35 protein-coding genes are annotated in these 42629 nt (G+C 65.6%); 21 read left to right on the top strand and 14 right to left on the bottom strand.

The features are described 5' to 3' along the window. The coding region (locus tag P2Q66_RS01485) for a dihydrofolate reductase family protein (RefSeq protein ID WP_275725002.1) at positions 1-452 on the bottom strand (452 nt) is incomplete at its 3' end. Positions 453-670: 218 nt separating this feature from the next. Here P2Q66_RS01485 and P2Q66_RS01490 point away from each other — a divergent pair. After that, positions 671-2854, top strand: a complete 2184-nt coding sequence (locus P2Q66_RS01490; RefSeq protein WP_275725003.1) for a glycogen debranching N-terminal domain-containing protein — start codon at positions 671-673, stop codon at positions 2852-2854. 53 nt (positions 2855-2907) lie between these two features. Here the strand turns inward: P2Q66_RS01490 and P2Q66_RS01495 are convergent, their stop codons facing one another. Further along, on the bottom strand, positions 2908-4908 hold the full coding sequence (locus P2Q66_RS01495; protein WP_275725004.1) for a VWA domain-containing protein: 2001 nt from the start codon (positions 4906-4908) through the stop codon (positions 2908-2910). Positions 4909-4922: 14 nt separating this feature from the next. Beyond that, positions 4923-6311 carry a sigma 54-interacting transcriptional regulator gene (locus P2Q66_RS01500; protein WP_275725005.1) on the bottom strand — a complete coding sequence of 463 codons (1389 nt, stop codon included), beginning with the start codon at positions 6309-6311 and terminating at the stop codon, positions 4923-4925. A 46-nt stretch (positions 6312-6357) separates the two neighbouring features. Between P2Q66_RS01500 and P2Q66_RS01505 the strand changes: the two genes are divergently transcribed. The 6 genes from P2Q66_RS01505 (at position 6358) to P2Q66_RS01530 (ending at position 12008) form a co-directional block, all read left to right on the top strand. Continuing rightward, positions 6358-6990 carry an MSMEG_4193 family putative phosphomutase gene (locus P2Q66_RS01505; RefSeq protein WP_275725006.1) on the top strand — a complete coding sequence of 211 codons (633 nt, stop codon included), beginning with the start codon at positions 6358-6360 and terminating at the stop codon, positions 6988-6990. Positions 6991-7036: 46 nt separating this feature from the next. Further along, a complete protein-coding gene (locus tag P2Q66_RS01510; RefSeq protein ID WP_258868383.1) occupies positions 7037-7798 on the top strand; it encodes an MBL fold metallo-hydrolase in 762 nt (253 codons plus the stop codon). Positions 7799-7877: 79 nt separating this feature from the next. Next, a complete protein-coding gene (locus P2Q66_RS01515; RefSeq protein WP_275725008.1) occupies positions 7878-8705 on the top strand; it encodes a DNA/RNA non-specific endonuclease in 828 nt (275 codons plus the stop codon). 25 nt (positions 8706-8730) lie between these two features. After that, a complete protein-coding gene (locus tag P2Q66_RS01520) occupies positions 8731-10458 on the top strand; it encodes a M20/M25/M40 family metallo-hydrolase (RefSeq protein ID WP_275725010.1) in 1728 nt (575 codons plus the stop codon). Positions 10459-10490: 32 nt separating this feature from the next. Then, entirely contained in the window at positions 10491-11648 is a 1158-nt protein-coding gene (locus P2Q66_RS01525) for a zinc metalloprotease (protein WP_275725011.1), read from the top strand. Positions 11649-11684: 36 nt separating this feature from the next. Beyond that, on the top strand, positions 11685-12008 hold the full coding sequence (locus tag P2Q66_RS01530; protein WP_275725012.1) for a hypothetical protein: 324 nt from the start codon (positions 11685-11687) through the stop codon (positions 12006-12008). Positions 12009-12020: 12 nt separating this feature from the next. Here P2Q66_RS01530 and P2Q66_RS01535 read toward each other — a convergent pair whose 3' ends face one another. Both P2Q66_RS01535 and P2Q66_RS01540 read right to left on the bottom strand, forming a co-directional pair. Next, complete coding sequence (locus tag P2Q66_RS01535; RefSeq protein WP_275725013.1) at positions 12021-13763, bottom strand: M4 family metallopeptidase; 1743 nt, start codon at positions 13761-13763, stop codon at positions 12021-12023. 101 nt (positions 13764-13864) lie between these two features. Next, entirely contained in the window at positions 13865-15448 is a 1584-nt protein-coding gene (locus P2Q66_RS01540; RefSeq protein ID WP_275725015.1) for a hypothetical protein, read from the bottom strand. A gap of 206 nt (positions 15449-15654) precedes the next feature. Here P2Q66_RS01540 and P2Q66_RS01545 point away from each other — a divergent pair, with 206 nt between their 5' ends. Beyond that, positions 15655-15903, top strand: coding sequence for a hypothetical protein (locus tag P2Q66_RS01545; protein ID WP_275725017.1), 249 nt, complete (start codon positions 15655-15657; stop codon positions 15901-15903). Here the strand turns inward: P2Q66_RS01545 and P2Q66_RS01550 are convergent. Together P2Q66_RS01550 and P2Q66_RS01555 are read right to left on the bottom strand one after the other, a co-directional pair. Beyond that, positions 15847-16635: a BTAD domain-containing putative transcriptional regulator gene (locus P2Q66_RS01550; RefSeq protein ID WP_275725019.1), complete on the bottom strand. Its 789-nt coding sequence runs from the start codon at positions 16633-16635 to the stop codon at positions 15847-15849. The genes P2Q66_RS01545 and P2Q66_RS01550 overlap by 57 nt on opposite strands. Before the next feature lie 196 nt (positions 16636-16831). Beyond that, positions 16832-17677, bottom strand: coding sequence for a CAP domain-containing protein (locus tag P2Q66_RS01555; protein WP_275725021.1), 846 nt, complete (start codon positions 17675-17677; stop codon positions 16832-16834). Between the two features lie 155 nt (positions 17678-17832). Here P2Q66_RS01555 and P2Q66_RS01560 point away from each other — a divergent pair, with 155 nt between their 5' ends. The 3 genes from P2Q66_RS01560 to P2Q66_RS01570 are packed head-to-tail and all read left to right on the top strand — an operon-like array spanning position 17833 to position 19918. Then, on the top strand, positions 17833-18324 hold the full coding sequence (locus P2Q66_RS01560) for a hypothetical protein (protein WP_275725023.1): 492 nt from the start codon (positions 17833-17835) through the stop codon (positions 18322-18324). A 4-nt stretch (positions 18325-18328) separates the two neighbouring features. Further along, positions 18329-19270 (top strand): alpha/beta hydrolase, encoded by a 942-nt coding sequence (locus P2Q66_RS01565; protein WP_275725025.1) that lies wholly within the window; start codon positions 18329-18331, stop codon positions 19268-19270. A 51-nt stretch (positions 19271-19321) separates the two neighbouring features. Further along, positions 19322-19918: a dihydrofolate reductase family protein gene (locus P2Q66_RS01570; protein WP_275725026.1), complete on the top strand. Its 597-nt coding sequence runs from the start codon at positions 19322-19324 to the stop codon at positions 19916-19918. Between the two features lie 6 nt (positions 19919-19924). On the opposite strand, the gene P2Q66_RS01575 is transcribed toward P2Q66_RS01570, so the two are convergent. From P2Q66_RS01575 to P2Q66_RS01600, 6 genes are all read right to left on the bottom strand, one after another. Then, on the bottom strand, positions 19925-22024 hold the full coding sequence (locus P2Q66_RS01575; RefSeq protein WP_275725028.1) for a glycosyltransferase: 2100 nt from the start codon (positions 22022-22024) through the stop codon (positions 19925-19927). A gap of 62 nt (positions 22025-22086) precedes the next feature. Next, positions 22087-22581 (bottom strand): hypothetical protein, encoded by a 495-nt coding sequence (locus P2Q66_RS01580; protein WP_275725029.1) that lies wholly within the window; start codon positions 22579-22581, stop codon positions 22087-22089. Between the two features lie 135 nt (positions 22582-22716). Beyond that, positions 22717-24177, bottom strand: coding sequence for an ATP-binding cassette domain-containing protein (locus P2Q66_RS01585; RefSeq protein WP_275725032.1), 1461 nt, complete (start codon positions 24175-24177; stop codon positions 22717-22719). After that, positions 24174-25031: an ABC transporter permease gene (locus tag P2Q66_RS01590; protein ID WP_275725034.1), complete on the bottom strand. Its 858-nt coding sequence runs from the start codon at positions 25029-25031 to the stop codon at positions 24174-24176. Before P2Q66_RS01590 ends, P2Q66_RS01585 begins: the two co-directional genes overlap by 4 nt. Further along, positions 25028-26041: an ABC transporter permease gene (locus P2Q66_RS01595; protein ID WP_275725036.1), complete on the bottom strand. Its 1014-nt coding sequence runs from the start codon at positions 26039-26041 to the stop codon at positions 25028-25030. The genes P2Q66_RS01590 and P2Q66_RS01595 overlap by 4 nt, the downstream gene beginning before the upstream one ends. Before the next feature lie 11 nt (positions 26042-26052). Further along, positions 26053-27603: an ABC transporter substrate-binding protein gene (locus P2Q66_RS01600; protein WP_275725038.1), complete on the bottom strand. Its 1551-nt coding sequence runs from the start codon at positions 27601-27603 to the stop codon at positions 26053-26055. Positions 27604-28606: 1003 nt separating this feature from the next. Between P2Q66_RS01600 and P2Q66_RS01605 the strand changes: the two genes are divergently transcribed. Next, positions 28607-29149 carry a hypothetical protein gene (locus P2Q66_RS01605; protein WP_275725040.1) on the top strand — a complete coding sequence of 181 codons (543 nt, stop codon included), beginning with the start codon at positions 28607-28609 and terminating at the stop codon, positions 29147-29149. Between the two features lie 108 nt (positions 29150-29257). Here the strand turns inward: P2Q66_RS01605 and P2Q66_RS01610 are convergent, their stop codons facing one another. After that, positions 29258-31786 (bottom strand): hypothetical protein, encoded by a 2529-nt coding sequence (locus tag P2Q66_RS01610; protein WP_275725042.1) that lies wholly within the window; start codon positions 31784-31786, stop codon positions 29258-29260. A gap of 344 nt (positions 31787-32130) precedes the next feature. Between P2Q66_RS01610 and P2Q66_RS01615 the strand changes: the two genes are divergently transcribed. From P2Q66_RS01615 to P2Q66_RS01655, 9 genes are all read left to right on the top strand, one after another. Continuing rightward, positions 32131-32511 carry a RidA family protein gene (locus P2Q66_RS01615; RefSeq protein WP_115523340.1) on the top strand — a complete coding sequence of 127 codons (381 nt, stop codon included), beginning with the start codon at positions 32131-32133 and terminating at the stop codon, positions 32509-32511. Positions 32512-32596: 85 nt separating this feature from the next. After that, positions 32597-33640 (top strand): LacI family DNA-binding transcriptional regulator, encoded by a 1044-nt coding sequence (locus tag P2Q66_RS01620; RefSeq protein ID WP_275725046.1) that lies wholly within the window; start codon positions 32597-32599, stop codon positions 33638-33640. A 128-nt stretch (positions 33641-33768) separates the two neighbouring features. Next, complete coding sequence (locus P2Q66_RS01625) at positions 33769-35229, top strand: extracellular solute-binding protein (RefSeq protein WP_275725047.1); 1461 nt, start codon at positions 33769-33771, stop codon at positions 35227-35229. Next, positions 35226-36155 (top strand): sugar ABC transporter permease, encoded by a 930-nt coding sequence (locus P2Q66_RS01630; RefSeq protein ID WP_275725049.1) that lies wholly within the window; start codon positions 35226-35228, stop codon positions 36153-36155. The genes P2Q66_RS01625 and P2Q66_RS01630 overlap by 4 nt, the downstream gene beginning before the upstream one ends. An 8-nt stretch (positions 36156-36163) precedes the next feature. After that, the gene (locus P2Q66_RS01635; protein WP_275725050.1) at positions 36164-37075 is read left to right on the top strand and encodes a carbohydrate ABC transporter permease; all 912 of its coding nucleotides are present in this window, start codon (positions 36164-36166) and stop codon (positions 37073-37075) included. Positions 37076-37098: 23 nt separating this feature from the next. Next, positions 37099-38613 (top strand): glycoside hydrolase family 32 protein, encoded by a 1515-nt coding sequence (locus tag P2Q66_RS01640; RefSeq protein ID WP_275725052.1) that lies wholly within the window; start codon positions 37099-37101, stop codon positions 38611-38613. 30 nt (positions 38614-38643) lie between these two features. Beyond that, the gene (locus tag P2Q66_RS01645) at positions 38644-39600 is read left to right on the top strand and encodes a carbohydrate kinase (protein WP_275725054.1); all 957 of its coding nucleotides are present in this window, start codon (positions 38644-38646) and stop codon (positions 39598-39600) included. Between the two features lie 166 nt (positions 39601-39766). Continuing rightward, positions 39767-40837, top strand: coding sequence for a LacI family DNA-binding transcriptional regulator (locus P2Q66_RS01650; RefSeq protein WP_275725055.1), 1071 nt, complete (start codon positions 39767-39769; stop codon positions 40835-40837). A 78-nt stretch (positions 40838-40915) separates the two neighbouring features. Then, entirely contained in the window at positions 40916-42589 is a 1674-nt protein-coding gene (locus tag P2Q66_RS01655; protein ID WP_275725056.1) for an ABC transporter substrate-binding protein, read from the top strand. Positions 42590-42629: the final 40 nt, after the last annotated feature.

Consider the following 42629-nt stretch of genomic DNA (forward strand, 5'->3'; position numbering starts at 1 on the left):
ACGAGGCCCGCGGCCAGCAACGAGCGGCAGAGGCTGAGGCTGCCCAGGGTGCTCATCGGGCGCTCGCCGCTCCGTTTCATCTCCGACACGGCCTCCACGGCGTCACCCCTGACCAGCTTCGAGTTGTGCCAGTCCAGGGGTTCCTGCAGGGTGGAGGAGAAAATGACCTTGGGCACGGCAGCAAGTCCGGTCAGGCTGGCGCCCTCATTGTCCGGGAATCCCGAGCCGTCCGCGGAGGCGGCCGCCGACATGCCGGACATGAGCCGGTAGGTGTTCGCCCCCATCAGGAAGGTGTAGTTCTTTTCCGCCTCCTGGTCGAGCCAGGCCAGGTACTCCGGCCCCTCCAGCCCCCACCAGCCCGGCCAGCCCTCGGCGGAGGCGTATCCGTCCAGGGAGATGATCAGGTCAACCATCAGGCTTCCGCCGGACCCCGCTGCTGCCGGCTCATCCATGGCCGCCCCCGCTCTGATCGACGTCGGTGTGCGGGCAATGCTATTCCCGCATGGCTCCTGCGATCAAGGGCGCCGGTGCCGGGCGGCAGGACCGGCGGGAGACACACCTTTTATCACGGCGGCGTTAGGCGTAGCGTCGATTCCGCGGGCGGCGCCACGGGTCGTTCGAGCCGGATTGCCGGGAGCCGTCTCCGCCCTCGAACCTTGAAGGAGCGGACGTGGCCGGATGGAACGCTGACACAGCTGCCGGACCTGTGGGAGCCGGAACCAACACCCTCGTGGAAGGCTCGTCCTTCTGCATTTCGCTGGCCAATGGGGACATGCACCCGGAACATCCGCACGGGGTGTTCCACGAGGACACGCGCATTGTGTCCCGCTGGAACCTGGCGGTGAACGGCCAGCCCCTGGAACCGCTGACGGCGGAAACAAAGGAACCGTACCGCGCCTTGTTCATTGGCCGCGTTCCCCGCTCCGACGGATATGCGGACAGCCCGCTGATCGTGGAGCGCCTGCGCGAAGTGGCCGCCGGGCTCTTCGAGGAGATCACCATCCGGAACTACTCGTCCGAGCCGGCCGAATGCAGTGTTTCCGTCAGCGTTGAAGCGGATTTCGCGGATCTTTTCGAAGTGAAGGAGGCACGGGTCCAGCGGCACTGGGAGGAATCCCGGCGCTCCGACGGCGAGTCGCTCACCATCGAGGCCGTCTGGCACGACGTCCTGAAGCGGGTGGTCATCAAAGGCAGCGGCGCCGTGGCCACCCCGGATGCACTCACCTATCAGACGCTTGTCCCGCCGCGGGGGCAGTGGAGCACCCGGCTGAGCGCGACGCCTGCCGGTGCCGGCACCGGGGCTCCTGCCGCCCCGCCCGTCCATCAAGCTGGACTCCAGGAATCTCCGAGCGACCGCCGGCGGCGGGAGTGGGTGGCGAAGATCCCCAGGCTGCACATGGGCAACCGCTCCATTGAACGGACCCTGCGGCGCAGCTATGACGACCTGGGTGCGCTGCGGATCGAGGATCCCGCCCATCCGGAGCGGATCGTGGTGGCGGCGGGTGCCCCGTGGTTCATGACGCTCTTCGGGCGGGACTCCCTGTGGGCGTCGGAAATGGCCCTCCCCGTGGACCCCTCCCTGGCCCTGGGCACGTTGCAGACGCTGGCTGACCGCCAGGGTAAGGTGGTGGACCCGATGAGCGAGGAGGAACCCGGGAAGATCCTGCACGAGGTCCGGCTGGGCGTCTCCAGCGGGCTGGCGCTGGGCGGCAAGTCCGTGTACTACGGCAGCGTCGACGCCACGCCCCAGTTCGTTATGACGCTGGGGTCGGTCAGCCGCTGGGGGTTTGCCAAGGACATCATTGCTGCCCTGATTCCCCATGCGGACAGGGCGCTGGACTGGGTCCGGGACTATGGTGACAAGGACGGTGACGGCTTCGTGGAGTACTCCCGGCTCAACGATCAGGGCCTCCTGAACCAGGGCTGGAAGGACTCCTGGGACGGCGTCAATTTCGCCGACGGAACGCTGGCCGAGCCGCCGATTGCGCTGTGCGAGGTGCAGGCTTTGGTGTACAGCGCGTTGCTGTCCCGTGCTTGGATGGCGTACGACGGCGGGGACGCACCGATGGCCGCGCGGCTCACCGAAGAGGCGGCCCGGCTGAAGAAGAGGTTCAACGAAAAGTTCTGGCTGCCCGAGCGGGGCTGGTTCGCCGTCGCCCTGGACGGCAGGAAGAGGCCGGTGGACGCGTGCGCGTCGAATATGGGGCAATGCCTGTGGCACGGCATCGTGGACGACGACAAAGTCCCGCTGGTGGCCGAACGGCTGATGTCGCCCGAGATGTTCAGCGGCTGGGGTGTGCGCACCCTGGCCACCGATATGGGCGCCTACAACCCCGCCAGCTACCACAACGGTTCGGTGTGGCCCCATGACAACGCGATCATCGCAGCGGGCCTGATGCGCTACGGCTACGTGGAGGAGGCACAGCGGATCGCTACGGCGCTGCTGGAAGCGGCCGATTACTCCAATGGCCGGCTTCCTGAACTCTTTTGCGGTTTCAGCCGGGAACAGGTGGCCGAACCGGTGCCGTATCCCACTGCCTGTTCGCCGCAGGCGTGGGCGGCCACCACCCCGATCATGCTGATTACCAGCCTGATGCGGTACGACGCCCACGTGTCACGGGGCGGCTTCTGGATGGACCCGGCTCTGCCGGAGTCGTTCGGGGACCTGCATATCAGCAACGCGCCTATGGCCGGCGGCCGCATGACCATCAACATCAGCGGTGCGGAACCCTCGGTGGAAGGGCTGCCGGAGGGCATCCGTTTCCATCGTGAACACCGGCCGTGGCTGACCGAACTGGTGGCGCAGGCGGGACTGGACACTCCGCATCGGGACGGTGCCGTGTCCAACGACTGAATGTTCCGGTCACTCCAGTGCCGCCGCGTCCAATCGTCTGCCTCCGGCGTCTGTCACATCCAGTCGTCAGTGTCGTAGGGGCGGCGGAAGTGTGCGCGGAGGTACTCCCCCACCACGGCAGCGCCAAGGTCCCCCACCTCAGGCGCGGACACCCTGCCGTCGATGCGGCGTGCCAGGCGCTGCACGAAACGCTCAAGGCTTGGGTCCGAACCGAGGCGGAAGAACGTGGCCTGCGTGCCGGCACGCGCAAGGCGGTCAAGTTCGGCAACCGTGACGCGGATGGTCTCCGGATCCGGTGGCCAGCAGAACCATGACTCACCGTCAGCCAGCAGGTGCGCGGTGGGTTCGCCGTCGGTCACCACCAGGAGGACGGGCTGCATGGACGGATGCCGGCGGAAGAACCGGCCGGCCAGCAGCAGGCCGTGATGCAGGTTGGTGCCCTGCTCCCGCAGGGCGGGCAGTGCCGTGAGTTCGCCGATGTCCATTGACTGCGCATAGCGGCCGAACGTGACAAGCTGCAGCCGGTCGCCACGGAACCGGGTCGAGACCAGGTGGTGCAAGGCGAGCGCGGTGCGTTTCATTGGTACCCAGCGGCCCTCAGCCGCCATCGAGAAGGAGACGTCGACCAAAAGGACGACGGCGGCCTGTGTGCGCGCCTCCGTTTCCGTCACCTCGATGTCGCCCACCCCAAGGCGGAAGCCGCGGCCGGGATCACCGCCGTCTGCCACGGTGCGGCGGATGGCGTTGGTCATGGTCCGTGTGACGTCCCACGGCTCGGCGTCCCCGAACTCCCATTGGCGGCTGGAGCCGGTCTGTTCGCCGGCGGCGCCCGCCGTCCGGGTTTCCCGGCGCCCCTGCCGGCCGGAGAGCTGCCTGGCCGTGTCCTGCAGAAGTGACTTCCCGAGCCGCCGCATGGCCTGCGGGGACAGCCGCAGGTCACCGTCGGCGCCGCGCCGCAGGTAGCCCCCGTCCTGCATGGCCCGTTCGATCCCGGCAAGGGTGCGGGCGGTGACGGCGGCGTCCTGCCCCAGCTGTCGGGCGAGGGCATCGAGGTCAAGATCGTCCAGGCGTGACCCGTTGTAAGACTGGGACAGCTGTTCGCCCAGCTCGTCCAGCTCGGCAATGTCCTGCAGCACACCGGTACCGTCACCCAGCCCGAGCCCCTCCTGGCCCTCGAAGCGTTCCGAGCCGGTCCAATCCTCCCGGGGCCGCAGGGACCGCAAGCTTGAGTCAAGCTGATCGAGCTGGGCCATGAGTTCGGGCGAGCCGAAGGCCTGGGCGGAGAGCCGCATGAGCTCCTCCCGCTGCTCCGCGGACATGGACTGCAGGAGTCGCTGAGCCGCCGCGGCGCGTTTGGCGAGCGCGTCGATCAGCTCTTCGACGGACCGCGGATTCTCCGGAAAGTATTCTCCGTGCCTGGCCATGAAGTCCCGGAAGTCGGCGTCGGTGTCTTCGCCGCGCCGGTGTTTGTCCAGCAGCTCGTTGAGGTCCCGCAGCATCTCCGCCACGGCGGCCCGGTCCTCCTCGGTGGCGTTCTCGAGTGCCTGCTTCATGCCGGCGAAGCGCTGGTCCAGGACCTCCCGGCCCAGCAGGTCCTTGATCTTCTCGTACGCTTCCCGTGCGGCGCTCGACTGCCAGTCGTAGGAGGCGAGTTCGTTGACCGCCGCCGCGGTGGAGGCGGGAAGGTTCTGCAGCTGCATCTCCCGGAACGCACGGTCGGCGTTGTCCATCATGGCGTCGCGGGCAAGCTGCTTGCGTTCCTCCAGCACAGCCGTCTCCAGCAGTTTCTGAACCTCATTGAGGGTGCCGTCCAGCCGGTGCCGTCCCAGCAGTTCACTGCGGCGCTCCCGGACGCGCCGGGCGAGGTCGTCCAGCCCTTCCCGGTTCCGGCCGCCCCGCCGCAGGAACTCCTGCAGGGCGTGCCGGGGCGAGTATCCCGCCATGACATCCTCGGCGACGGCGTCCAGCGCCTCCGCAAGGTCCACCGGCGGGGCGAGGGGATCCGGCCCTCCGGCGTACCGGCCGTACCTGGCGGACCGGTTGTAAGCCGCCATGCTGTCTCCTGTACCTAGCCGTAGACCGTCGCCTCGTCGTCGGACTCCTTGGAGATCCGCCGGGCAAGGTAGAGGCCTTCCAACGCAAGTTCGACGGCGGCGGCACGCTGCCCGTCGTTTTCCGCACCCAGGCGTGCACTGATTTCGTCATAGAGGCCTGAACCGTTCAGGGACGGGAGGTTCTGCAGGAACTCCCGGGCGGTGACGTGCTCACCGGTGGTCACGGTCGTGTGGCCATCCAGCGCGGCCACGAGGGGTCCCAGGTCGATGCCCTGGAAATGCGCACGCGCGGCTTCGGCAGTGGCCGTTCGCAGGAGGTGGTCAAGGACACCCTGCTCACGCCCTTCCTCACCCGATTCAAACTCGATCTTCCCGGTGAGGACCTCGGCCGCGGGCGCGAGGTCGATGATCCGGGCAACAGCCTGGTCCTCGCCGCGCACGCTTGCCCGCCGCAGGGCCGCCGCGGCAACGGTCTCGGCGCCGGCGATGGCGAACCGTGCGGACACTCCGGAGGTCTGGTTGATGGCCGGGGACTGCCGCAGCGCTCGCGTGTAGCGGGCCAGGATCTCAAGGATCACGGGCGGGACGTCGGCCAGGAGCCGGCCCTCCTGCCGGATCACGGCTACCTCGTCATCGAGCTCGATGGGGTAATGGGTGCGGATTTCGGCGCCGAAGCGGTCCTTCAGGGGTGTGATGATCCGGCCGCGGTTGGTGTAGTCCTCAGGGTTGGCGGACGCCACCACCAGCACGTCCAGCGGCAGCCGGAGGACATAGCCGCGGATCTGGATATCCCGCTCCTCCATCACGTTGAGCATGGCCACCTGGATCCGCTCGGCAAGGTCGGGCAGCTCATTGATGGCGATGATTCCGCGGTTGGAGCGCGGAATCAGGCCATAATGGATGGTCTCCGGGTCGCCGAGGCGGCGGCCCTCGGCCACGCGCATCGGGTCGACGTCGCCGATGAGGTCGGCCACCGAGGTGTCCGGCGTCGCAAGCTTTTCGACGTAACGCTCCGAACGGTGGCGCCATGCCACCCGCAGCCGGTCCCCTTCGGTGAGGGCCCGGGCCCGGGACTGCTCGGTGATGGGCTGGTACGGGTGTTCGTTCAGCTCCGAGTCCTCGACCACCGGTGACCACTCGTCCAGCAGCCCGGCGAGGGTGCGGAGCAGGCGGGTCTTGCCCTGGCCGCGCTCACCGAGCAGGACAACGTCGTGGCCGGCGATCAGGGCCCGCTCCAGCTGGGGAAGGACGGTGCGGCCGAACCCGTACATCCCGGGCCACGGATCCCGGCCTGTGGCCAGCGCGGCGAGAAGGTTGTCCCGGATTTCGCGCCTTAGGTCTTTATGGACGTGGCCGGCGGCACGCAGTTCGCCAACGGTGAAGATATCTGGACGGTCAGTCACCCCACTACGGTAGCCCTCCGGCCACCGGGAATCTACGCTTGGGCTGATGACTGCTGAAGGCACTCTTCTCCTCCTGGTGCGCCACGGGGAGACGCCCACCACCGGCCGGGTGTTGCCGGGACGCACCCCTGGACTTTACCTGTCCGAGCGGGGCCGGGCGCAGGCGGAACGGGTGGCGGAGCGCCTCGCCGGGCTCCCGGTTGACGCCATCCACAGCTCGCCTTTGGAGCGCACCTGCCAGACCGCGGAGCCCTCTGCAGTCAGCGCCGGGCTCGCTGTGCACGAGGACGCAGGCCTCATCGAATGCGACTTTGGTGAGTGGACCGGGGCCGCGCTCGCCGACCTGACTGGTTTGCCGCAGTGGCAGGCCGTCCAGCACAGTCCCTCGACCTTCCGTTTCCCCGGCGGGGAGAGCTTCACGGAGATGCAGGCACGGATGGTCGCCGCACTCGAGGTGCTGCGCTCCGCACACCCCGGAGGCGTCGTCGTATGCTTCTCCCACGCCGACCCCATCAAGGCCGCGGTGGCCCATGCGATGGGGACGCACCTGGACCTCTTCCAGCGGATCGTCATCAGCCCCGGTTCGGTGTCGGCCATCTCCTATGTGGAGGGCCAGGCACCCGCCGTGCTGATGGTGAATTCAACGTCGGAGCCGCTGAGCGGGCTGCGGGTGCCGTGACCACTGGTGTGAGGGACCGGCTGGGGCGGCAGATAGTCTGGAACCTGTGCAGCATTCACCCCGCTGGGAGCCGGCGGACCACGTTTCAGAGCAGGCACCCGGCGTGTATTTCGTCGAAGGCCCCGCTGCCAATTGGGTTGTGGTCCGTGACCCGGCCGGCTTTATCCTCATCGACAGCGGTTATCCCGCCGACCGGCCGCTGGTCCTTGAATCCATCCGTTATCTGGGTCTGGAGCCGGCCGACGCCAAGGCCATGCTGATCACCCACGGCCACGTGGACCATACCGGCTCCGCGGCGTTTTTCTCCACGTCGTTCGGGACACCCATCCTGTGCGCCCCCGAGGAGCTGCCCCACGTCCAGGGGAAGGAGAAGCACCAGGTCACGTTCGGCCAGGTACTGGTCCGGGCCTGGCGCCCGCGCGTCTTCCGCTGGTTGCTGCACGTCATTCAAGCTGGGGCCCTGAAAGCGAAGCCGGCAACGCAAGCACTCGCGTGGAACCCGGCGGGGCTGCGAAGCCTGCCAGGCTCCCCGGAAGCAATCCTGCTGCCGGGCCACACCCCCGGCAACGCCTCAGTCCTGTTACCCCGTGCAGGCGCGATCGCCGTCGGGGACTCATTCGTTGGCGGCCACCCACTCAGCCGGACCACCGGCCCCCAGATGCTCCACCCCATGTACCACGCGGACCCGGCAGCGGCCGTGGCTGCAACCCGCCGCCTGGCCGGCGTCAACGCTTCGGTCATCCTGCCCGGCCACGGTCCCGCACTGCGCATACCGCTGGCGGAATCACTGGCACAGTTGCACCGGTAGGTTGGCCAAGCGGGCCCCGGCCGGTACACCGACGGGCGCCGTAACGCACGGATAACGCCGCCGGTACTAGGTTGCGGCCATGGTCCAGAATCAAAAACTTGGCACCAGCGGCTACTCGTCCGGGTTCCTCGGAAACGAGCTGGAACCGCCCGCTCTTGATGCCGCGTTGTCGGACGACGCCGTCCAGCTCGACGGCTCCGCCGCGATTCCCTACACGCACTTCTCCCTCGCCCTCAGCAAGTCGCGGGGGTTTGCGCGGTGGGTAGCGTGGAATATAGACGGCGGTAGCATCAGGAAGGTGAGCCGGAACGGCATCCCATTCGTCAAGGACTCCCGCATTCCGGCCCAGTTCCAGAACGGCGATGAACTGTACAGCGGCAACCGCCTGGACCGCGGGCACCTCGCCCGCCGTGCGGATCTTGTGTGGGGTTCAGAGACGGAGGCCAGGAGCGCAAACAAGGACTCGTTCTTTTTCACCAACATCGCCCCGCAGATGGACGACTTCAACCAGAGCAGCAAGGACGGGGTCTGGGGGCGGCTGGAGGACGCAGTCTTCGCCGATGCAGACGTCCAGGACTTGAAGGTGACCGCGTTTGGGGGACCCATCTTCCAGGACAATGACCGCGAGTACCGGGGCGTCAGGCTGCCGCGGGAATACTGGAAGATCCTCGCCTATGTGGCAAGCGGCGAGTTCAAGAGCAGGGCCTTCCTGCTGACCCAGAACCTGAACCCCTTCGAAGCCCTCGACCTGGACGAGTTCCGGGCCTTCCAGGTCAGCACGGAGGAACTCGAAGAACGTACCGGGCTGCGCTTCGCCGACGCGATGCAGGACGCGGACGCCCGTACGTCGCTGCGGGCCGCCGGCGAGCGGGAACCGCTGGGTGGCCTGGCGGACATCCAGTGGTGATGGGCCGGAGATGGAACGCCGCGCTGTGAAACTCGTCCTGTTCGATCTTGGGGACACGCTCGAAAGCGCGGGTGTCCTGCGGCCCGGGGCACTCGAGACGCTGGAGGCCATCGCTTCCCTGCGCAGGGACGGGCAAGCCGCGCCGCTCCTGGGCCTCGTGTCAGACTTCCACATGCCTCACCAGCCATCGGACGTCGGCACCATCCAGCAGCAGTACTACAGCCTGCTTGATGACCTCGGCATCCGGGCGTTCTTCGAGCCCGTCGCAGAGCGGGTCACGCTTTCCACGGAGGTGGGCGTATTCAAGCCGGACGAGGCAGTCTTCCGGACGGCAGCATCGAAGATCAGTCCGGCCCTTGAATTCAAGGACATATTCTTCGTTACCGAGAACAGCGACCACGTTCGCGCCGCCGGCCTGCTCGGACTGGTGGCAGTTCACGTGCGGGGTCCCGGGCAGCCGGACGGCGGGTTGGAAACGTTGGCTGAACTCGTTCCGCTGGTGCAGGCGTTCCTTGGGAATGGGGAACCGGTGGAGACGACCGTGCTGCATGTTTCGCCGGCAACGCGGAGCGCGGTCATGGACCGCGTTGCAGCAACCGGGGGTACCTGGACGAGGCTCGGTGATGTGCTGGTGGTGCGGTCACCCGCCGCGGCAGGAGAGCGCAGCGGGCACGGCGATGTGCCTGGTGATGGCCGCCTGTTCGTTCCGGAGGAGCGGCTGCACGTCGTCACCCAGATCGGCCGCTCTTTCCAGGAGGACCACCCCGACGCCCGGATCATCGTGGACAAGGGACGCTACCTGGTGGTCCACGCCGATCCCGGTGCCCCGCCGGGAGGCCCGCACGCGTCCTGCTACTCGGTCCGGCCGCTTACGGCCGGCACAGTAGTGTTCGATGAACTGCCGGCCCGGCCCGGGGCCGTTCCCGCTGATGACACGGGCACGGCGGCCGCTGCGCTGTCGCGGGAGTCGTTCACGGACGACGTCGACAGGCTGGCTTTCCTGCGGACCAGGCACTCCAGAAGCGCAGAGTTCCTCGGTGCACTTGAGTGGGCAAAGGACCGTCTGCAGGATCTGGGGTTTGCCACGTCTGTCCAGACCGTGCCCGTGCCCGGCGGGACAAGCCGCAACCTCATCGCGGACCGCACCGGCGACGGCGGGGACCGGAAGGCAGTGCTCGTCACCGCCCACCTGGATTCCGTCAACACCCAAGGCATGGCGGCAGCGGCACCCGGTGCGGACGACAATGCGTCGGGCACAGCTGGCGTGCTCGCCATCGCGCGGGCCCTCGCCGGCCATACAGGAAGGCATGACCTCCGGCTCATCCTGTTCGGCGGCGAAGAGCAGGGACTGTTCGGAAGCCGCCACTACGTGGCCGGACTCGATGGGGCCGAGCGCACCCGCATCAGCGCCGTGCTCAACATGGACATGATTGCCTGCCTGAACTCCAGCCTTCCCGCCGTGCTGCTCGAAGGTGCACCGGTGTCGCAGCCGGTCATGGACGCGTTGGCCGGCATCGCCCGGGAACACACGTCCCTGGCCGTCCAGACCAGCCTTAACCCTTTCAACAGCGACCACGTGCCCTTTATCGATCTCGGGATCCCGGCCGTCCTGACCATCGAGGGCACCGACTCGGCCAACGACCGGGTCCACACCGAGCGGGACACGCTCGAGACACTCGACATCAGCCTCGCCATGGAGATTCTGCGGATGAACGCCACCTTCGTTACGCAGGCCCTCGGCTTGGACATGTAGTGCCGGACCCATCACGTGAAGGAGAAGAAACGATGTTTGAGACAAACCAATTGAACGCTACGGAGCCGAGGAGCCGTGAACTGTGCGGCACCATGGAAGTACACCGGCGGCTGCTGAACCAGAGCGTCACTTACCAGGAACGCCGCGCCCTGATCGACAACCGGGCGCTGGCCTACGAGGAACAGACCCGCCGCGTTGGACGGCACGGCGTCCTCGTCATCCCGATCGTGGTCCATGTGGTGCACAATCCTGCTGACCCTGCCCAGAACATCAGCGAAGCCCAGATCCAGAGCCAGGTGGACGTCCTTAACGAGGACTTCCGCGCCGGCAACCCTGACGTCGCGGGCGTTCCGGCGGTGTGGGCGGACAGGGTGGCGGACTGCAACATAGAATTCCGGCTCGCGTCGCAGGACCCGGACGGCAACCCGACCGACGGAATCACCCGGACGCCGACAACCATGCAGTTCTTCACCACCGAATTCGACGACGTGAAGTCCAGCAACACTGGCGGGGCAGACGGTTGGCCCAGCGACGAGTATCTCAACGTCTGGGTGTGCAACGACCTCAAGGACACCATCGGGCGGACGATTCTTGGTTATGCACAGTTCCCCGGGGGCCCACCCACCACCGACGGCGTTGTCATCGCAAGCTTCTGCTTTGGCAAGGGCGGGACGGCGCAGGCCCCCTTCGACCTTGGCCGGACCGCAACGCACGAGATCGGGCACTGGCTGGATCTGCGGCACATCTGGGGCGATGACCGCGGTTCGTGCAGTGGAACCGACTTCGTCGACGACACGCCGAACCAGGCGGACGCCACCTTCAACAGTCCGACGTTTCCGCAGCTCAGCTGCAACAATGGGCCGGACGGCAGCATGTTCATGAACTACATGGACTACACGGACGACGCCGCCATGTTTATGTTCACGAAAGGCCAGTCCCGGCGCATGGACGCGTGCCTTGAAGGGGCACGGGCTTCGTTCCTCGCCACTCCAGCCTTCGCCCTGCCTGGCGCGGCGGCAACGGCAGCCCCGGCGCAGTCCGGCCCGGAACAGAAGCAGGAGGACGGCGACGTGCTGCAGCTGCGGCAGGAAATCGAACGGCTCCGCAAGGACAACGAACGGATCCAGTCGATTCTGGATGGCATCCGCGGGGCGCTGAACAGTGCCGCTACGGCCTCAACTGGTGGATGATGGGACGATGACCACAGCGCCAGGACGGGCAGAGCCGTGAGTGGAATCCCGCCGGAAGTTACGGGAGTCTGGCTGCACTCGCACGAGGAGGATACGTCCTCCGCCATGGTGTTCCGTCCGCGCGATTACCCTTTGCGTCCCGCCCGTTGGCGGGACGCCATCGAGGTACGGGCGGACGGCACCTGCATCTGGCACGGCAGCAGCCCGGACGACCGTGGCCAAGCCACGCCGGGGCGCTGGGAAGACCTCGGAAACGGGCAGGCCCAAATGACTGTCGCCGCGGGTGACAGCGGTCCGCTCCTCCGTCGGATCCAATCGTGGGCCCCGGACAAACTCGTGATCGACAAAGGCCAACATTAGCGGCGGATTGCCTCAGGCGATTCCGACCAGCTGGTACGCCGTTCGGATGGAGTCCACCTTCTCCTGCTTCTGCGCATCGCCGCCGAAGTAGGTCTGCCCGACGTCAACCAGCGCCTGAAGGGCTTCCGGGAACGTCGCGAGGGGTGTCAGCCGTGCCATTCCCAAGTGCGTCAGCACCGCGACATCCTCGACGGTGAACACTCGAACTCCGTTGTTTTCCATCGTCAGCAGGTTGTGGACGGCCTTGTTGTGGATGTTGCTGTTGAAGTGGACCCACCCCTGGTCGTTGGCTCCGCTGGGCAGTTCACCGGGCCGCAGGTGCCGGAAGTTGTCCATGTGCTTGGGGTGGCCGGTGCGTGAGGGGTCGGCGAAGTTCCGAAGCGGCCGCCCGTCCGGCCGCAGTCCGGGGCCGATTTCCCAGTCCCACGTGGAAACGTCCGCCCGGTCCGGCGCTTCGTACCAGTTCTTGATGATGACACCGGCAATGTCAGCGAAGGATTCGTTCAGCGCACCCGACTGCGTTGCATAGACCAGGTTCGACGTAGTTTCGATGACGCCATGCGTGAGTTCATGGGCGATGACATCCAGGAAGCGCGAGAGGCTGACCAGGCGGCCGTTCTTCTGGATCTGGCCGTACCACATCCGGTGCCTGAACCAGAAGGCGTTCAGGAGGACGGGCGGAGCCTGCATGCTCGATGCCGTGACGTTGACCAGCGAGATGAGGTCCATCCCCTGGTCATCGATGCCGTTCCGTTGCAGCACCACGTTGTAGAAGTCCAACACGCGGGACGCGTTGGCGTGGGCCGAAACTGCCGCCCGGTTGGTCGTCCCGTAGTCGCTGCTGGCCGCCTCTACGGGAAAGTCGGGATCGCGCGGGTTGTTGTCGATGTCAGCGAACTTCAGGTCGTACGTGCGGACCATGCGGCGGGGGTCGTTGAGCCGGCACGTGGTGCCGTCCGGAGCAACCAGTTCACCGAAAAACGTCTGCTCCTCTTCGTCCTCGTCGATGCCCTTGCAGCGGGCGGGAACCGCCAGTGCAGTCGGGGCAGCGCTGTAGCAGAACAGGATCTCGCCGTTGTGGGCGTCCACCAGGTAGTTGTAGCTGGGCGGAACCGGCCGCCGTCCCAGGCCGTGGCCCAGCAGTCCTTCATCGGGGGCAGTTCCAGGGTCACCTGCGCCAGGCGGCTCTGCGGGAAGCTCGGTGAAAAACCACGCGAGGTGCCACGACCCGCCGTCGTCCTTCTTGTAGAAGTTCAGCCGCGCGCCAACGCCGGCGTCGGCAGGAAGCTCCGCACCGGTGAAGACCGCCACCCGTTCGAGTGCCTCGGGCCGGCTCAGGGACTCGACAGGGCTGGCCTCCGGAGCTTCACCCAGTTGTCCGTTCACGCTCACCAGTTCCCGGGATGCGGTGAGCTCCACCAGGGCACTTGCCCCGAAGATGGGGATGTCCCGGTAGGTCTGCGAAAAGCGCAGGGTGCGGGTTCCCAACGCGGGCACTTCCCGTTCACTGTCCACCACGAACCCCGGAACACGCTCCGGCAGTTCCGGCTCCACCAGGGATCTTATGGCAGGACGGCCGTCCTGCTGGAACAGTTGGTCGAGGTAGTACCGGGCGGCGGCTTCGTTGCTGGTGAAGGCAAGCGCAGGCGCGTCCGGTGCCCCGGCCGGTGGCTCGCTCCTGAACGACTCGGCGGAGCGCGCCTGCGCGCCTTCCCGCCCGGCGTGGTAGTGAAACCCCTGCAACTGGGACATCATTGTCTTCTTCCGACTGGCTCAACCGGCGTACTGGACTGGTAGGCAGCGAGTCTAGGCAGCCGCGCGTTACGTCGCCGTTACGGCTACTCCGTGGACCGCTGCTACACCGGCAGCACCCGCGGCGTCACGGTGATCTGCAAGCCGGCGTTGTCTCCGAGCAGGGGCTTCATCAGGTCCGGAACATCGATCCGGCCGCGCCACCTGTTGGCCGTTTTGTCCTGGTCCACCAGCCGGTCCTTGTCCTCCGGGTCCCAGTCCCGCAACGCTGTGGGGATGGTGCTGTTCCAGGCGGCCCAGCCCCTTGGCAGCGGTTGTCCGGGGGACGGCGGCTGGATGTCCACCACCAGCGTGTCCTGCCAGTCTTCCGTCTGTTCCATGTGGTCGTCGAAGAAGAAGCGGCCTTGCTTTTCGACCATGGACAACAGCCGCAGCCGCAGTGCGTGCCGGAGCCTGGGCACCGCCTTTCCGCCCACCAGGGGCCGGGGAGCGTGGGAGGAGAGGAACGTGGTGAGGAGGGGTTGCGGCGAATCGATGGGGTTACCTTCTTTCCAGCGCTCAATCTGGATGGGGCAAAAGTGGGCGGCAGTCTGTTCATGGACCAGGACGGGCAGCCCGCGGATGGCCAAGGCAACATCCAGCTGGAATTCCACTTCGTCCGGGGCGCTCCTTCCGACAGTGAAGCCCACAAGCTCAATCTGGACTTTCAGGTCCCCGAAGAGGAAGCGCTGAAGGTTCTGGTACCCCTCTTCGGAGTTGACGATCCCGTACCGGCCGCTGTGGGCCCGGTGGACAATGGCGAGCGGAGCGCCACGTACCGCGGCGTTGTCGATCTGGACCAATCCGTCGCTGCGTGCACCCACAGCCTTGGAGGACAACCCCAGCGCAACGTCATAGTCTTCCGGATTCGAGCCCACGAGGCAGAAGAGCTCATCAACAGGGAAACTGCCCGCCGGAATCTCCGTTCCCTTGAAGCCGTCGCGCGTCAGGTCGGACCGCCGGGCTGCAGGAGTGAGGTAGTCATACATGCGGTCTGGGCCGAAGATGTCGGCACCGTGGATTCCTGTTGCGTCCCGGATGCGCTCCAGGAGGCCGAATCCGATGGCGAAGCTGATTCCGCCGTGCGGTGTGGCGTAGGTGAAGACCCTGGCCACGTACCTGGTTCCGGCGGCAGGATCGACGTTTCCGTCCGCGTCGGCTGAGTCTTCCGGGATCACGCGCTGCAGCAGGGAGCGGCAGATCAGCCCGCCCATCGAGTGCGCCACCAGGAAGACCTTCGGAGCCCCCGTCCTGTCAAGGACCAGCTTGATGAGCTTGAACAGGTCACGTGCGGCTGTTTCAAACGAAAAGCTGTCCGGTTCCTCCGCAAAGGTGTCGGCGGAGTTGTCGTAGAAGCGGTAGATCCAGATGGAGGCAGGATTGACCGTGGCGGTTGCCACGCCCTCCAGGAAAGCCCATTGGTCCCCATGCACGGGGACCTCGTACTTGTGGTCCGTGATGAGGCGCAGCATGGGCGATTCGAACTGGTGGAACTGCGCCCGGCCGCGGCTGTCCGAACGGACATGGACCGATCCCTGGCTGAAACCGTAGAACGGGTCATCCACCGCACTGTTGATGGCGCTGCCGTTTCCGGCGAAGCCGCGGACGTAGATGATGGGCAGCCTGCCGTCGTCTCCTGGATTGCCCATTGCGCGTGCCCCTCTTCCGGAAACCTGGGTCCCTCCCCCGCGGGCATGTATTTTGTGGGGACAGCTGATCAGACAGGCCGTTACGACGGCGTTACCGGCACCCGCGCGCGCCGTCCGTGAAGACGCGGGGTTGGTCATGCAGCAGTAACGCCGGGACGGGTCTACTTGAATGACGCTGGGCTGGCTGAAAGCGGGAAACCATGCGGATGAAGGACGTCGGTCAGGCACCTGACGAAGGGCACAACAGGATGCCGGCGGTTCCTGATGCCAGCACCCTGGTGATCCGGGCATGGCATGAAGACGGCGCACAGCCCCCCGGATTCCGCGCCAGGATCACCTACGGCCCGGGCCACGGCGAGGAGCGCACCACGGTTTCCGCTGCCGACCGGGATAAAGTGCTACACGTTGTGCAGCAGTGGCTGCTGACCCAGTCCGATGTCCAGGGAAGGAACTAGCTGCGCGTCCGCATGGGTGGCTTGCGGCCTGGCTGTCTGGCCGATCAGCTGCCTCAAACCGTCCGAGGGTGGAACACCCATGTCACTGAGGAGTTGTTCCTGGTATTTGTCATAGGCGAGCAGGGCGGAGGCCAGGTTTCCCTGCGCCAGCTCCGAGGCAACAAGCACCCGTACGGCACTCTCGTAGAGGGGTTCGATTTCCAGTGCGGCCAACGCCGCTTCCGCAGCGCCCCCGTGGTCCCCGCGGCCAGAGAACTCCCGTGCGGCCAGCGTGAAGGCCCGGAGCTGATCGTGCCGCAGCCGGCTCTGCTCGAAGATCACCCAGTCCTCGTACCAGCCGGGCAGGAATTCCGCGTCCCGCAGGTCCCGCAGCAGCGTCCACGTGCTGCCGGTACTCGAAAGGGCGGCCTCTTTCAGCAGGGCGCGAACCGTGTACAGGTCCACGGCAACCCGGCTGTCGAGGGTCAGCAGGGCCCCATCCTTGACCAGCAGGCCCGGCACCTGCCTCGTCATCAGATGGACCGCCACCCGGAGGCTTTCCAGTGCCTTGGCGTCCGGATACTCCGGCCACAGCATGCCGGCAAGGTAATTCCGGAGACTGGGACCGCGGACTGCCAGTGCTGCTATAAGCCGCTGCTGCCGGGCAGCAACATGGACAACTGCCCCGTCCCGGCGCAGCTGCCAGGACCGCATGAGGTCAAGTTCCAAAATTCCATAGTCATCATTGCCCATGGCGGCCTGATTTCAGCAGGGATTACTACACCAAATATGTAAGTCTGAGGATCCTCACGTTGCACTTGAAAGTCAACGAGCAAATCCCCCTTCTTCTTTAGGGAGAGGCGTCTATCAGACAGCCGCACGGCAAACTGCCTGGCAGCTGCGCGGGACAAGGAACGACGGCGGTCGGCCGCCGTCGTTCCTTGTTTAACTACGCGTAGGTGGCGAAGTTCTGCGTAGCCACCAGCTGCGCCCCGTACGGCGAACCGGCGGAGAGCCGGGCAAAGCCGAACCCGAAGTCGGTCAGGGCAGCGTTGAGCATATTGGCGTTGTGGCCAGGTGAGGCCTTCCAGGCAGCGAAGAGTGCATCGGCGTCGGCGTTCACGGCAATGTTTTCGGCAGTGCGGCTCCAGCCGGACGGGATCTGGGCGGCCGCGTCGGGGTTGTGCCGGAAGCCGGCGCTGCCCTGGGCGTTGATGTCATTCATCATGGTGTTCGACCAGTTTTGGGCAACCGCTTCGAGCCCGCTGTTGTAGCGCAACGGGGCAAGGCCGTTGGCCGCCCGGTAATCATTGATGAGCTGGAAGGATCGCTGGGCGACAGCGTTGGACGGCGTGCCGGTAGCGGACGGCGCCACCGGAGGAGCAGGTGCGGGAGCCGGTGCGGGCGCTGGGGCGGGAGCCGGTGCCGGTGCTGCGGCAACCGGAACCTCGGCAGGAGCCGGTGCCGGAGCTGCGGGGGCCGGAACTTCGGCAGGAGCCGGAGCGGGCGCTGCGGCAACCGGAGCCTCAGCAGGAGCTGCGGGAGCCTCAGCCGGCGGCGTCGTCGCCGGCTCTACAGCGGGGCTGGGTGTGGCCGGAACCGGTGCGGGCGTCCGGGTTGCGGGAGCTGAGGCAGGCGCTGAAGGAGCCGGCGATTGGGCACCGGCGGTGATCCAGTTCCACCAACCAAAGGGCCACGAAGCGGCGCCTGCAGGAGCGGAACCGGCGGTCAGCAGGCCGCCGGCCAGGACGAGGGTGATCAGGAGGGCAGCGAGGTGTTTCTTGTCTTTTCGCATCCGAAGAACAGTACCCAGTGCCCATTGCCCACCGCACATCGGGCTACGCCCCTCCGCATGGCAAGGATGCCTTTCCCGTCCGGGAGTCTCTTGACAGGCAACGATCACAGGACTCTCATTCGAGGACCTACGTATACAAGAAAGGGGTCCTGACCATGCCTGACATCCAGGTTCCCCCGGGAAAGCAGTCCCGGGTCCGGACGGGAGCGGCCCTCATGACACTGGCCGGTCTGGCCTTCGTGGGGTACGCCGTGGTCTTTTTTGTGCTCAATTTCACAGGCGCTTTCCTTGAGCTGGGCATAGGACCAGACGAAGTGGACAAGGGAAAAACGGAGATTGAGGCGTTCAGCCCCCAGCTGTACCACTACATCAGCCATCTGCACATCACGATCAGCGGCTTCATCGCGGCCGCCGGGCTCGCCGTCGCGGGTCTGTCCTGGTACGGCGTACGGCGTGGAGAACGGTGGGCCTTCGCCACAGCCGTTATCGTCCCGTTTGTCGGACTCGCGGTGGCCCTCCCCGCCCACTACCCCTGGGGACTGGCAACGCTTGGCCACCTCGGACCGGTCTACGTGGCCGCGCTCATTTTCCTGGCCGGGGCAGTAGCGGCGTACGGCGGACTGCGAACCGCCTCGGTGCCACGCTGACATCATGCCCGCTACGCCGATTCCCATGACGGTTGAAGGCATGCGGGCCTGCCTCATCCATCCCCACAGGACAGTAGCTACTGCCGCGGGACCCATGGAGTATGCCGACCGTGGCGGCGGCACCCCGCTCCTCGCCGTGCACGGCACCCTCGGAGGATGGGACCAGGGACTGGTTGCCACGGAGTTCTTCCGGGCCAACGGGTTCCGCATCATCGCGCCGAGCAGGCCCGGTTATTTGGGGACACCGCTGGCCACGGGACGCACGGCCGCAGAGCAGGGTGATGCCTTGGCAGCACTGATGGATGAGCTTGGTTTCACCAGTCTTCCGGTTTTTGCCGGTTCAGGGGGCGGTCCGGCCGCATACTCCCTGGCCGCCAGGCATCCGGACCGGGTTGCCAGGTTGCTCCAGGTCGATTCAGTGTGCCTGCGGATCCCGCCGTTCCCGATGGCCAGGCTGGCCTCCGGGGATCTGTCCATTCGGCTCCAACTCTGGTTTCTCCGGCACGCCGCGGGTTCCATGCTGAAGATGCTGTTTCGGCGTTTTGGCGATGTGGATACGCGGGAAGCCGGCATCCGGGCGGCGCGGGTGGCCGGGGATCCCGTACGGGTGGCTCATCTTGAGCACATCCTGATGGCGTCTTCCGGTTGGTCGCGCCGCCGGGCGGGCTTCGACAACGACTCCACCGAGTTCAAGTCGATGTCCCCGATGGAGCTCGAAGCCATCGCCTGCCCTGCGCTCATCATGCACGCCAGAGCGGATGCGAGCGTCCCGCCGGAGAACGCGCGCCACGCGCACCGGCACATCCGGGGTTCGGAGCTGTACTGGATGCAGGGCTCGCACGTGGCGTTCTTCCTGGAGGAGGGTGATACCGCCCCGGTGTATGCCCTTGAGTGGCTTCGCGGCAACAACCCAACGCGCCTTCCAGCCGCCGGCGGGTCCCGCTAGCATTGGCGGTGCCCGGCGTTCCTAATGTCCCTTTCACTGGAGAAGGAAGCCATGAACAGCGTTACGTGTGACCTCACCGTTTCCCTCGACGGATTTATCGCCGGTCCGAATCAAAGCCTGGCCGAGCCATTGGGCGAGGGCGGCGAGGACCTGCACCGCTGGATGTTCGAAGAACCGGAGGCCAATGCGGCGGCGATCGAGGGCATCCTCGAGGCAGGTGCCTTCATCATGGGCCGCAACATGTTCGCCGGCCCCGGCCCGGGGCCCTGGCCGGAAAACTGGCGCGGCTGGTGGGGAGAGGAACCGCCCTATCACGCACCGGTGTTTGTCCTTACGCATCATCCCCGCCCTCCCCTGGAGATGCAGGGCGGCACGACCTTCAACTTCGTGGCCGGTGGGATCGAGGCAGCATTGGCCGGGGCGCGGGAGGCTGCGGCCGGGAAGGACGTCGCGATTGCCGGGGGCGCCAGAACCGTGCAGCAATTCCTATCGGCGGGGCTGATCGACGAACTGCGGCTCCACACCTCACCGCTCATCCTCGGAGGGGGCGAGCGTCTCATGGACGCTGTCCGGAATGTCAGGCTTGAACCGACGGAGGTCAGCGGCACCAGCCTGGTGACGCATGTCCGCTACCGGCTGGTCCGGTAGCGGCGCCTACTCTTGGGATTGTCCGGTGGGGACGCGGAGGCTGCCGTACCTCTCCATCCGGTGCCACCGCAGGTGCACGCCGGCCACAGCGGTGACAACGGCCTGAATGACGACGAGATACATGAGCTGCCTGTAAACGAACTGCTGAAGCGGAAGGGTCCACAGCGGGCGGAGGCGCTCATTGTCGAGCCGGAAGGCGTAGGCGGCCATGAGGAATTGGACGGCCAGGAAGACGAACCAGAGCGCCACGATCCGGAGTGGATCGAGGAAGATCAGGCCGTAGACAGCGAAGATATCGACGACCGGCGCGAACAGCGGAAGCAGCACCTGGAGGACGAGCAGGTAGCCGAGGCCGCGCCGCCCCAGCTTGCCGGCTGCCCCTCCCTGCACCACCGCGCCGCGGTGCTTCCACATTGCCTGCAGCGTTCCATAGCACCAGCGGTACCGCTGTTTCCAAAGCGCCGAGAGGCTCGCCGGTGCCTCGGTCCAGGCCCTTGCGTCGTCCTTGTACACAACGCGCCAGCCGTCCCGGCACAGTGACATGGTCAGGTCCGTGTCTTCCGCGAGTGTGTCATCGCTGACTCCACCGACGCGGAGGAGGGCATCGCGGCGGAAGGCCCCGATGGCACCGGGGACAGTGGGCATGCATTCCGCGACGTCGAACAGCCTGCGGTCCAGGTTGAAGCCGACGACATACTCGATGTGCTGCCAGGCGCCGAGGATGCCACCGCGGTTGGCAACCTTGGTGTTGCCCGAGATGGCACCCACCCGCGGGTCGGCGAAGGGCTGGATGAGGGCATGGACTGTGTCAGGTTCGAAGACGGTGTCGCCGTCCACCATCACCACAAGGTTGTGGGTGGCGGCCTGCAGCCCGGCGTTCAGCGCGGACGGTTTGCCTCCGTTCTCCTTACGGATCACCGTGACGCCGGGCAGTCCGAGCGCGTCCACGATGTCGGCGGTCCCGTCGGTGGATCCGTCATCGACGACGATGATTTCAACCGGGTGGGTGGAGGCCACGATGGACCGGACCGCGGCTTCGATGCCGGCCGACTCGTTGTACGCCGGCACGATCACTGTGACCCGGCCGGTAACCTCCGGCCAGACCAGCACGTCCACCCGGCGGCGGCCGCGGCCGGCCGTTGAGATGCGGCGTGCGGCACGGCTGTGCCGCGCGGCGAAGAAGACCACGAGGACGGCACGGATGAACGTCACGGCACCGGCTGCAACGAGCGCCCACGAGATGGCCGTGACAACGAAGCCGCTGAGGCGGATGCCCCACGCCAGGGCCGTCCCGCTGGCCTGTTCCGTGGCGGTTGCCGGCCGCATGGTGTCGACGCCGATCGCATCACCGACGGTGGTGACCCGGAAACCTTTGTCCGCGAAGTTCGCAAGGGCGGAGTCCAGGGCGGCAACCGTCTGCTCCCGGTCTCCTCCGCCGTCGTGCATCAGGACCACCTGCCCCTGCGGCCCGGAAGGAGCCAGATTGCGTTCAATTTCCCCGACGCCCGGCAGCCGCCAGTCCCCGCTGTCCAGGCTGCTCAACACGGTGAGGTACCCCTCGTCCGCCGATGCCTGCATTGCGGACCAGGTACCGCCGGCCACGGCACCGTTTCCGGAACTGTACGGGGGACGCAGCAGGGACGCCGCGTGGCCGGTGATGCCCATGATCGCGTCCTGGGCACCCTGGACTTCAAGCTGGCGGCGCCACTCGTCGGCGGTGCCAAGGTCGGCATGGGTGAGCGTATGGACGCCGATCTCGTGGCCTTCGGCCATGATGCGCCGCACAAGATCTGGGTGCTCGATCGCGGCCGAACCGACGACGAAGAACGTCGCGTGTACCTGGTGCTTGCGAAGGACATCGAGGATTTGTGGCGTCCAGACGGGATCCGGGCCGTCGTCGAAGGTCAGGGCGACCGTTCGGTCCGGTGGCGTCACAGTGCGGACAGCTCCGTTCCGGGCGTCGATCACGGGACCGCCCTGCGATACGGCCTTCGGGACGCTGCCGGACGGTCCATTCACCGGCGCGGAGTCGTAGCCGACTGCGGCGAGGTGGTGCATGTATCCCTGCACCACGAGGGCAATACCGAGGGCAAACAGGACCGCCATGAGGACGAACCAATGAGCCCTTACGTTGACAGGAACAGCGCCCTTGCTCCGGCGGCGCACACTCACGGGCGCGGCGGGGCGGACGGCCGGGTTGCCTGGCCCGGGGCGGACCCGCTCATGCCGTGCGCCGCCGGCTCCGCAGCAGGCGCAGGAGCATCAACAGGCGGCGCAGCCTGAACCGCCGGGCTGTTGTCCGGCGGTGCCACGGGCGCCGCCGGGGGTTCAGCCACCGCGGCCGGGGCGGCGGGCAGGGCTGCCGGCCCGGCCGCCGGGGCTTCCACGGCCGGGAGGCCAGCCGCACTGGAAGCGGGCGCCGACGGCACCGGCTGCGGAGCAGGGGCCTCGGCAGCGGCCGGAAGGGGCAGGTAGGGAGCGGAGATATTGGATCCGCTGATGAACGCCACTAAAAGGAGCAGGACGTACGCCGCCACAAGCCCCAGGGCCCCGAGGCCGATCAGCTTGACCCGCCTCAGCCGGCGACCGGACGCGTCGACGAATACGGGTCCACGCGGCGACGCGGCATGGGGCTGGCTGGACGTTTCGTCAAGGGCTATCATCGGGGATCAACCTTAGAGGATCCCCAAAGCGAACCCCAAACACCGTTACTGGCATACGCAAGGACCGGCAGCCCGGCCCGCGTGCTCGCCCTGGTTGACGCCTGACCCTCACCCCTCCGCCACCCGCATTAAGAACTAGCCTCCTGCGAACTGAACGTCGGGCACCGGCACCGGCAGCGGCGAAGCCGCCCCCAACCGGACGCTCCGGTGGGTCACCGCGGCGGCAAGGCCGTCGTCGTGCGTTACCAGAACCAGCGCGCAGTCCAGCCGGTCCACCTGCTCCATAAGGCACCGCATGGTTTCTTCCTGCGTGATGAGGTCCAGGCGGGATGTCGGCTCATCGGCGAAGACCAGGGCGGGCTCAAGGAGCATCGACCGGATGATGGCGATCCGCTGCAGCTCCCCGCCGGAAATCTGCCCCGGCCTGCGGTGGAGAAGTTCGGGGGCAAGCCGCAGCGAGCCCATGAGCTCCTCAATGCGGGAGCGGTCCAGGCCGTGGCGGCGGACCACGTCCCCCAGCGCGTCCTTCAGCTGCACACGCGGGGGAAACGCCAGGGCAGGGTCCTGGTACAGCTTTTGGAGCCGGCCCCGTTTGAGGACGTCCGCATGCTGCACCGTCCCTGTGTCGGGCGGAAGGAGGCGCAGCAGAACATTCCCAAGGGTGGTCTTCCCGCTTCCGCTCGGACCGCTTAGCGCAATCCGCTCGCCTGCCCTGACCTCCAGCGAGAGATCGCTGAACAGTTGCTCGCTGCCGAAGGACTTGCTGAGGCCCTCTCCCGAGACCAGAACGGCGCCTGTCCGCTCCGCCACATCCAACGGGTTCCTCATCCACGGGTGCCTCCAGTGGGAGGGTTCGGCAGCCAGGAGCCGCCGGGTGTACGGATGTTCCGGCTGTGCCAGGACCTGCCCGGCGGGCCCATGCTCCACAACATGGGCATCCTTCATCACCAGGACCTTCCCGCCGAGCCCGCGGGCCAGGTCGAGGTCATGGGTGATGGTCAGCAGGACGCCGCCGCCGTCGAGGTGGCTCCGGAGCAGTTCCGCCAGTTCCGTCCTGGCGCGCTGGTCCAGGCCCTTGGAAGGCTCGTCCGCGATGAGAACAGGAGCGCCGCCGATGGTCGCCGCCGCGAATGCCACCCGCTGCGCCATGCCGCCGGACAGCGTGTGTGGAAAAGCCCGTGAAGCCTTACCCAGACCCAGCGAGGACAGAAGGGTATCCGCAGCCCGCCGCGCCCCGCGTTTGTCCGTACTGAAGCTAAGGGCTCCTTCAGCCACCTGCTCGCCGGCCCGCATGGTGGGGTCCAGGGCCAGCACGGGTTCCTGGGGCAGAAGGGACATGGTCCGGCCCCACAGGCCGCGCCGGTTCGACTGGTCGCCGAGGTCGTAGGAGCGGCCGTCCACGGTCAGGGTGCCACGGGCTGTGAGGTTCGGCGGGAGCGTCCCCATGATGGCGTGGGCCAGCAGGGATTTACCCGAGCCGCTCTCACCAACGATCGTCACGGGTTGCCCGCGTTCGAAGTCCAGCTGGTCGGCCTCGACCAGGACTTTGCCGCCGTGGGTTACGACGAGGTTGTTCAGGCGCAGGCGCAGGCTCATGCTCGGGACTCCTTGCTCCGCAGGCCCAGGAGCCCGATCAGGATGGTGGTGAGAACCAGGACCGGCGCCAGCGCCATCCAGGGTGCCTCGTGGTAATACGGGAAAGCTTCGGTGATCATCAGCCCCAGCTCGGGCGTGGGCGGCCGGACGCCGATCCCCACGAAGCCGAGCGTGGACAGCGCAAGGATGGAGGAGCCGACGCCGAAGGTCGCCATGGTGGTCAGCAGCGGCCGCAGTTCGGGGAAGAGGTGCCGGCGCATGATGTGCACGGATCCGAGCCGGAGCAGGCCTGCTGCCTCCACCGCCGGGCCGGCCAGAACAAGGCCGCTCCGGGCCCGGACCATGCGGAAATACTCCACCCACTGCGCCAGGGCGAGTCCCAGGCAGAGCGTCCAGAGGTCACCGTTGGCGATGGCTGAGACAACGAGAACCACCAGCAGGGCAGGCAGCGCGATGAAGACTTCGGACAAACCGTGGAGTACCGAATCCACCCAGCCGCCCCGCCATGCTGCCGCTATGCCGGCCAGGGTGCCGAAGAGCAGTGCGGCGCTGACACACAGCACTGCCATCACCAGGGAGAGCTGGGTGGCGTGGGCCAGCCGCGCGATGACGCTGCGGCCCAGGTGGTCACGGCCCAGCGGCTCTGCGGGGCTTGGTGCCTCCAGGAACCTGGACAGGTCCTGGAGCGCGTGGTCCGGCCAGGCCAGGGGCCCGGCTATGGCGAAAACGGCCAGGGCGGCCAGCAGGGCTGCGGAAATGAGTTGTGTTTTTGTCCGATCAGCCAGCCACTCCGGCCGGTTGGCGTTTTGGGCTGGCGCCGGGGAGAGTCCGTGCATGGCGACGGCGTTGGTCACAGTACTGCCTCCTTGTGGCGGGGCCGGGGATCAACAGCTGCTGTGGCGAGGTCAACCAGCGTATTCATGGCGACCACCATGAGCGCCAGCGCCAGTGCCGCGGCCTGGATCATGGGGATGTCCCGCCAAAAGATTGCATGGACCAGGGCGTGTCCCAGGCCGGGCCAGGCGAAGAGACTTTCCACCACCACAACACCTTCGATGAGAACCAGGACCTGCACGCCGACGTAGGCGATCAGGGTCACGCCGGTGTTCCTGCAGATGTGCCGAAGGAACACGAGCCAGCCGCCCAGCCCCTTGGTGGCAGCGAAGCGGACATAGTCTGACTGGCGGATCTGTGCCATCGCATCCCGGGTTACCCGGGCGAACAGCCCGGAGAGGCCGACGGCGAGTGTCGCCGCCGGGAGAACGATGTTGTTCGCTTCCCCATGGCCGGCGGCGGGCAGCACGCCCAGGTGGACGGAAAACAGCAGGATCAGGAGCAGCCCGAGCAGGAAGGGCGGCAAGGCCCGCGCGGCGGACACCCAGACTGTGGTGAGCCGGTCAAGGAGGCCGCCCGGCCGGGCCGCCGCCAGAGCTCCCACGGTAGTCCCGACGATCAAGGCAAGAACCAGCGCGGCAGCCGCCAGCTGCAGGCTGCTCGCGAGGTGAAGGCCAAGTTCCCCGGCCACGCTTGCCCCCGTGACCAGCGAATTGCCCAGGTCGAAGGACACCAAGCCGGCCAGCCAGTCCATGAGCTGGAGCCAGACCGGCTGGTCAAGCCCCAGTTCAGCACGGACGCTGTCGGCGGACGCAGCGGTGACCTGGTCATAGCCGTAGCGGCCGGCGGCAATCCGAAAAGCGATATCCCCTGGGAGGTTTTGGACAATGGCGAAGCAGGCGGTGGAGACGACGAGGACTACCCCGGCCGCCTGGAGGGCGCGGCGGCCCAGGACCCTTGCCGTGGTGGCCACGGCGGGAGGAACAGCGGGCCTGGATAAGGTACGGGGCTCTGCGGTGGATAAGGTCATGATGTCCCCTCCTACTTTTTCCAGGCCAGGTCGCTCAGGCGCCATGAACGCTCCAGCGGGTCCAGCGTCACGCCGTCGACGCGGGGGCTGACCACGGCGCTCTGCCGGTACCAGGCCACCGGAATGACGGGCAACTGGGCCTGCAGGATGTCCGTGACTTTTCCGCGGGACTCTGCTGCCTTCCCGGCGTCGTTGCCGCTGGCCAGGTGGTGCAAAGCCGAGGTGAGGGCGGGATCGTTCCACCCCATGGAACCGTAGTCTCCACCTTCGGGGGCGAAATCGTCGCTCAGGGTCACCAGTGAGTCCGGTACCAGTGCGTAGTTGCGGGAGTACAGCGCCAGCTCGAGGGATCCGTCCTTATGCCCGGCGGGGATTTCGCTGGAGTTGCCCACCTTCACGTCCACGGCGATTCCCAGTTCCTTCAGCTTGGCTTGGATGGCCGTGGCGAGGATGGGAAGTTCCGGGCGGTCAGGGAAGGTCCGCAGGGTGACTGTGAATTTCCTGCCGTCACGTTCCAGGATGCCGTCGGTGCCGGGGGCCCAGCCGGCGTCGGCCAGCAGTTTCCGGGCGGCGGCGGGATCGTGCTCCAGGGGCGTGGCCGATGCCTGGTGCCAGTCCGGCAGGGATGGCGGGAAGAGCTGGGTGGCCGCCATCTCCGGATCACGCAACAATGCCGTTGCCATCGATTCGCGGTCCAGGGCCAGGCTGAGGGCGCGGCGCACCTGGACGTCGCCGAGGATTTCGTGGCCGGAGTTGGCCTTCAGCAGGATGCTCCTGGGCAGGGTCACGGCGGCGATATCCAGCTTGCCTGCCTGCCTGATCTTCTGGAGGCTGGTGGGGTCCATGCCGAAGGTAACGTCCGCCTGGCCGCTTTCGGCCATCAAAGCCCGGCTTTCGGCCCTCCCGACGGCCTGATAAGTAACCTCGGAGATGTCCGGCTTCTCGCCATGCCACTGCTCGAAGGCCGCAAGTTCAACCTTGGCCGGCGGCTCGATGTGCGACACCTGGTATGGCCCTGAGCCCACCACTTTGGTGACTGCCTGATCGGAGCCGTAGGAACTGGGGGCGAGGATTTGGGTGCTCGTGTGGGCCAGCACCGCCGGTAGGGGTGCAAACGGCTCCGCCAGGTCCACGCGGACAGCATTGCCCTCTGCAGAGATCGCCTTGAGGGGAACCGTTGCCAGCGGGGTGCCGGCCTTGCCCTGTGCCGTGGTCAGCGCGGCCGCTGCCACCTCGGCAGTGACAGCCGTGCCGTCATGGAAGAGGGCATCCGGACGGAGCGCGAAGGTCCAGGACAGCCCGTCTGCGGAGGCGCTCCAGCTTTCGGCCAGTCCGGGCTGGAGGACGCCCTGGACGTCCGCGTCCACCAGGGTTTCTGCCACCTGCAGCCGGGTGAAGAAGCCGCCGGCCGTGGAGGGGTCAAGGCTGTGGAACTCAAACTGCCCCACCACCCTCAGCGGCTGCGTAACTGCCGGGGCGTCGTTGCCGCCCGCGGCGCACCCCGCGATCATCAACAGTGCGACGGAAGACGCGCCAGCCACCCTTATCTTTTGCCAACCCATTTGTTCTTTCCTTCTGATCGCCAAGCGTTAGTAGTCCGACCCAACACCCTAGATGCAAATCATTATCATTAGCAATTTGGTCCCGCACTTTCACCGGTCATGCTTGTGGTTGTTTTGGACGGCGGGCTTGCCCACCATTGAAGGGTGGAAATGAAGCACAGGCCGCACCGGCTCGCGTTTGCCCTGTGCCTGCTGATCCCGCTCAGCGGAACAGCGGGATGCGCCTATGAATACTCCGAGCCTGTGCACACACCGGTACCCGCCTACGAACAGGGACGTATGCCAACAGCCGGCCCAACGCCAACGGCAGGGGCCCCGAAACCTTACAACGATCGGCGGATTCTCGAACTGGAGGCCAGGAACTACGCTCAGCTGGACCGGCTCCTGGGGGAATTGCCGGAGCCAGTCCTGCTTTCCGAGGTTGGGCCACTGGACGGACCGGTCAGGGGGTTCGGCAAAACTGCGAGGGTACCGGCGGCCGGGCGGTACACCGTCACCGCAGCCTGTGTTGGTGCTTCCGGAGCGGAAATATCCGTCGGACAGGAGCACCCCGGCGCGCCTTTCCGGCCATTAGTGCTCGCACTGGACTGTGCCGGGAGCACGTCGCACGTCCTTGAACTTCAGCAGGGGTACGTTTTCGCGCATCTCACCCTGCCCAGCCCGGGCGATACGCCGTGGACTGGAGCGGTTGGCGGTGTTCGCGTGAGCCGCTTGGGCTGATCCCCGGCACCTACCGGTCGTTCTTCGCTAGGGTGAAGACTATGTGAGCAACAGGGGCCGGTGGTTCACCGGTACCTGGGATTGCATCGTGCTGGGGGCGCGCCGCCTCCGCGCGCCCTTCGGCCCATTGGACAACCTTGAACAAGCCCCTTCACCACCCTCACCGCAGTTATCGTGCTTCTCCACTGTTCCTTCGCTTCACCGTTATCAGCCCCACGGGCATCCCTCAACCATGAGAAGCAAAGCCGAGAGGCAGTTGCGCAAGGCTGAGAGGCAGAGGCGCATGGAGGAGTACGTCAGGAAGCATGTGCCGAAGTACCGGTACGGGACTGGAGGGTGGAACAAGGAGTACGTGGTCTACGCCTACACGCAGGAAGAATGGGGCCTCGGAGGTCACAGTGCCACAGAATCCTCCAACATGGCCAACAGCGTTATCGGCCAAAGTTTGGTCGCCCTGATCATGACGGTCCCTGCCGTCGTGGCCCCATTCGGAATTCCCTTCGGGATCCTCACGGTCATCATGTCCTTCCCCGATCTGGGTGACATGGGCATGGGCGTGGTCCTGACCCTGTTCTTCGCATTCCTCACCCTCATATGTACCGGCGGCTGGTTGGCCAGCACCGCAATACTCCGCAAGGAATGGCGGGCCCGCAAGCTCCGTAAACCCAAGGGGCTGCCAAAGCCCATGTACGAGGTCACCGATGACAAGGCCCGTCGGTGGTTTGAGAAGAATCCAGGGATCCTTGACATCACCAGGGAGAACTTCCCGTACAGCACCTACCCTTTCCCGGGAGAGCCGGGATTCGTTGCACCGAAAGAGGGCTGACAGCGCTCCACCCCGGCCACCATCGCCGCCGGCTACGTCACAGGCAGCGCGGACCGAGCGGCTGACAGCCCGACACCCTCTATGGGCCCTGCCTACTATGGGCCCTGCCTATGGATCCTTGGTGGAGGTCGCCGTCGGAGTCGGGCTGCTCGGGTCAGGAGTCGGGATTGCCGTCGGAGCAGGGCTGCTCCGGTCAGGAGTAGGAATTGCCGCTGGAGCAGGGCTGGTTTCCGTTGACGGAGCTTGAGTGCCGGAAGTTGGAGTGGGGCCAGCTGCTTCCGGGGCCACCGTGGCCGCTGGTGCCGGCACCCCATATTCAATCTTCGTGGTGCCGTCCCTGGTCACCGTGATCCGCCCGCCCTGGTAGTCCTGGACGGTGCTCCCATCGGCAGTGACATAGTTGTCGGTGGTCGGGTAGCCGAGCTTTCCATGTTCGAACCCGGTAGCGGCCCACGCTTCGCGGGTCTTTCCGACGGAGACACGAACGCCGACGACGGGGTTGGAGATCAACGCGCCCCACTGGAAGTTCTGGTACGAGCCGCCTTCCTTCAAACCGTTGACCCTGCCCGAGGTGGGGAAGCCGAGGATGCCCCCTCCGTCGACGTCGTTGTACTTCTTCGTGTAGTCGGCAAGCAGGGCATGCCCTGCTGTGGAGGGAGACCAGAATATGATGCCGCCCTGGTAGGTCTGGTACACGCCGCTGTTCATGTCGAGTGCGTCTGACGTCGGGTAGCCCAATGCACCGTTTTCATACCCGTGCTGGGACCAGGCGTCCCGGAGGGGTCCAAAGGAGATGTGGGCGCCCGATGCCGGGGACCACATGATGACGCCCTTTTCAAAGCCTTGCCAGGTGCCGCCATCCTTACCCGGGTTGGCCCCGGTGGTTGCAGTGCCAAGCCACGTGTTGGCCTTGAACTCGTCAGCGGTGGCTCCCGGAACCGGGAAAACGCCCCAGCGGCCAGCCGTGATCACGCCGCCCTGGTAGTCCTGGGCCACCCCGCCCGGGACCGGATATTCGTCAGTTGTGAGGTAGCCCATCCTGCCGTGCTCGAAGCCAAGCGAAGCCCAGATGGTGCGGATAGCTCCTATGGAAAGGTGAGCACCATGGGCAGGCGTATGAAGGATGGATCCGCCCTGATAGTTCTGGAACGAGCCGCCTTCCTTCAGGCCAGTGACAACGTCCGTGGTCGGATAGCCCATACGGCCGTTCTCGAAGCCGGTGGAAGCCCACTTGTCACGGATGACCCCTGTGCTGATGGCGGCGCCTGACGCGGGAGAGAACATGATCGCCCCGCCCTCGAAACCCTGCCACGATCCGCCGTCCTTGATTCCATGCACTTCGTCAGTAGTCGGATAGCCCAGAGGGCCGTTCTCGGCTCCCTGTGCCCGCCACTTGCCGTTAATCCCATGGGTGATCGCGTACGTTCCCGTTGCCGGCGAGGAAAAGATTCCACCGTGCTGGTACGCCTGGTAGGAGCCGCCGTTCCTGAGGCCGGTGATGACGTCGCTGACTGGGTAGCCAAGGACCCCGTTCTCAAACCCGGTTTCGGCCCACTTGTCGCGGATCGGGCCAAACGAGGACAGCCGCGCGCCGGATGCGGGCGAGTACATGATGACGCCGCCCTGATATACCTGATACACGCCACCGCCCTTGAGCCCGCCCACTTCATCAGTGGTGGGGTATCCGAGGGGACCATTCTCGAAGCCGGTGGAAGCCCACTTGTCGCGGGTTGCTCCCCAGGAGAACCGTGCGCCGGTTCCAGGTGACCAGATGATCGCACCGCCCTGGAAATTCTGGAACGCACCCCCATCCTTAAGTCCGCCTGTTTCGCTGGACGTGGGACTTCCGAGCCTGCCCGCCGGTCCACCTGACTGAGCGTATTTCTCCATGACGGCGCCGAACGGATCGCTGGAGTGGGGTGTGAAGACGTCGTCTACAGCGCCCATAATGATGCGGTCTCCGGGGCGGTTGCTGCGAAGGAACCGGTTCACTACCTCAAGGCTGGTGGAGATGCAGCCGGCGGAGGTGGTGCGGCCGGCGTGCAGGAAGATCGCGTAGGAGGCGCCCTGGGTTACCGGCATGTCCGGCTGGCGGTTGTAGTTGATGACCGCGGCCTGCTCGTAGTAGCCCTGGTTCATGTAGGTGTAGAGGTTCTCGTCTGAAGGACCGCCGCGGCCTTCAAAGTACTGGTTGTAGGTGGACCCGTATTCGCCGCCCCAGCGGGAGTTCGAATTGACGGTGTGATAGGCGAGCGCGGTTCCCGGGTTGGAACGGCCGAGGGCTTCGGTCACACTATAGGACCCGGAGGGAGACTTGTAGGTGTCTTCCCAAGTGAGGCCGGGAGGGGCGAAGCCCTTCAGTCCGGCATAGCCCCAGTCCTGCCATTCCTGGATGTATTGGTTGCCGGAGCGTACGCATCCGGTGATGGTGACCCTGTTCGATTCGCGGCTCTCTGCGGTTGCAAACGTCACCCGGTTGGAGCCGAAGCTTGAGTATTTGACCTGACCGGCGGACAGACGCTGGCAAGGGTTGTAGACCTGAGATGCGGCTTCTGCGCTGCTGACGCCGGCAAAGGCACTGCCCATGACGGCGATCACCGCCAGGGCAAGTGAAAAGGGCCTGGTTTTCTCGGGCATGGTTCTGCTTTCGTTGGGGCGGTGAAGGATGGTGCCATGGATGCGGAGCCGGACATGGCACTGCCCACCCCCGCTTCAGTAAACACGCGCAGCCCTCTGTAGTGGTGGAACCGCGCCGGGACCCGACCGGCGTTTCCGCAGGTCAAGCACGACAATGGGCCTTCACCCACCGAGTTTGAGAAAACAAACAACGCGACCCAACGCCACGAGTTCCTGCGCCACCGCCCGCAACCCCCGCACTTGGCATGACCCGGCCCGTATTGAGGAGGGCCAGGGGTTGCGGTATCCGGCGATGACTGCCATTCTGCTGCCAACATCCACCGGGCTCCGGGGAAGGATCGGTCATGCCGAGGGAGATCGTCAGGGCGGACAAGGCGCCTGGTTCACAGTTTTTCAGCCAGGGCGTCAAAGCGGGACCATTCGTTTTTGTCTCCGGGACGGTTGGCACCGATCCGGTCAGCGGCCAGCTTGCGGGCAACAGCATCCAGGACCAGACGCGCCAGGCTCTTGCAAACTGCGAGGCCATCCTTGAAGCAGCGGGGGCAGGGCTGGGAGACGTCGTTGAGGTCGGCGTGCTGCTCAGTGCTCCCTCGGACTTCGCGGGATTGAATGAGGAGTACGCGCGGTGGTTCCCGCACGACCCTCCGACACGCTACGTCGCCAAGCTCGGCGTCGACCTTCCGGGAATACTCGTTTCGATCCGGATGACTGCCTTCACCGGCTGAGAACCCCCGGCTGAGTCCCATGGCCACCTCGCCACCCGGACCTCACACGAGTTAGGTATGCTGAACCCAAAGCGAGGAGATCGGCATGGTGAAACGAAAAGCTACCGCACTGGATGTGGCACGACGGGCAGGCGTGTCCCGCAGTGCAGTATCACTGGTGCTCAACGGCAGGGCAAACGGCAACGTCACCGCAGAACGCCAGGAGCGCGTCCTCCGCGCCGCGGCCGAGCTTGATTACACGCCCAACTCCGTTGCCCTCAGCCTGCGCAACCAGCAGACATCAACGATCGGCATCATTACGGATGACATCGTCACCAGCCCCTTCGCCGGCCGGCTGATCAGCGGCGCCTCACGCACGGCCCTGGCCCGCGGGTACATGGTCCTGGTGGTCGACTCAGAACACGACACGTCCCGCGAGAGCGCCGCGGCACAGCAACTCGTGCACCGGCAGGTAGACGGGATCATGTACGCCACCGGCAGCCTGCGCGAAATTGCCGCCCCGCCGGCGATGCTCACCTTGCCCGCCATTTTGGCCAATTGCACCGATACCGGCTCCAGGCTCCAGTCGGTCATACCGGCAGAGGTCGACGGCGGGCGCGCCGCGGCACAGCTGCTGATCAGCCTGGGCCACCGCCGCATCACCCTGTTGACCGGAACCCTCAGCTCACCTGCCGCCCCGCAGCGCGAACAGGGATACCGCGAGGCCATGGAAGAGGCGGGGCTGGGCAGTAAACAGCAGCACGTCCATGCGACCGGATGGGACATCGATGAAGGCTACCGGGCCGCTTCCGCTGTGCTGGGCGGAAGAGACCGTCCGACGGCAATCATTTGTTCCAACGACAGGGTTGCCACCGGTGTTTTGCTGTATGCAGCCAGCGCGGGACTGCGCGTACCCCAGGATCTCTCCGTGGTGGGCTACGACGACCAGCAGAACCTTGCCGCCAACCTTGTTCCCGCCCTGACCACCGTGGCACTTCCGCACGCCGAAATCGGAGCATCGGCCATGTCCATGCTGCTGGATGCGGTGGAAGGACAAACCCCGGCAGCGGGGAACCCGGAAGCAGGACCCCTCTACATGCCCTGCCGGATCATCCCGCGGGCATCAACCGCAGCGGTTCCGGCCCGCTGACCAGAGGACCTTCAGCCGCTGCGGTTTCTAAACCTCAGAACATGGCCTGACGAACAATCGCACCATCTACTTGACACGTGTTAGGTCGCGTATCTACTCTGCTTAACACGTGTTAGGAGGAGCCGACAATGACGTCTGAAAAGACACCGGGGCAACCAGCCCCCTCGCATGCCCCGCAGTCCGGCAGCGCAGTATCACAACTCACGCGGCGTTCCATGCTCGGCCTTACGGGACTTGCTGTAGCGGGAGCCACCGTGGGAGCCTGGCCTCGACTGACAGGCACAGACATTCCGGGCCGTGGCAGCAAGGCCCTGAGCATCGCCATCCTTGGAACGGCAGCCGATGCGGCCGCCCGGCAGGGCCTGGTTCACGCCTTCACCGCCGCCCACCCTGATATTCCAGTCCAGGTGCAGGCCATCCAGGGCGCCGACTGGAAGGACTTCTTTTCCAAAATCCTCACCATGGTGGCCGCCGGAACACCGCCGGACGTCGTCTACGTGGCTACCGAGGGCGCCCAGCTGTTCGCCGACAAGCTCGCCGAGCCGCTGGATGACTATGTCCGCCGGGACGCCGCCGACATGAGCGACTACTTCGATGACGTTCATCCGAGCCTGCTGGAAGCCTTCATGTACCAAGGCAGCCTGTACCAGCTTCCGCTGGACTGGAACGGGGCGAACATGTATCTGAATACCACCACCTTCGCCCAGGCAGGGCTTGACCGGCCCAAGGACGACTGGACGCAGGACGACTTCAGCGCCACCCTCCGCGCCCTTCGGAAGGCCCGCCCGGCCGACTTCACCCCGTATTACTGGACCAACCGGCTTTTCGGCGGGGTTGTGCCCTGGCTGTACGCCAACGACACCAGCTTTCTCACCGAAACCAAGGCTTCCGGCGGGGATTGGATGTGGGACCGTTTTTACCCGAACGACCCCGCCCGCGCCACGCGTGGCGGCGGCTATCAATGGCTGGCCCCCAACGCGGAAGACGGGCGGGTTATCGAGACCTTCGACTACCTGCGCGAACTGGTTGCCGAAGGACTTGGCGTCCGTCCTGAATCAGGCGGCGGCAACGCCCTGGTCGGCTTGTTCGGCAACAACCGCATCGGCACCACGCCGGCCGGCGGCTACTGGGCGCAGGGCCTGCACGACGCCGGTATGACCGCCGACCAGTTCGATGTGCAGTTCTTCCCCCGCTGGCGGACGCAGCGGCACCAGTTCGGCGCAGCCGGCTACGCCATAATGCGCACGGCGAAGGACAAGGACGCAGCGTGGGAATGGGTGAAGTTCTGCTCCAGCCGGGAAGCGATGCAGTTGGCCATTCCCAAGCCGAACACCACTCCGACCCGCCGTTCAATGGTCAACGAGTCCTTTTACGGGGCCACCGGGCCCCGGCATTGGAAAGTGTTCTACGACACCCTCGACCGGTTCCCCACCTCCGGCCCCATCCCCGCGCCGCCCCAGCAGGCCGCCGTCGAAACTGCGCTGATGAAAAATGTTTCCACCGCTGTCAGCGGCAGCTCCGCTGATGTGCGGGCCGCGATGGGCACCCTGCAGCGTGATCTCGAACTGGCTCTGAGGAGGAACCCGTGACCACCACTTCCACCGCTCCGCGCCAGACCGCAAAACCGCCGGCCGCGCGCCGCTCGTTCGTCGAGCGATGGCTGGCCATGATTTTCCTTGCCCCCACGCTGCTGGGGATGGCCCTGTTCACCTTCCTGCCGATCGTCGGCTCGCTGGTCCTGGCCTTCTTCCGCTGGGACATCATTTCGGCACCACAGTTTGTCGGTTTCGCCAACTTCGCCTCGCTGGCAGAGGACCCCACCGTCCGCGTGTCCTTCCTGAACACCATCATGTTCGTCATCGTCGCGGTGATCCTCCAACTGGGCATCGCCCTGGGCCTGGCTTCCATGCTGCAGGGCAGGATGCCGTCCTGGCTGAGGGTGTTCCTCCGTTCCACCTTCTTCTTTCCCCTGGTCCTCTCCGCCGCATCGGTGTCCATCTTCATGCGGTACATGTTCAACGAACAGTTTGGCGTGGTGAACTGGCTCCTGTCCCTGATCGGCATTCCCGCTGTGCCATGGCTGACCAGTCCCGTGGCATCAGCAGCCGTGGTGGTTCTGGTCTATGTGTGGCAGAACTTCGGGTTCTCGTTTCTGCTCTTCCTCGGCGCCCTGACGAACATTCCCAAGGAACTGCACGAGGCAGCGAACCTGGACGGTGCCACAGGCTGGAAACAGTTCAGCAATGTCACCCTTCCGCTGATCAGTCCCACGGTGCTCGTCGCCTCGGTCATGGCCATCATCAGTGCCCTGCAGGTCTTCGACCAGCCCTACGTCCTGACCAACGGCGGCCCCGGGGATTCCACCCGCACTGCCGTCATGGTGATCTTTGAATCCGCATTCCAGCAACTGGAGTTCGGCGAAGCCTCGGCCATCGGCCTGGTCCTCACCGTGCTGATCCTTGCCGTCACCGCCCTGCAGTTCCGCCTCAGCCGCCGCTTCGTCTTCTACCAGTGAGGTCCCTCATGTCCAGCCAGACCCTGCACACCGGGACCGACAAGGATTCCGGTTCCACTACCGGCACGCCGGCCACCCTCAGGCGCTCCCGCAAGCGCGGCCTGCCCGCTGCCGGAACCGTGGGCCGGTACACCGCTTTGGCCGTGGCGGCCGCGCTGACCCTCGGCCCGGTCCTGTGGACGCTGTCCACGTCGCTGCGGGCGCCGTCGGAATCATTCAACCTGCCCCCGTCCTTCCTGCCCATCAATCCTGACTTCACCGCTTACCAGGAGGTGTTCAGGCAGATCAACGTTGGCCTCCTGGTCCTGAACAGCGCCCTGGTGACCGGGCTGATCGCGCTTGGCCAGATGGCCTCGGCCACCCTGGCCGGCTACGCGTTCGCACGCCTGGACTTCCGCGGCAAGAAGGCCATCTTTTCGTTGGTGCTGGCCACCATGATGGTCCCGGTGCAGGTCACCATCGTCCCGGTGTTCATGCTCATCCGTGGGATGGGCCTGTCCGATACGCTGCTGGCCCTGATCCTGCCGGCCATTCCCACCGCCTTCGGCACTTTCCTGATGCGCCAATACTTCCTGGGCCTGCCCAATGATTTCGCGGAAGCGGCCGCCCTTGATGGTGCCGGGCCGTGGCGGATCTTCCGTTCCGTTTACGCTCCGTTGGCGGTCCCGGGCATGGCCATCGTCGGGATCCTTGCCTTCAACTTCCACTGGAACGAGTTCTTCCGGCCACTGATCCTCACCATCAGCGAGCAGAACTTCACGCTTCCCCTCGGCCTGGTCACGCTCCAGGGCAACCTCGGCACCGGGAGCATATCGGTGGTCCTCGCCGGCGTAATCCTGTCCATGCTGCCCGCACTGGTCGTCTTTATCTTCGGCCAACGCACCCTGCGCGAAGGCCTCACGGCCGGCGCGAACAAATAGCACACACTTTCGAAAGGAACCCCATGGATACACTCACCCCGATCAGCACGACCACCACAGACTCCTACCGCCCGGCCCTGCACTACACCGCAAAAGACACCTGGCTCAATGACCCCAACGGCCTGATTTTTCACGACGGCGTCTATCACCTCTACTACCAGAACAACCCGCTGGGAAACGTGTGGGGCAACATGTCCTGGGGCCACGCCACCTCTACCGACCTGCTGGCCTGGACCGAACACCCCGTCGCCATCGCCTGCGACGAGAACGAAGACATCTTTTCCGGCAGCATCGTCTATGACCGTCAGAACACCAGCGGATTCGGCAACGGGTCCGTTGCCCCGCTCGTGGCGATCTACACCAGCGCCTACAAACCGGGCTCCATGCATGAGGGCGTCCAGGCCCAGTCCTTGGCCTACAGCCTGGACGGGGGCTACACCTGGACAAAACACACAGGCAACCCCGTCCTGAACCGCGGGTCCGCCGAGTTCCGTGATCCCAAAGTCATCCGGTACGACGGCGACGCAGGCAGCTACTGGGTGATGGTCGCCGTCGAAGCCAAAGACTTCCAGGTGGTCCTCTACAAATCCGACGACCTGAAGAACTGGGAACTGCTGAGCACTTTCGGTCCCGCAAACGCCACCGGCGGCGTCTGGGAATGCCCGGACCTCTTCCCCCTCCCCGTGGACGGTGACCCGGCCAACCTCAGGTGGGTCCTTACCGTCAACCTCAACCCCGGCGGGCCCAACAACGGCTCAGCCGGCCAATACTTCATCGGAGACTTCGACGGAACCACCTTCACCTCCGCCAGCACCATCACCGAAGGCCTCCAGGACGCTGACCGGCTTGGCGAATACCGGTGGCTGGACTGGGGCCGGGACTACTACGCCGCCGTCTCCTTCAGCGACGCCCCGGACAACCGCCGCCTCATGATCGCCTGGATGAACAACTGGGACTACGCCAACCACATCCCCACTACACCCTGGCGCAGCCCGATGAGCCTCGCCCGCGAAATCTCACTCCAGGCCAGCGATGGAAAACTGTGCCTGGTCCAGCAACCCGCGGGTGACCTGGCTGCCCTGGCCCAGCCGGAGTCTTTCCGCCTTTCCGAAACCACCATCCACGACGGCGTGCAGGTTCTGGCCGGCGCGGCCGGCACCGTCCAGCGCATTGACGCCAGCTTCACGCCGGGAAGTGCAGAGGAATTCGGGCTCATCCTGCGCGGGGACGGCACGAAGGGAACCCGTGTGGGCATCCGGCCCGGCCAGGCCCAACTGTTCGTGGACCGGCGGGAATCCGGAAAGACAGACTTCCACGCATCCTTCCTCTCCATCGACACCGCTCCTGCCCTGCCGCAGGACGGGTCCTACGACCTCACCATCTACGTGGACCGCTGCTCCGTTGAAGTCTTTGCCCAAGGCGGCCAGGTCACCATGACCGAACTGATCTTCCCGGCCGAGACCAGCACCGACCTCGCCGTTTACGCCGTCGGCGGCGGGGCAACCATCAACAGCCTTAAGGTCACGCAGCTCGCGTAGGGCGGCACCCACAGCAAGGAAACAACAAACATGCACAACAACGGCAAGCCGCACCCTCCGCGGCAGGTGCTGGACGTCGTCGTTATCGGGGAAGCACTCGTCGACGTCGTCATCACGCCAGAGGGCACCAACGAACACCCCGGCGGGTCGCCGGCGAATGTCGCCTACGGCCTGGCCCGGTTGGGAGTCAACACCGGGCTGCTAACTTCCATGGGCGCTGACCGCCGCGGTGATGCACTCGAGGAGCACCTCACCGGCGCCGGGGTGACGCTCTTGCCCGGCCCCCGCTCCCAGAAGAGAACGTCGACGGCAACTGCCACCATCGCCGGCGACGGCTCGGCGGGCTACGCCTTCGACATCACCTGGGATGTGAAAGCGCCGGACCTTGCTCTCACCCCACCCAAGGTCCTCCACACCGGTTCGATCGCAAGTTTCCTGCCACCGGGCGCAGGTGGAGTCAAGGCCATCCTCCAGGAGCTCCGCAGCCAGTGCATCATCACCTACGACCCCAACATCAGGCCAGCCCTGCTCGGAAGCCATGCCGAAGCACGGCGCACGTTCGAGGAACTGGTGCACCTCACCGCCGTCGTCAAACTCAGCGATGAGGACGCCGGATGGCTGTACCCGGAAAAGGGCCTCGAGGAAACCGCGACGCACATCCTGGGCCTGGGGGCGGACCTGGCCGTCATCACCACGGGTCCATCAGGTTCATTGCTCGCCACACCCGCCGCGTCCCTTACCGTCGCTGCAGTAAAGACGTCCGTTGTTGACACCATCGGCGCCGGTGACTCATACATGGCGGCCCTGATCCTGGGACTCCTCACCCGTGGTGCCGGGGGCCTGGCGCCTGCAGTCCTTGACCAGCTGGGATGCATGGCGGCCGCTGCGGCCGCGATCACCGTATCCCGGGCCGGCGCCCGGCTTCCAACTGAAGATGAACTTCGCGCCAGCCTCCAGCATCAGCCCCAGCTGCAGTCCCACCCGTAGCACCCGACCTCCCCGCGAAACGCCATGGGACAGGGGCGCGGCACTGACCCCATAACCAAGAAAAATACCCCTTGACAGTGCGAGAGTAACGCGCGTAACCTCTATCACACGCACTAGTAACGCGCGTTACTCTCAAGAAACATCACCACGATCTCCGGAGCATTCAATGGCGAAGACCACCACCTCAAATCATGCTGCGGCTGCGCGGCAGCGGGGTGTCACCATGAATGATGTGGCCAAGCACGCCGGCGTTTCCCGGACTGCCGTCTCGTTCGTGTTGAGCAACCGCGAAAATGCCAGCATCTCCGAGGAAACCCGCTCCCGGATCATCGAAGCTGTTCAGGCGCTGGGCTACCGCCCGAATGCCGGAGCACGGGCACTGGCATCGCAGCGAAGTGATTGGTACGGGATTGTCACCGAGATCGTGACGGCCCCATTCGCCGTCGACATCATCAAGGGTGCACAAGACCAAGCCTGGCTCGACCGCAAGTTCCTGCTCATCGCGCCCTCCGACCAGGCCGATGCCGTGGGACCCAACCAGGGCCTGGAAGATGCCGCAACCGAAAAGCTGCTGGAGCAGCGGGTGGAAGGACTTCTGTACGCAGCAACTTTTCACCGCGGCGTCCACGTTCCGGAGAGCGCCAATGAAGTACCCACCGTCTTGATCAACTGCTTCGACGCGGATGGAAAGCTGCCCTCGATCGTCCCTGACGAGCGTGCGGGCGGACGCGTCGCCGTCGAACGTTTGCTCCGGGCCGGTCACCGCAGGATCGGAGTCATTAACCTGGATCCGGACATTCCCGCAGCAATCGGGCGTTTGGCGGGTGCACGCGAAGCACTCGCCGAAGCCGGACTCGAGCTGGATCCCGAGCTCGTGGTCCCCGGATACGCAACGGCGGACGGCGGGTATGAGGCCGCGTGCCGCATCCTGGACCGCTACCCACAGGAGGACAGGCCAAGCGCGCTGTTCTGCCTCAACGACCGCATGGCGATGGGCGCTTACGACGCTATCAAGGAACGGGGCCTGACCATCCCCGGAGACATCGCCGTGATCGGCTTCGACAACCAGGAACTGATTGCGGCCTACCTCAGGCCCAAGCTGACCACGGTTGCGTTGCCGTTTGAAAAAATGGGCGCCCTGGGAGTCCAGACGCTCGCAGCCCTTACAGCAGGACAGCCGATAATTGCCGACCAGCAATTAGTCGGCTGTCCGCTGCTAGAACGCTCTTCGGTCTGACCGCGAAATCACTTTCGAAGAGCAACCCCTCCCCCACCCCTTCACCTTGCAGATGAAGATAGGAAAGAGACAACCATCATGACACAACCCCGATTCCTGAGGGCTGCCCGCATCACGGCGGCCGGCCTGGCGGCAGGCGCACTGCTGCTGACCGGCTGTGCAGCCAGCGGCAACAAGGCTGCCGGCACCGATGCCGCGGCGAACGCCAGCGCCTTCCTCACCATTCCGCGTGAGGACATGGGCACGTTCGTGCAGAACTTCAACCCGTTCGCCCCCACCGTCAACCCAATGGTCCAGCAGTCCATCTACGAATCGCTGCTGATCTTCAACCCGGCCAAGGGTGACACGGTGCCGTGGCTGGCCACTGAATGGGAGGCCGCCGACGACGGCAAGTCGATCACCTTCACCCTGCGCGACGGCGTTAAGTGGTCCGACGGCCAGCCCTTCGTGGCCGAGGACGTCGCTTACACCTTCGAGCTCCAGAAAAAGATCAAGGGCGGCTTCGAGTACCTTGACACCGTGAGCGCCGAAGGCAATAAGGTCACGTTCACCTTCAACAAGCCCTGGTCGCCGGCCCTTTACGATGTCGGGCACCTCACCATCCTGCCCAAGCACGTATGGTCCGCCCTTGCCGATCCGGAGAAGGACGCCAATGCCAAGCCCGTCGGCACAGGCCCTTACACCGAGGTTGACAGTTTCCAGGCCCAGTCGTTTGTGCTCAAGAAGAACCCCAACTACTGGCAGCCCGAAAAGCAAAAGATTGCCGGTATCAAGATGCTCGCTTTTGCGGGGAACGACGGCGCCAACCTCGCCGCCGCGAACGGCGACGTGGACTGGGCCCCGCAGTACATCCCGAACATCGAAAAGACGTTCGTTTCCAAGGACAAGGAACACCGCCACTACTGGTTCCCGGCCACCGGCGCCATGATCAACTGGCAGCTCAACACCACCAAGGCCCCCTTCAATGATGTTGATGTCCGTAAGGCCCTGAGCATGGCCGTGGACCGGGAGCAGGTCACCACGATCGGCATGGGCGGTTACGCCGAGCCTGCAGACTGCACCGGATTGTCCGGTAACTACGAGACCTGGAAGAACAACGAGGTCAAGGAGAACTGCACCTGGACCAAACTGGACGTCCAGAAGGCCAATGAGCTGCTGGACAAGGCGGGCTACCCGAAGGGTGCCGACGGCAAGCGGACGCTCAAGGACGGCAAGCCGTTCGAATTCAAGATCTCTGTGGGAGCGTCTTCTTCCGACTGGCTGTCCGTGGCTAATGTGATCGCGCAGAACCTGGCAGAAGTCGGCGTCACGGCAAAGGTGGAGTCACCGGACTGGGCTGCCGTGGTTGCCGGCTACGAGACGGGCGACTTCGACTCCGGCATCGTCTGGAGCGCCAACGATCCCAGCCCGTACAAGTACTTCAACGCCGCCATGGGCACTGCGACGGTCAAGCCCGTGGGCACCAAGACGTTCGACAACTACCACCGCTTCGGCGACACCACCGCCGACGCCCTGCTGGCGGAGTTCGCTGCCGAGGCCGACGAGTCCAAACAGAAGGACATCGCCAACAAGCTGCAGGAAGAATACGACGACGCCGCACCGCTGGTGCCGCTGTTCTCCGGTCCGGAGTGGGGCGCGTTCAATGACACCCGCTTCACCGGCTGGCCCACCGAGGACAACCCTTACGCAACCCTTTCAGTCCGCTCACCTTCTACGGTACTGGTGCTGACCACGCTGGAACCGCGCAAATAACACCCCACCGCCTCCCTGGCCTCGCTTCGCTTCGGCCAGG

It is taken from the genome of Arthrobacter sp. Cr_A7, from assembly GCF_029222765.1.
GTDB lineage: Bacteria > Actinomycetota > Actinomycetes > Actinomycetales > Micrococcaceae > Arthrobacter.

Excerpts from the sequence above, each read along its gene's own strand:
- P2Q66_RS01550 (WP_275725019.1), bottom strand. The coding sequence starts at position 16,635 with ATGGGCAATGATGACTATGGAATTTTGGAACTTGACCTCATGCGGTCC.
- P2Q66_RS01575 (WP_275725028.1), bottom strand. The coding sequence starts at position 22,024 with ATGGCGGTCCTGTTTGCCCTCGGTATTGCCCTCGTGGTGCAGGGATAC.
- P2Q66_RS01610 (WP_275725042.1), bottom strand. The coding sequence starts at position 31,786 with ATGCCCGAGAAAACCAGGCCCTTTTCACTTGCCCTGGCGGTGATCGCC.
- P2Q66_RS01525 (WP_275725011.1), top strand. The coding sequence starts at position 10,491 with ATGTTTGAGACAAACCAATTGAACGCTACGGAGCCGAGGAGCCGTGAA.
- P2Q66_RS01545 (WP_275725017.1), top strand. The coding sequence starts at position 15,655 with ATGAAGGACGTCGGTCAGGCACCTGACGAAGGGCACAACAGGATGCCG.
- P2Q66_RS01655 (WP_275725056.1), top strand. The coding sequence starts at position 40,916 with ATGACACAACCCCGATTCCTGAGGGCTGCCCGCATCACGGCGGCCGGC.
- P2Q66_RS01605 (WP_275725040.1), top strand. The coding sequence starts at position 28,607 with ATGGAGGAGTACGTCAGGAAGCATGTGCCGAAGTACCGGTACGGGACT.
- P2Q66_RS01600 (WP_275725038.1), bottom strand. The coding sequence starts at position 27,603 with ATGGGTTGGCAAAAGATAAGGGTGGCTGGCGCGTCTTCCGTCGCACTG.
- P2Q66_RS01570 (WP_275725026.1), top strand. The coding sequence starts at position 19,322 with ATGAACAGCGTTACGTGTGACCTCACCGTTTCCCTCGACGGATTTATC.
- P2Q66_RS01505 (WP_275725006.1), top strand. The coding sequence starts at position 6,358 with ATGACTGCTGAAGGCACTCTTCTCCTCCTGGTGCGCCACGGGGAGACG.
- P2Q66_RS01540 (WP_275725015.1), bottom strand. The coding sequence starts at position 15,448 with ATGGGCAATCCAGGAGACGACGGCAGGCTGCCCATCATCTACGTCCGC.
- P2Q66_RS01650 (WP_275725055.1), top strand. The coding sequence starts at position 39,767 with ATGGCGAAGACCACCACCTCAAATCATGCTGCGGCTGCGCGGCAGCGG.
- P2Q66_RS01635 (WP_275725050.1), top strand. The coding sequence starts at position 36,164 with ATGTCCAGCCAGACCCTGCACACCGGGACCGACAAGGATTCCGGTTCC.
- P2Q66_RS01595 (WP_275725036.1), bottom strand. The coding sequence starts at position 26,041 with ATGACCTTATCCACCGCAGAGCCCCGTACCTTATCCAGGCCCGCTGTT.
- P2Q66_RS01640 (WP_275725052.1), top strand. The coding sequence starts at position 37,099 with ATGGATACACTCACCCCGATCAGCACGACCACCACAGACTCCTACCGC.
- P2Q66_RS01565 (WP_275725025.1), top strand. The coding sequence starts at position 18,329 with ATGCCCGCTACGCCGATTCCCATGACGGTTGAAGGCATGCGGGCCTGC.
- P2Q66_RS01580 (WP_275725029.1), bottom strand. The coding sequence starts at position 22,581 with ATGATAGCCCTTGACGAAACGTCCAGCCAGCCCCATGCCGCGTCGCCG.
- P2Q66_RS01560 (WP_275725023.1), top strand. The coding sequence starts at position 17,833 with ATGCCTGACATCCAGGTTCCCCCGGGAAAGCAGTCCCGGGTCCGGACG.
- P2Q66_RS01535 (WP_275725013.1), bottom strand. The coding sequence starts at position 13,763 with ATGATGTCCCAGTTGCAGGGGTTTCACTACCACGCCGGGCGGGAAGGC.
- P2Q66_RS01625 (WP_275725047.1), top strand. The coding sequence starts at position 33,769 with ATGACGTCTGAAAAGACACCGGGGCAACCAGCCCCCTCGCATGCCCCG.
- P2Q66_RS01615 (WP_115523340.1), top strand. The coding sequence starts at position 32,131 with ATGCCGAGGGAGATCGTCAGGGCGGACAAGGCGCCTGGTTCACAGTTT.
- P2Q66_RS01495 (WP_275725004.1), bottom strand. The coding sequence starts at position 4,908 with ATGGCGGCTTACAACCGGTCCGCCAGGTACGGCCGGTACGCCGGAGGG.
- P2Q66_RS01555 (WP_275725021.1), bottom strand. The coding sequence starts at position 17,677 with ATGCGAAAAGACAAGAAACACCTCGCTGCCCTCCTGATCACCCTCGTC.
- P2Q66_RS01515 (WP_275725008.1), top strand. The coding sequence starts at position 7,878 with ATGGTCCAGAATCAAAAACTTGGCACCAGCGGCTACTCGTCCGGGTTC.
- P2Q66_RS01585 (WP_275725032.1), bottom strand. The coding sequence starts at position 24,177 with ATGAGCCTGCGCCTGCGCCTGAACAACCTCGTCGTAACCCACGGCGGC.
- P2Q66_RS01645 (WP_275725054.1), top strand. The coding sequence starts at position 38,644 with ATGCACAACAACGGCAAGCCGCACCCTCCGCGGCAGGTGCTGGACGTC.
- P2Q66_RS01620 (WP_275725046.1), top strand. The coding sequence starts at position 32,597 with ATGGTGAAACGAAAAGCTACCGCACTGGATGTGGCACGACGGGCAGGC.